The sequence below is a fragment of the Croceicoccus sediminis genome (genome assembly GCF_007570835.1).
Classification (GTDB): domain Bacteria; phylum Pseudomonadota; class Alphaproteobacteria; order Sphingomonadales; family Sphingomonadaceae; genus Croceicoccus; species Croceicoccus sediminis.
Genome location: NZ_SUNC01000001.1, coordinates 796,848 through 850,055 on the forward strand (window position 1 = coordinate 796,848; position 53,208 = coordinate 850,055).

Annotated in this window: 65 protein-coding genes (2 of these 65 running past the window's edge); 17 read left to right on the top strand and 48 right to left on the bottom strand. The window is 62.2% G+C overall.

Features of this window, described 5'->3' with window-relative positions; all coding sequences use genetic code 11:
• From FAX90_RS03595 to rpsL, 33 genes are all read right to left on the bottom strand, one after another.
• On the bottom strand, positions 1 to 491 hold the beginning of the coding sequence (locus FAX90_RS03595) for a DNA-directed RNA polymerase subunit alpha (RefSeq protein WP_144095604.1). It extends 565 nt beyond the left edge of the window; only the first 491 of its 1,056 coding nucleotides appear in the window; the start codon lies at positions 489 to 491; its stop codon lies beyond the left edge, outside the window.
• 139 nt (positions 492 to 630) lie between these two features.
• Positions 631 to 1,020, bottom strand: a complete 390-nt coding sequence (gene rpsK / locus FAX90_RS03600) for a 30S ribosomal protein S11 (RefSeq protein ID WP_047820301.1) — start codon at positions 1,018 to 1,020, stop codon at positions 631 to 633.
• Between the two features lie 57 nt (positions 1,021 to 1,077).
• On the bottom strand, positions 1,078 to 1,446 hold the full coding sequence (gene rpsM, locus FAX90_RS03605; protein ID WP_144095606.1) for a 30S ribosomal protein S13: 369 nt from the start codon (positions 1,444 to 1,446) through the stop codon (positions 1,078 to 1,080).
• 365 nt (positions 1,447 to 1,811) lie between these two features.
• Complete coding sequence (gene gdhA / locus FAX90_RS03610) at positions 1,812 to 3,167, bottom strand: NADP-specific glutamate dehydrogenase (RefSeq protein WP_144095608.1); 1,356 nt, start codon at positions 3,165 to 3,167, stop codon at positions 1,812 to 1,814.
• 107 nt (positions 3,168 to 3,274) lie between these two features.
• Positions 3,275 to 4,027, bottom strand: a complete 753-nt coding sequence (locus tag FAX90_RS03615) for an SRPBCC family protein (RefSeq protein WP_144095610.1) — start codon at positions 4,025 to 4,027, stop codon at positions 3,275 to 3,277.
• A gap of 107 nt (positions 4,028 to 4,134) precedes the next feature.
• Positions 4,135 to 4,782, bottom strand: coding sequence for an adenylate kinase (locus tag FAX90_RS03620; protein WP_144095612.1), 648 nt, complete (start codon positions 4,780 to 4,782; stop codon positions 4,135 to 4,137).
• A gap of 35 nt (positions 4,783 to 4,817) precedes the next feature.
• Positions 4,818 to 6,182: a preprotein translocase subunit SecY gene (gene secY / locus FAX90_RS03625; protein WP_144095614.1), complete on the bottom strand. Its 1,365-nt coding sequence runs from the start codon at positions 6,180 to 6,182 to the stop codon at positions 4,818 to 4,820.
• Between the two features lie 114 nt (positions 6,183 to 6,296).
• On the bottom strand, positions 6,297 to 6,785 hold the full coding sequence (gene rplO / locus FAX90_RS03630; protein WP_144095616.1) for a 50S ribosomal protein L15: 489 nt from the start codon (positions 6,783 to 6,785) through the stop codon (positions 6,297 to 6,299).
• Between the two features lie 123 nt (positions 6,786 to 6,908).
• On the bottom strand, positions 6,909 to 7,421 hold the full coding sequence (locus FAX90_RS03635) for a hypothetical protein (protein ID WP_144095618.1): 513 nt from the start codon (positions 7,419 to 7,421) through the stop codon (positions 6,909 to 6,911).
• A gap of 226 nt (positions 7,422 to 7,647) precedes the next feature.
• On the bottom strand, positions 7,648 to 7,833 hold the full coding sequence (gene rpmD / locus FAX90_RS03640) for a 50S ribosomal protein L30 (RefSeq protein WP_066765603.1): 186 nt from the start codon (positions 7,831 to 7,833) through the stop codon (positions 7,648 to 7,650).
• A 6-nt stretch (positions 7,834 to 7,839) separates the two neighbouring features.
• On the bottom strand, positions 7,840 to 8,619 hold the full coding sequence (gene rpsE, locus FAX90_RS03645) for a 30S ribosomal protein S5 (RefSeq protein WP_144095620.1): 780 nt from the start codon (positions 8,617 to 8,619) through the stop codon (positions 7,840 to 7,842).
• 2 nt (positions 8,620 to 8,621) lie between these two features.
• On the bottom strand, positions 8,622 to 8,966 hold the full coding sequence (gene rplR, locus FAX90_RS03650; RefSeq protein WP_144095622.1) for a 50S ribosomal protein L18: 345 nt from the start codon (positions 8,964 to 8,966) through the stop codon (positions 8,622 to 8,624).
• A gap of 1 nt (position 8,967) precedes the next feature.
• A complete protein-coding gene (rplF, locus tag FAX90_RS03655; RefSeq protein WP_144095625.1) occupies positions 8,968 to 9,501 on the bottom strand; it encodes a 50S ribosomal protein L6 in 534 nt (177 codons plus the stop codon).
• Positions 9,501 to 9,896 carry a 30S ribosomal protein S8 gene (gene rpsH / locus FAX90_RS03660; protein WP_066765599.1) on the bottom strand — a complete coding sequence of 132 codons (396 nt, stop codon included), beginning with the start codon at positions 9,894 to 9,896 and terminating at the stop codon, positions 9,501 to 9,503. The genes rplF and rpsH overlap by 1 nt, the downstream gene beginning before the upstream one ends.
• An 11-nt stretch (positions 9,897 to 9,907) precedes the next feature.
• Positions 9,908 to 10,213 (bottom strand): 30S ribosomal protein S14, encoded by a 306-nt coding sequence (gene rpsN / locus FAX90_RS03665; RefSeq protein ID WP_144095627.1) that lies wholly within the window; start codon positions 10,211 to 10,213, stop codon positions 9,908 to 9,910.
• A 26-nt stretch (positions 10,214 to 10,239) separates the two neighbouring features.
• On the bottom strand, positions 10,240 to 10,821 hold the full coding sequence (gene rplE, locus FAX90_RS03670) for a 50S ribosomal protein L5 (RefSeq protein WP_144095630.1): 582 nt from the start codon (positions 10,819 to 10,821) through the stop codon (positions 10,240 to 10,242).
• Positions 10,814 to 11,134, bottom strand: coding sequence for a 50S ribosomal protein L24 (rplX, locus tag FAX90_RS03675; RefSeq protein WP_144095632.1), 321 nt, complete (start codon positions 11,132 to 11,134; stop codon positions 10,814 to 10,816). Before rplX ends, rplE begins: the two co-directional genes overlap by 8 nt.
• Positions 11,134 to 11,502: a 50S ribosomal protein L14 gene (rplN, locus tag FAX90_RS03680; protein WP_066765590.1), complete on the bottom strand. Its 369-nt coding sequence runs from the start codon at positions 11,500 to 11,502 to the stop codon at positions 11,134 to 11,136. Before rplN ends, rplX begins: the two co-directional genes overlap by 1 nt.
• A 64-nt stretch (positions 11,503 to 11,566) precedes the next feature.
• Positions 11,567 to 11,857 (bottom strand): 30S ribosomal protein S17, encoded by a 291-nt coding sequence (gene rpsQ / locus FAX90_RS03685; RefSeq protein WP_144095634.1) that lies wholly within the window; start codon positions 11,855 to 11,857, stop codon positions 11,567 to 11,569.
• Positions 11,858 to 11,867: 10 nt separating this feature from the next.
• On the bottom strand, positions 11,868 to 12,071 hold the full coding sequence (rpmC, locus tag FAX90_RS03690) for a 50S ribosomal protein L29 (RefSeq protein ID WP_066552632.1): 204 nt from the start codon (positions 12,069 to 12,071) through the stop codon (positions 11,868 to 11,870).
• Positions 12,068 to 12,502 carry a 50S ribosomal protein L16 gene (gene rplP, locus FAX90_RS03695; RefSeq protein WP_066552631.1) on the bottom strand — a complete coding sequence of 145 codons (435 nt, stop codon included), beginning with the start codon at positions 12,500 to 12,502 and terminating at the stop codon, positions 12,068 to 12,070. Before rplP ends, rpmC begins: the two co-directional genes overlap by 4 nt.
• A 21-nt stretch (positions 12,503 to 12,523) precedes the next feature.
• Positions 12,524 to 13,219 carry a 30S ribosomal protein S3 gene (gene rpsC, locus FAX90_RS03700; protein WP_144095636.1) on the bottom strand — a complete coding sequence of 232 codons (696 nt, stop codon included), beginning with the start codon at positions 13,217 to 13,219 and terminating at the stop codon, positions 12,524 to 12,526.
• Positions 13,220 to 13,221: 2 nt separating this feature from the next.
• The gene (gene rplV / locus FAX90_RS03705; protein ID WP_144095638.1) at positions 13,222 to 13,599 is read right to left on the bottom strand and encodes a 50S ribosomal protein L22; all 378 of its coding nucleotides are present in this window, start codon (positions 13,597 to 13,599) and stop codon (positions 13,222 to 13,224) included.
• Entirely contained in the window at positions 13,599 to 13,874 is a 276-nt protein-coding gene (gene rpsS, locus FAX90_RS03710) for a 30S ribosomal protein S19 (RefSeq protein WP_066552624.1), read from the bottom strand. The genes rplV and rpsS overlap by 1 nt, the downstream gene beginning before the upstream one ends.
• Positions 13,875 to 13,880: 6 nt before the next feature.
• Complete coding sequence (gene rplB, locus FAX90_RS03715) at positions 13,881 to 14,717, bottom strand: 50S ribosomal protein L2 (protein ID WP_066765579.1); 837 nt, start codon at positions 14,715 to 14,717, stop codon at positions 13,881 to 13,883.
• Positions 14,718 to 14,729: 12 nt separating this feature from the next.
• On the bottom strand, positions 14,730 to 15,038 hold the full coding sequence (locus FAX90_RS03720) for a 50S ribosomal protein L23 (RefSeq protein WP_144095640.1): 309 nt from the start codon (positions 15,036 to 15,038) through the stop codon (positions 14,730 to 14,732).
• On the bottom strand, positions 15,031 to 15,654 hold the full coding sequence (gene rplD, locus FAX90_RS03725; protein WP_144095642.1) for a 50S ribosomal protein L4: 624 nt from the start codon (positions 15,652 to 15,654) through the stop codon (positions 15,031 to 15,033). Before rplD ends, FAX90_RS03720 begins: the two co-directional genes overlap by 8 nt.
• Positions 15,655 to 15,657: 3 nt before the next feature.
• Positions 15,658 to 16,512: a 50S ribosomal protein L3 gene (rplC, locus tag FAX90_RS03730; protein ID WP_066765572.1), complete on the bottom strand. Its 855-nt coding sequence runs from the start codon at positions 16,510 to 16,512 to the stop codon at positions 15,658 to 15,660.
• Between the two features lie 190 nt (positions 16,513 to 16,702).
• Positions 16,703 to 17,014, bottom strand: coding sequence for a 30S ribosomal protein S10 (gene rpsJ, locus FAX90_RS03735; protein ID WP_047820271.1), 312 nt, complete (start codon positions 17,012 to 17,014; stop codon positions 16,703 to 16,705).
• Positions 17,015 to 17,182: 168 nt separating this feature from the next.
• Complete coding sequence (tuf, locus tag FAX90_RS03740; RefSeq protein ID WP_144095644.1) at positions 17,183 to 18,358, bottom strand: elongation factor Tu; 1,176 nt, start codon at positions 18,356 to 18,358, stop codon at positions 17,183 to 17,185.
• A gap of 106 nt (positions 18,359 to 18,464) precedes the next feature.
• On the bottom strand, positions 18,465 to 20,597 hold the full coding sequence (gene fusA / locus FAX90_RS03745) for an elongation factor G (RefSeq protein WP_144096823.1): 2,133 nt from the start codon (positions 20,595 to 20,597) through the stop codon (positions 18,465 to 18,467).
• 111 nt (positions 20,598 to 20,708) lie between these two features.
• Positions 20,709 to 21,179, bottom strand: a complete 471-nt coding sequence (rpsG, locus tag FAX90_RS03750; protein ID WP_144095646.1) for a 30S ribosomal protein S7 — start codon at positions 21,177 to 21,179, stop codon at positions 20,709 to 20,711.
• Between the two features lie 164 nt (positions 21,180 to 21,343).
• On the bottom strand, positions 21,344 to 21,715 hold the full coding sequence (gene rpsL / locus FAX90_RS03755) for a 30S ribosomal protein S12 (RefSeq protein WP_047820267.1): 372 nt from the start codon (positions 21,713 to 21,715) through the stop codon (positions 21,344 to 21,346).
• A 465-nt stretch (positions 21,716 to 22,180) separates the two neighbouring features.
• Between rpsL and FAX90_RS03760 the strand changes: the two genes are divergently transcribed.
• The 5 genes from FAX90_RS03760 (at position 22,181) to tmpT (ending at position 27,759) form a co-directional block, all read left to right on the top strand.
• Positions 22,181 to 24,304, top strand: coding sequence for an ATP-dependent nuclease (locus FAX90_RS03760; RefSeq protein WP_144095648.1), 2,124 nt, complete (start codon positions 22,181 to 22,183; stop codon positions 24,302 to 24,304).
• Between the two features lie 67 nt (positions 24,305 to 24,371).
• Positions 24,372 to 25,349: a hypothetical protein gene (locus FAX90_RS16780; protein ID WP_240704700.1), complete on the top strand. Its 978-nt coding sequence runs from the start codon at positions 24,372 to 24,374 to the stop codon at positions 25,347 to 25,349.
• Between the two features lie 40 nt (positions 25,350 to 25,389).
• Entirely contained in the window at positions 25,390 to 26,205 is an 816-nt protein-coding gene (locus tag FAX90_RS03770) for a universal stress protein (protein ID WP_144095650.1), read from the top strand.
• A gap of 122 nt (positions 26,206 to 26,327) precedes the next feature.
• Positions 26,328 to 26,999: an energy transducer TonB gene (locus FAX90_RS03775; protein WP_144095652.1), complete on the top strand. Its 672-nt coding sequence runs from the start codon at positions 26,328 to 26,330 to the stop codon at positions 26,997 to 26,999.
• 121 nt (positions 27,000 to 27,120) lie between these two features.
• Positions 27,121 to 27,759, top strand: coding sequence for a thiopurine S-methyltransferase (tmpT, locus tag FAX90_RS03780; protein WP_144095654.1), 639 nt, complete (start codon positions 27,121 to 27,123; stop codon positions 27,757 to 27,759).
• A gap of 15 nt (positions 27,760 to 27,774) precedes the next feature.
• Here the strand turns inward: tmpT and FAX90_RS03785 are convergent, their stop codons facing one another.
• Positions 27,775 to 28,569, bottom strand: coding sequence for a LysR family transcriptional regulator (locus tag FAX90_RS03785; protein WP_144095656.1), 795 nt, complete (start codon positions 28,567 to 28,569; stop codon positions 27,775 to 27,777).
• A 70-nt stretch (positions 28,570 to 28,639) separates the two neighbouring features.
• Between FAX90_RS03785 and FAX90_RS03790 the strand changes: the two genes are divergently transcribed.
• Complete coding sequence (locus tag FAX90_RS03790; RefSeq protein WP_240704701.1) at positions 28,640 to 29,803, top strand: AI-2E family transporter; 1,164 nt, start codon at positions 28,640 to 28,642, stop codon at positions 29,801 to 29,803.
• A gap of 68 nt (positions 29,804 to 29,871) precedes the next feature.
• Complete coding sequence (mddA, locus tag FAX90_RS03795; RefSeq protein WP_144095658.1) at positions 29,872 to 30,600, top strand: methanethiol S-methyltransferase; 729 nt, start codon at positions 29,872 to 29,874, stop codon at positions 30,598 to 30,600.
• An 18-nt stretch (positions 30,601 to 30,618) separates the two neighbouring features.
• Here the strand turns inward: mddA and apaG are convergent, their stop codons facing one another.
• From apaG to FAX90_RS03810, 3 genes are all read right to left on the bottom strand, one after another.
• On the bottom strand, positions 30,619 to 31,017 hold the full coding sequence (gene apaG / locus FAX90_RS03800) for a Co2+/Mg2+ efflux protein ApaG (protein WP_144095660.1): 399 nt from the start codon (positions 31,015 to 31,017) through the stop codon (positions 30,619 to 30,621).
• 89 nt (positions 31,018 to 31,106) lie between these two features.
• Positions 31,107 to 32,543, bottom strand: a complete 1,437-nt coding sequence (locus FAX90_RS03805; protein WP_240704702.1) for a sensor histidine kinase — start codon at positions 32,541 to 32,543, stop codon at positions 31,107 to 31,109.
• 33 nt (positions 32,544 to 32,576) lie between these two features.
• Positions 32,577 to 33,785, bottom strand: coding sequence for a trans-sulfuration enzyme family protein (locus tag FAX90_RS03810; protein WP_144095662.1), 1,209 nt, complete (start codon positions 33,783 to 33,785; stop codon positions 32,577 to 32,579).
• Positions 33,786 to 33,865: 80 nt separating this feature from the next.
• On the opposite strand from FAX90_RS03810, the gene FAX90_RS03815 reads away from it, so the two are divergent.
• Together FAX90_RS03815 and FAX90_RS03820 are read left to right on the top strand one after the other, a co-directional pair.
• Positions 33,866 to 35,146 carry a phospholipid carrier-dependent glycosyltransferase gene (locus FAX90_RS03815; RefSeq protein ID WP_144095664.1) on the top strand — a complete coding sequence of 427 codons (1,281 nt, stop codon included), beginning with the start codon at positions 33,866 to 33,868 and terminating at the stop codon, positions 35,144 to 35,146.
• Between the two features lie 38 nt (positions 35,147 to 35,184).
• A complete protein-coding gene (locus FAX90_RS03820; RefSeq protein ID WP_144095666.1) occupies positions 35,185 to 35,403 on the top strand; it encodes a hypothetical protein in 219 nt (72 codons plus the stop codon).
• On the opposite strand, the gene FAX90_RS03825 is transcribed toward FAX90_RS03820, so the two are convergent.
• Genes FAX90_RS03825 through recO form a run of 4 tightly spaced genes read right to left on the bottom strand, consistent with a single transcriptional unit; the run spans position 35,400 to position 38,702 of the window.
• A complete protein-coding gene (locus tag FAX90_RS03825; protein ID WP_144095668.1) occupies positions 35,400 to 36,500 on the bottom strand; it encodes a glycosyltransferase in 1,101 nt (366 codons plus the stop codon). The genes FAX90_RS03820 and FAX90_RS03825 overlap by 4 nt on opposite strands.
• A gap of 45 nt (positions 36,501 to 36,545) precedes the next feature.
• Positions 36,546 to 36,965, bottom strand: coding sequence for a hypothetical protein (locus tag FAX90_RS03830; RefSeq protein ID WP_144095670.1), 420 nt, complete (start codon positions 36,963 to 36,965; stop codon positions 36,546 to 36,548).
• Between the two features lie 35 nt (positions 36,966 to 37,000).
• Complete coding sequence (gene leuB, locus FAX90_RS03835) at positions 37,001 to 38,056, bottom strand: 3-isopropylmalate dehydrogenase (RefSeq protein WP_144095672.1); 1,056 nt, start codon at positions 38,054 to 38,056, stop codon at positions 37,001 to 37,003.
• 37 nt (positions 38,057 to 38,093) lie between these two features.
• On the bottom strand, positions 38,094 to 38,702 hold the full coding sequence (recO, locus tag FAX90_RS03840; protein WP_144095674.1) for a DNA repair protein RecO: 609 nt from the start codon (positions 38,700 to 38,702) through the stop codon (positions 38,094 to 38,096).
• An 85-nt stretch (positions 38,703 to 38,787) separates the two neighbouring features.
• On the opposite strand from recO, the gene FAX90_RS03845 reads away from it, so the two are divergent.
• The 3 genes from FAX90_RS03845 to FAX90_RS03855 all read left to right on the top strand — a co-directional run bounded on the left by FAX90_RS03845 (position 38,788) and on the right by FAX90_RS03855 (position 41,680).
• Positions 38,788 to 39,630 carry a hypothetical protein gene (locus tag FAX90_RS03845; protein WP_144095675.1) on the top strand — a complete coding sequence of 281 codons (843 nt, stop codon included), beginning with the start codon at positions 38,788 to 38,790 and terminating at the stop codon, positions 39,628 to 39,630.
• Positions 39,631 to 39,731: 101 nt separating this feature from the next.
• A complete protein-coding gene (locus FAX90_RS03850; protein ID WP_144095676.1) occupies positions 39,732 to 40,622 on the top strand; it encodes a hypothetical protein in 891 nt (296 codons plus the stop codon).
• A 182-nt stretch (positions 40,623 to 40,804) separates the two neighbouring features.
• Entirely contained in the window at positions 40,805 to 41,680 is an 876-nt protein-coding gene (locus FAX90_RS03855) for an energy transducer TonB (RefSeq protein ID WP_170234850.1), read from the top strand.
• 10 nt (positions 41,681 to 41,690) lie between these two features.
• Here FAX90_RS03855 and FAX90_RS03860 read toward each other — a convergent pair whose 3' ends face one another.
• Genes FAX90_RS03860 through FAX90_RS03870 form a run of 3 tightly spaced genes read right to left on the bottom strand, consistent with a single transcriptional unit; the run spans position 41,691 to position 43,337 of the window.
• Entirely contained in the window at positions 41,691 to 41,999 is a 309-nt protein-coding gene (locus FAX90_RS03860; RefSeq protein WP_144095680.1) for an accessory factor UbiK family protein, read from the bottom strand.
• A gap of 26 nt (positions 42,000 to 42,025) precedes the next feature.
• The gene (locus FAX90_RS03865) at positions 42,026 to 42,529 is read right to left on the bottom strand and encodes a TspO/MBR family protein (protein WP_144095682.1); all 504 of its coding nucleotides are present in this window, start codon (positions 42,527 to 42,529) and stop codon (positions 42,026 to 42,028) included.
• 49 nt (positions 42,530 to 42,578) lie between these two features.
• The gene (locus tag FAX90_RS03870) at positions 42,579 to 43,337 is read right to left on the bottom strand and encodes a TlyA family RNA methyltransferase (protein ID WP_420810964.1); all 759 of its coding nucleotides are present in this window, start codon (positions 43,335 to 43,337) and stop codon (positions 42,579 to 42,581) included.
• 78 nt (positions 43,338 to 43,415) lie between these two features.
• Here FAX90_RS03870 and FAX90_RS16510 point away from each other — a divergent pair, with 78 nt between their 5' ends.
• Both FAX90_RS16510 and FAX90_RS03885 read left to right on the top strand, forming a co-directional pair.
• Complete coding sequence (locus FAX90_RS16510; protein ID WP_170234852.1) at positions 43,416 to 44,036, top strand: hypothetical protein; 621 nt, start codon at positions 43,416 to 43,418, stop codon at positions 44,034 to 44,036.
• A 727-nt stretch (positions 44,037 to 44,763) separates the two neighbouring features.
• A complete protein-coding gene (locus tag FAX90_RS03885; RefSeq protein WP_144095690.1) occupies positions 44,764 to 46,821 on the top strand; it encodes a 3-hydroxyacyl-CoA dehydrogenase NAD-binding domain-containing protein in 2,058 nt (685 codons plus the stop codon).
• 94 nt (positions 46,822 to 46,915) lie between these two features.
• Here FAX90_RS03885 and FAX90_RS03890 read toward each other — a convergent pair whose 3' ends face one another.
• Together FAX90_RS03890 and glk are read right to left on the bottom strand one after the other, a co-directional pair.
• Positions 46,916 to 47,212 (bottom strand): UrcA family protein, encoded by a 297-nt coding sequence (locus FAX90_RS03890; RefSeq protein ID WP_144095692.1) that lies wholly within the window; start codon positions 47,210 to 47,212, stop codon positions 46,916 to 46,918.
• A gap of 183 nt (positions 47,213 to 47,395) precedes the next feature.
• A complete protein-coding gene (gene glk / locus FAX90_RS03895; RefSeq protein WP_144095694.1) occupies positions 47,396 to 48,379 on the bottom strand; it encodes a glucokinase in 984 nt (327 codons plus the stop codon).
• A 78-nt stretch (positions 48,380 to 48,457) separates the two neighbouring features.
• Here glk and FAX90_RS03900 point away from each other — a divergent pair, with 78 nt between their 5' ends.
• Positions 48,458 to 49,219: an SDR family NAD(P)-dependent oxidoreductase gene (locus tag FAX90_RS03900; protein ID WP_144095696.1), complete on the top strand. Its 762-nt coding sequence runs from the start codon at positions 48,458 to 48,460 to the stop codon at positions 49,217 to 49,219.
• A gap of 3 nt (positions 49,220 to 49,222) precedes the next feature.
• Here FAX90_RS03900 and FAX90_RS03905 read toward each other — a convergent pair whose 3' ends face one another.
• The gene (locus tag FAX90_RS03905; RefSeq protein ID WP_144095698.1) at positions 49,223 to 50,380 is read right to left on the bottom strand and encodes a D-alanine--D-alanine ligase; all 1,158 of its coding nucleotides are present in this window, start codon (positions 50,378 to 50,380) and stop codon (positions 49,223 to 49,225) included.
• Positions 50,381 to 50,472: 92 nt separating this feature from the next.
• Here FAX90_RS03905 and FAX90_RS03910 point away from each other — a divergent pair, with 92 nt between their 5' ends.
• Positions 50,473 to 51,237 (top strand): alpha/beta fold hydrolase, encoded by a 765-nt coding sequence (locus FAX90_RS03910; protein WP_144095700.1) that lies wholly within the window; start codon positions 50,473 to 50,475, stop codon positions 51,235 to 51,237.
• Positions 51,234 to 52,871: a Mur ligase family protein gene (locus FAX90_RS03915; protein ID WP_144095702.1), complete on the top strand. Its 1,638-nt coding sequence runs from the start codon at positions 51,234 to 51,236 to the stop codon at positions 52,869 to 52,871. The genes FAX90_RS03910 and FAX90_RS03915 overlap by 4 nt, the downstream gene beginning before the upstream one ends.
• Positions 52,872 to 52,922: 51 nt before the next feature.
• On the opposite strand, the gene FAX90_RS03920 is transcribed toward FAX90_RS03915, so the two are convergent.
• Positions 52,923 to 53,208, bottom strand: the 3' end of a protein-coding gene (locus FAX90_RS03920; RefSeq protein WP_144095703.1) for a hypothetical protein. 572 nt of this gene lie beyond the right edge of the window; the window shows 286 of its 858 coding nt (coding positions 573-858); its start codon lies off the right edge, out of view; it ends in the stop codon at positions 52,923 to 52,925.

Here is a 53,208-nt window from a genome sequence, read left to right on the forward strand (position 1 = left end):
ATGCGGTTCTGGACGGCCGGGACGTAACCCTTGCCGGCGTCGGCGGTCAGCTCCATGTTGAGCGTCGCACCTTCGTCGAGGTGGCAGATCACGAGGTCCTTGTTCATGACCTCGATGTCGCCCGAAACCTGGATATCGCCAGCCTTCACTTGGGCAGGGCCGGTAGCCGAAAGGTTCAGGCGCTTCATGCCTTCGCCTTCCATCTTCAGCGCGACCTGCTTGATGTTGAGGACGATGTCGGTGATGTCTTCACGAACGCCTGCAAGCGAGCTGAACTCGTGCAGGACGTTGTCGATCTTGATCGACGTGATCGCGGCGCCCTGCAGCGAGGACAGCAGCACGCGGCGCAGAGCATTGCCGAGCGTCAGGCCAAAGCCGCGCTCGAGCGGTTCGGCAACGAAAGTCGCGCGCAGCTTGGCATCGCCCTGCGACTTTATCTCGAGGCCGTTGGGCTTCTTAAGTTCCTGCCAGTTCTTGATATTGACAGACATGGACTTCCCCTAGGGTTTGTCGGTTCTTATCCGGGGTGCGTATGGAGGGAATACGCCTTCCCCACAGTATCGATCCGAAGTGGGCGAGTGCGGGTGGACGGACCGTGGATCCTTCGGCCCGTCCCTCGCCCTTTTCAGATCAGACGCGGCGGCGCTTGGACGGACGCACACCGTTATGCGGGATCGGGGTCACGTCGCGGATCGAGGTGATGGTGAAACCCACCGCCTGCAGCGCGCGAAGTGCGCTTTCGCGGCCCGAACCCGGGCCTTTAACTTCGACTTCGAGCGTACGGACGCCGTGTTCGGCAGCCTTCTTGCCCGCATCGTCCGCCGCGACCTGCGCAGCGTAAGGGGTCGACTTGCGGCTACCCTTGAAGCCCATCATGCCTGCGCTGGACCAGCTGATCGCATTGCCCTGTGCATCGGTGATGGTGATCATGGTGTTGTTGAAGCTGGCGTTCACGTGAGCGACGCCGCTGGAAATGTTCTTGCGTTCGCGGCGCCGAATGCGCTGGGGTTCGCGTGCCATTGTCTTGGTTCCTGTATCCTGAAGGAAGGGTCAGCCTGCTGCCTGAAAGGCGCGGGCTTACTTCTTCTTGCCGGCGATCGGCTTTGCCTTGCCCTTGCGGGTGCGCGCATTGGTGTGCGTGCGCTGACCGCGGACGGGAAGGCCCTTGCGGTGACGCAGGCCGCGATAGCAGGCCAGGTCCATGAGGCGCTTGATGTTCATCGCGTGTTCGCGACGAAGGTCACCTTCGACGAGGTATTCGGCGTCGATCGCTTCGCGGATCTGCAGCACTTCCTGGTCGGTGAGGTCCTGGACACGGCGGGCATGATCGATGCCCAGCTTGTCGGCGATATCCTTGGCCGACTTCGGGCCGATACCGTGGATGTAGGTGAGCGCAATAATAACGCGCTTGTTGGTGGGGATGTTTACCCCGGCAATACGAGCCACTTAATTCTCCATGCTCCACAGGGGTTTGGCATTGGCCACGCCCCTATCTCATCGCGGTTAAACGCCAGTCTTCGTCGGACCCCTGTGCCAGAACGGCAAAAAGTCCGGGTGGAACGCGTTCTTGCGCGAACCGGCCGGACAGGACCCGATTTATGACGAGCGAGCGCCGCGCTTACGTCGATTCGCGCGGCAAGTCAACGGGCCAGCGAGAAAGCCGCCCGTCCCGGCAATGGCTGCCGGGACCTCTTCCATACTCCAAGGGCGTCCGATCGTCAAAGGCCGGGAGGTCAGCGTGATCCGAAACCGGCACGAACCGCCCTGCCACCGCAAGGCAGGTCCGCGCCGGATTCCGTTTCTCCGTGCGGTCAGACGACGCCAAAAGCCAGCATGGCATCGGCCACTTTCTTGAAGCCCGCGATGTTCGCGCCACGCACGTAATCGGTATAGCCGCCGCCCATCTCGCCATAAGTCAGGCAGCGGTCGTGGATGCCGTCCATGATGTCGCGCAGCAGGACCTGAAGCTCGTCCTCCTTCCATGCGCGCCGGGCCGAGTTCTGGCTCATCTCCAGCCCCGAGACCGCAACGCCGCCGGCGTTGGCCGCCTTGCCCGGTGCGAACATGATCTTCGCGTCCTTGAAGACATGCACGGCATCGAGGTTCGAAGGCATGTTCGCCCCTTCGGACACCGCGATGCAGCCGTTGGCGACCAGCGCCTTGGCATCGTCGCCCAAAAGCTCGTTCTGCGTCGCGCAGGGCAGCGCCACGTCGCATTCGACATTCCACGGCGTCTTGCCCTCGTGAAAGGTCGAGCCTTTGAACTCTTCGACATAGTCGCTGATCCGGCCGCGGCGGTGAGTCTTGTGCGCCTTGACCCAGTCGATCTTTTCCTGGGTCAGCCCTTCGGGGTCGTGGATGAAGCCGCCGGAATCCGAAAGCGTCACCGGCTTTCCGCCGAGATGCACGATCTTTTCCGCCGCGTGCGTGGCGACATTACCGCTGCCAGAAATCACCGCGACTTTGCCATCGAGGCTGTCGCCCTTTTGCTTCAGCATGTTTTCGAGGAAGTAGACCGCGCCGTACCCGGTCGCCTCGGTCCTGATGAGCGAGCCACCCCATTCCAGCCCCTTGCCCGTCAGCACGCCGGTGAACTGGTTGGTGATGCGCTTGTACTGCCCGAACATGTAACCAATCTCGCGCCCGCCGACGCCGATGTCGCCCGCCGGCACGTCGGTATCGGCCCCGATGTGGCGATAGAGCTCGGTCATGAACGACTGACAGAAGCGCATGATCTCGCGCACGCTCTTGCCCTTGGGGTTGAAGTTCGAACCACCCTTGCCCCCACCCATCGGCAGGCCGGTCAGCGCGTTCTTGAAGGTCTGCTCGAAAGCCAGAAACTTCAGCACGCTCTCGGTCACGCTGGGGTGGAAACGGATGCCGCCCTTATAGGGGCCGATCGCGTTGTTGTTCTGAACCCGCCACCCGCGCTGAACGCGGATATTGCCGTTGTCGTCTTCCCAGCAGACGCGAAAGGACACGACGCGATCAGGCTCTGCAATGCGGCGCAGGATCTGCTGCTCGTGGTACTCTTCCTTGTCCGCGATGAAGTCGAAGATGTCTTCGGCCACTTCCTGCACGGCCTGGACGAATTCGTCCTGGTGCGGATTACGGCGCTTCACCCCTTCCATGAACGTCGGAAAGTCGACGTGATCGGATACGGCCATGAGTATTTTCCCCCTCTTGCGATGCACGAAGGGCGAGTCGCCCACGCGTCATCAGGAAGGGAACATAACCGCTTTACGCCCGCGTGAAAGCAATCGTCGGAAAGTTCTCAGCGCGTGTCGAATTCGTCGAGTTCTTCGTTGCCTACAGGGGACAGTTCCTCGCGCGCTTCAGGCTCTGCATCAAGATCGGACAGGAAATCCGCACCGAAGCCCTCTTCCTCGACCGCAGCGGCGGCCTCCTCCATGGCGACTTCCTCAGCTTCTGCTTCGGCAGCAGCGGACGGCGGCAGATCGATAACCTCTGGCGCGGGGGAATCAGCGGTGCGGCCGATCTTGTCGGCAAGGCGGGAAAGCTGCTCTCCGATCACGCGGTCCACGGCCGGCCCGATCTGGTCGACCGGGAAGCGCATCGTTCCGCCCACGACATATTCGAACAGGACGCGCGTACCCCCATCGACCTGCTTCATCGTAATGGTGAGAACGCCGTTGACCGCCTCGCTCTGCAAGGGCCCAAGCGCGCCAGAGAGGCGCATGGCCGTACCCGGGTCGACGAACAGGACTTCCATGTGGCGCACGCTGCCCGGTTCGGGGCGGCTGTCGCCAGCAGGCAGCATCTCGCAGAAGCAACCGCCGGCACGGGGGTCCAGCGTCAGGTTCTCGGCATCTCCGGAAAACGAATGCGCCCCGTTCCACCAGCCCGCCGGCTCGACCAGCTCGGCCCAGATCGCCATCGGCTCGGCATCGACGACTTCGGTGTGGCGCGTGACGAAGCCGTCATCGCCGATTTTCTCAAGCGCCGCATGCGCAGGCGTGGCCAATGCAGCCAGGACTGTTGCAGCAGAAATAACGATCGAACGCATGAGACTGGCCCCTTCCCTGTTCCGGCAGACGGGCTAGCACAGCAAAACGCCGCGTCAAACGCGGCGCTCCACTTCATCGATTGCAAAGTCCCGCAGCGCGGGACGGATCAACTTTCCAGAATGGCGTTGATCGAATCCGTCACCGCGTCGATATCGGCCATGCCGTCGACGCGCGAGACGATGCCACGCTGTTCGTAGACCGGAAGGATCGGCGCGGTCTTGGCGCGATACTCGGCCATGCGGGTGCGCACGGTTTCCTCGTTATCGTCCGGACGGCGCTTGAACTCGGTGCCGCCGCAGCGATCGCAAACGCCTTCCTGCTTCGGCCGCTCGAACTTGTCGTGATAACCCTTGCCGCACGATGCACAGGTGAAGCGACCGGTGATGCGCTCAACCAGCGCATCCTCGTTTACCTCCAGCTCGATCACGTGGGCCAGCGTGCGGCCATGCTGCTGGAGGATTTCGTCCAGCATAAGGGCCTGCGCTTCGGTACGCGGATAGCCGTCGAAGATCGCACCGACGTCACTGCCCATCGAGGCCAGTTCATCGCTGATCAGGGCCGAGACGATCGTGTCCGAGACAAGCTCGCCCGCGTCCATGACGGCCTTTGCCTGGATGCCCACGGGGGTCTGCGCCTTGACGGCAGCGCGCAGCATGTCGCCAGTCGAAAGCTGGCGCATGCCATGCTTTTCCACGAGGCGCTGAGACTGCGTACCCTTGCCGGCTCCCGGCGGTCCGAGGAGGATGATGTTCACTTGAAAACTCTCCCTGTTGCCGGAAAGTCTATCGACTAGCGAAGCCGACCTTTCAACTTAGCCTTTTTGATGAGATCGCCGTACTGGTGCGCCAGCAGGTGGCTCTGAATCTGTGCAATGGTATCGACCGTCACGTTCACGACGATGAGCAGGCTGGTGCCGCCCAGAAAGAACGGAAGGCCGGTCTGACCGATTACGTATTCCGGCAGAACGCAGACCAGCGCCAGGTAAGCGGCACCGATCACGGTAATGCGGGTCAGGACATAATCGAGATAGTCGGCAGTGCGCTTGCCCGGACGGATGCCGGGAATGAAGCCGCCATTGCGCTTCAGGTTATCGGCCGTCTCTTCCGGATTGAAGACAACCGCGGTGTAGAAGAACGCGAAGAACACGATGCCGACCGCATAGAGCGTGAGATAGATAGGCTGACCGTGCTGAAGATACTGGTTCAGCGTGACCAGGATGCCACCCATCGTCGAGTCCGGCGCAATCGAATTTTGCGCGAACTGCGTGATCGTCAGCGGCAGAAGCAGCAGTGACGATGCGAAGATCGGCGGGATCACGCCCGCGGTGTTGAGCTTGAGCGGCAGGTGCGAACGATCGGCCTGCATCATGCCACGCTGGCTCGCCCGCTTGGGATACTGGATCAGGAGGCGGCGCTGGGCACGCTCCATGAAGCAGATAAACAGGATAAGGCCGATGATGACGATGATGAGCGCGATGATCAGGAACGGCGAGATCGAACCCGAACGGCCGCCTTCAAACAGCTGTGCCGTGATCGTCGGGAACTGGGCGATGATGCCCGCCATGATGATCAGCGAGACGCCGTTGCCGATCCCGCGGGAGGTAATCTGTTCGCCCAGCCACAGCAGGAACATGGTGCCGCCGACGAGGCTGATGACAGCGCCGATGCGGAACATGTAGCCCGGCGCGACGACGGCGTGCAGACCGCTGGAGGCCGCGAAGGTTTCCAGGCCGACGGCAAGGAAATAACCCTGGATCGCGGTCAGGCCGACGGTGCCGTAACGGGTATACTGGTTGAGCTTCTTGCGACCGCTCTCGCCCTCTTTCTTCAGCGCGGCCAGCGCGGGGTGCAACGCGGCGGCAAGCTGAACGACGATGGACGCGGTGATGTACGGCATGATGCCGAGCGCGATGAGGCTCATGCGCTCAAGGCTGCCGCCCGAGAACGTGTTGAAAAGATCGAGAACGCCGCCGCGCGTCTGAGCGTAGAGATCTTCAAGGATCAGCGGGTTCACGCCCGGAAGCGGAACGAAGCTCAGGAAGCGGAAGACGATGAGAGCACCCAGCGTGAACCAGATGCGCTGCTTGAGCTCGGTCGCCTTGCCGAAATTGGCCAGGGACATGTTGCTCGCGATGTTATCGGCGCGTGATGCCATGATATGAATCTATTGCCTTGCGGGGGCTGAGACGGGGCCCGTCTCAAGAACTGGGAACAGCCCATATAGGCAGCGGGCGAGGATGCAAACACCCTCGCCCGAACCTTGTCCCGATTATTCGGCGGCGGCCTTGTCAGCCTTGGCCGGAACGGTCGTCTCGACTTTACCGCCGAGCTTCTCGACCTGGGCCACGGCGCCCTTCGAGGCACCGGCGACCTTGAAGCTCACCTTCGTGGTCAATTCACCCTTGCCAAGGAGACGAACGCCGTCCTTGCCGCCACGTGCGAGGCCGGCAGCCTGCAGCGTTTCGTGGTCGATGACGCCCGAAGCATCGAGCTTTCCGGCGTCGATGAACTTCTGGATCATGCCCAGGTTGACCTGTGCGTAGTCCTTGCCGAACGGGTTGTTGAAGCCACGCTTCGGCAGACGCATGTGAAGCGGCATCTGGCCGCCTTCGAAGCCCTTGACGGCAACGCCCGAACGGCTCTTCTGGCCCTTCTGGCCACGACCGCTCGTCTTGCCCTTGCCGGAACCGATGCCACGGCCAACACGCATACGGCGGTGACGTGCACCTTCGTTGTCGCGGATATCATTCAGTTTCATATTCAACACTCGCTTTCGCTTTGATTCGCGTTGGTGAAGGGCCATGTCGGCCCGCGAAGCGCGCGCCTTAGCGGCGATAGCCCCCGCTGTCGACCCCCTGCCCACCACAACGCGATTACACACTCACCCTGGTGCAGCCCTCAGGACGCGAGACGCCGGATGATCCACGCCCGTGGCGCTGGCATCCTGGCCTCGGTCAGCCGATACGAGCAACGCGGCCGCGATGATCGCCATCAGGATCGAGTCGTGAATCGCGTAAAGCGCGTAACTGGCCAGCGAGACGTACGTCGCAATGACCGGCCTCAGGTACACTCGTTGCCGGACTAGCTCCCGAATAGTGCAAAGCACCCGACGCGAGGCCCCATGCATCAAGCAATCCGCCGAGCAACAAGTCTGCAATAGAACGATCATCAGTCGCGAAAGGCGATCGGTAAGATACGGCCGCCAGAACACCTTATCGTCCTTGCGGCGATCGACGGCGCGCGTGATCCAGAAACCTGATAGTACGAAAAACACCATCACGGCTTCGTGCCCAAGACCAGAGACCAAATAGACCGCCTTGTCGATCAGGCTCAGACGATTACCCGCCTCGGCAGCATCTACGATGAGCAGTTCACGGGCATGGTTGAGAACCACGACCGCTGCCGCGGCGAACCTAACATGTCCATGTACTGGTAACTGGACCGCTCCGTAACTGGGTGCACGGCTCCTGATGTGGTCGATGCCACGTCTACCTCCGGTTCATCCCTGGCCCCTGAGACGCACGGACGATCTACACTCCCCGCACCATCAAGGGTCAGATAAAAGAAAGGGCCCCGGTCGCGTGACCGAGGCCCCTTTTCTTTGGCGGTGCAGCCTGCGCTTAGTCCACGATCTCGACGAGATGGGGGACCTTTGCAACGGCGCCGCGAACTTCGGCAGTGTCCTGCAGTTCGACGACCTTGTGCATCTTGTTCAGTCCGAGGCCGATGAGGATCTTCCTCTGGCCTTCGGGGCGGCGGATCGGCGAACCGACCTGCTTGATCTTGATGGTCTTAGCCTTAGCCATGATCGATTACTCCACGATGGCCGCGGCGTCGGCTTCTGCCTCCGCCTCGGTCGCGCCACCACGGCCCAGAAGGTCGGCGACCTTCTTGCCACGACGCTGTGCCACCGACTTCGGCGAAGTCTGGTTGGTCAGCGCGTCGAAGGTGGCGCGGATCATGTTGTAGGGGTTCGACGTACCGACCGACTTGGTCACGACGTCAGCAACACCCAGCGATTCGAAGACGGCGCGCATCGGGCCGCCCGCGATGATGCCGGTACCTGCCGGCGCCGTGCGGACGTTGACCTTGCCGGCACCGAAACGGCCCTTGCCGTCATGGTGCAGCGTGCGGCCTTCCTTCAGCGGAACGCGAACCATCTTCTTCTTGGCAGCAGCAGTGGCCTTGTTGATCGCCTCGGGAACTTCGCGAGCCTTGCCGTGACCGAAACCGACGCGGCCCTTGCCGTCACCGACGACGACGAGTGCTGCGAAACCGAAGCGCTTACCGCCCTTCACGGTCTTGGAGACGCGGTTGATGTGAACGAGCTTTTCGATCAGCTCTTCACCGTCATCGTCACGGTTGCCGCGACGATCGTCACGACGGCCGCGACCACGGCCACCACGTTCACCGCCACGGTCGTTACCGCCACGGCCACGACCACCACGGCCACCGCGACCTTCGCGCGGCTGCGACGGATCGCCGGCTTCGGTCGACTGGTTGTCGGCCGCTTCCGTGCTGGCGACGGTCGGGGTCGGGGTCGAACCTTCGTTGTCGATCACGGGGGTTTCGTTGTTGTTTTCTTCAGCCATCATCAGAACTCCAGCCCGCCTTCACGGGCGGCGTCAGCCAGCGCCTTGACGCGGCCATGGAACAGGAAACCGCCACGATCGAACACGACAGTCGTCACGCCCGCCTTCTTGGCGGCAGCGGCGATGTCCTTGCCGACCTGCTGGGCGGCATCGACGTTCGCGCCCGAGGACTTCGCGCCCAGGGTGCTGGCAGCGGCAACGGTCTTGCCGGAAGCGTCGTCGATGACCTGCGCATAGATGTGCTTGCCAGTGCGATGCACAGACAGGCGGGGCTTGCCACCCGAACGGGCGCGGAGCGCGGTGCGCACGCGGCGACGGCGGCGCTCGAAAAGAGAAAGCTTGGCCATCTTACTTCTTCTTCCCTTCCTTGCGGAAGATGTACTCGCCGCGGTACTTGATACCCTTGCCCTTGTAGGGTTCGGGCTTGCGCCAGCGGCGGACCTCGGCGGCAAACTGGCCAACGGCCTGCTTGTCGATGCCCGAGATTTCCACGGTGGTCTGGTCCGGGGTCTTCACCTCGAGACCTTCGGGAACGTCGAGGTCGACGTCGTGCGAATAGCCGAGCTGAAGCTTGAGCTTCTTGCCCTGGGCCTGTGCACGGTAGCCGACGCCCGAGATCTCGAGGACCTTGGTGTAGCCTTCGGTAACGCCTTCGACGAGGTTCGAGACGAGAGTACGCTGCATGCCCCAATGGCTGCGCGCGGCCTTCGTGTCGTTCGCCGGCTGAACCGAGATCTCTTCGCCTTCCACCTTGTAGGTGATGAGGTCAGACAGACCCAGCGAAAGAGTGCCCTTCGGGCCCTTCACGGTCAGCGTGTCACCATCGATGTTGGCAGTCACGCCGCTCGGGATCGCGACTGCCTTCTTGCCGATGCGGCTCATCAGAACACCTCCGCCAGCACTTCGCCGCCGACGTTCTCGGCGCGTGCTTCGTTGTCCGAAAGCACGCCCTTGGGCGTCGACACGATGGTAATGCCAAGGCCGTTGCGGATCGTCGGAAGTTCTTTCGAACCCGAGTAGACGCGGCGGCCAGGCTTGGAGACGCGGGCAACGTGCTTGATCGCAGGTTCACCCTCGAAATACTTCAGTTCAATCCGCAGCGCGGGGTGCTTGCCGGTTGCGTCCTCGCTGTAGCCACGGATGTAGCCTTCGCGCTGAAGAACCTCGAGCACATTTGCACGCAGCTTGCTGGCGGGCGAAAGGACGGAGTCCTTCTTCGCACGCTGGCCGTTGCGGATACGGGTGAGCATATCACCCAGGGGATCGGTCATAGCCATCTATCAGTACCTCACCAGCTCGACTTGGTCAGGCCCGGAATCAGGCCCTTGTTGCCGAGGTCGCGCAGTTCGATGCGGTTGAGGCCGAACTTGCGGTAATAGCCGCGCGGGCGGCCGGTGGTGGTGCAGCGGTTGCGCACGCGGGTCGGATTCCCGTTGCGGGGAATCTCGGCCATCTTCAGGCGTGCGACCCAACGCTCGCTCTCGTCGAGCGACTCGTCATCGGCAATCGCCTTCAGCTTCGCGTACTGCGATGCGTACTTTTTGACGAGCTTCTTACGACGCTCGTTCTTGTTCACGGAACTCAGTTTCGCCATGGACTTAAGCTCTCTTTCTCAGCGGCTCACGCCGCCTCCTGCTGTTCCGACTCTTCAGCCGGGAACGGGAAACCGAAGAGACGCAGCAGCTCGCGCGCTTCTTCATCGGTTTTGGCGGTGGTCGTCACGATGATGTCCATGCCGCGAACCTTGTCGATCTGGTCGTAGCTGATCTCGGGAAAGATGATCTGCTCCTTCAGGCCCATGGCATAGTTGCCACGGCCGTCGAACGACTTGGGGTTCAGGCCACGGAAGTCGCGGATGCGGGGCATCGCGATCGTGACGAGACGGTCGAGGAATTCGAACATGCGATCGCGGCGCAGGGTAACCTTGCAACCGATCGGCATGCCTTCACGCAGCTTGAACTGCGCGATCGACTTCTTCGCCTTGGTGATGACCGGCTTCTGACCGGCAATCAGTTCCATTTCCGCAGCTGCGGTCTGGACCTTCTTCTTGTCCTGGCTGGCTTCGCCAACGCCCATGTTGAGCGTGATCTTTTCCAGCTTGGGCACCATCATCGGGTTGGCGTAACCGAACTTCTCGGTCATCGCCTTCACGATTTCGGCTTCGTACTTCGCCTTGAGGCGCGGAGTGTAGCTATCACCCATCGATCGTCTCCCCGGACTTGACGGCAACGCGCACCTTCTTGCCGTCACGCTCTTCGAAGCGGACGCGAGTGGGCTTGCCATCCTTGGGATCGGCAACAGCGACTTTGCTGATCGCCATCGGAGCAGGGTTGCGTTCGATGCCGCCCTGCGGGTTCACCTGAGTGGGCTTGCGGTGGCGGGTCGCGACGTTGACGCCTTCGACCACGACCTTGCCGTCCTTGGGAAGGACCTGGGTGACCGTGCCGGTCTTGCCCTTGTCCTTGCCCGAAAGCACGACGACGCTGTCACCCTTCTTGATCTTCGCGGCAGCCATTACAGCACCTCCGGAGCAAGCGAGATGATCTTCATGAAGCCGCGGCCGCGCAATTCGCGCACGACGGGGCCGAAGATACGGGTGCCGATGGGTTCTTCGTTCTTGTTGACGAGAACCGCGGCGTTCGAGTCGAAGCGAATTACGCTGCCGTCGGGACGACGCACGTCCTTCTTGGTGCGAACGATCACCGCGCGGTGAACGTCGCCCTTCTTGACCTTGGCACGCGGCTGCGCCTCCTTGACGGAGACCACAATCACGTCACCGACGCTGGCAGTGCGCCGCTTCGATCCGCCCAGTACCTTGATGCACTGGACGCGCTTGGCGCCGCTGTTGTCAGCAACGTCAAGGTTTGATTGCATCTGGATCATCGATCCGGTTCCTTTTCACTCGGCTTGCCAGAACCAGTCTGGCAGTTCCAAAAAGTCAGTCCGCTCAGCCGTTGGCGGCTTCGACCTCGATGTCGGCTTCCAGGGCGATATCGGCCTGGCCACCGACGCGGTCGAGAACCTTCCACGTCTTGAGCTTGGAGATCGGAGCGACCTCCTCAATGCGGACCTTCTCACCGGTGCGGTACGTGTTGTCCGCATCGTGAGCGTGGTACTTCTTCGAGCGGCGGATGATCTTCCCGTACAGCGGGTGCTTCACCTTGCGCTCGACCTTGACCACGACGGTCTTGTCGGTCTTGTCCGAGACCACGGTCCCGGTCAGGATACGCTTGGGCATGGTCTTGTCCTTACTTCGCTGCGCGGGCGCGTTCGCCCTGCAACGTTTTGATGCGCGCGATCTGGCGACGGACTTCCTTGATACGAGCGGGACGCTCGATCTGGTTGGTCGCAGCCTGGAAACGCAGGTTGAACTGCTCGCGCTTGAGATCGGTCAGATCAGCGGTCAGCTGGTCGTCGCTCTTGGCGCGAAGGTCTTCAGCTTGTGCCATCATTCACCTCCCAGGTGCGAGGAGTCGCCGAGACGGGCGACGACCTTGGTCTTGATCGGCAGCTTCATTGCAGCGCGGCTGAACGCCTCTGCAGCGAGCGGGCCCGGAACGCCGTCCAGTTCGAACAGGATACGACCCGGCTTCACGCGGGCTGCCCAGTACTCGACCGAACCCTTGCCCTTACCCTGACGGACTTCGGCAGGCTTCTTCGAAACCGGAACGTCGGGGAACACGCGGATCCACAGACGGCCCTGACGGCGAATGTGGCGAGTGATCGCACGACGAGCAGCCTCGATCTGGCGAGCGGTGATACGCTCCGGTTCCATCGCCTTCAGCCCGTACGAGCCGAAGTTGAGGTCCGTGCCGCCCTTGGCGTTGCCATGGATCTTGCCCTTGAACGCCTTGCGGAACTTGGTTTTTTTCGGTTGCAGCATTGCTCTTACCTTACCCTAACCTCAGCGCGCCGGTCGCACGCCGGAGGTCTGGGCCTCCATCATCAGACGGTCCTGCGCCATCGGGTCATGCGCCAGGATCTCACCCTTGAAGATCCAGCACTTGATTCCGATAATGCCGTACGCGGTCAGCGCTTCGGCTTCGGCGTAATCGACGTTTGCACGCAGGGTGTGAAGCGGCACGCGGCCTTCACGGTACCACTCGACGCGGGCGATTTCCGCACCGCCGAGACGACCACCGCAAGTGATCTTGATGCCTTCGGCACCAAGACGCAGGGCCGACTGGACCGCGCGCTTCATCGCACGGCGGAAAGCCACGCGGCGAACGAGCTGGTCGGCGATGCCCTGGGCGACGAGCTTGGCGTCGATTTCCGGCTTGCGGATTTCGACGATGTTCAGCTTCACTTCGCTGTCGGTCATCTTCGAGAGCTTCGTGCGAAGCTTCTCGATGTCAGCGCCTTTCTTGCCGATGATGACACCGGGGCGAGCCGCGTAGATCGAGATGCGGCACAGCTTGGCCGGACGCTCGATAACCACCTTCGAGATCGCAGCCTGCGGCAGCGTGTCGACGATGAACTTGCGGATCTCGATGTCTTCCTTGAGCAGACCGGCATAGTCGCGCCCTTCGGCGTACCAGCGGCTGTCCCAGGTGCGGTTGATCTGGAGACGCAGACCGATCGGATTCGATTTATGACCCATGATCAGGCCTCCTCGGCTTCGCGGACCACGATGCGCAGCCGGCTGAACGGCTTCAGGATGCGCGTGGACTTGCCACGGCCCCGCGTGTGGAAACGCTTCATGGTGATCGACTTGCCGACCGAGGCTTCTGCCACGACGAGCGCATCGACATCCAGGTTGTGGTTGTTCTCGGCATTGGCGATCGCCGAGGCCAGGACCTTGCGAGCGTCCTGGGCCATGGCGCGCTTGGAGAACGCGAGAATGTTCAGCGCGTCCTCGGCCTTCTTGCCGCGGATCAGACCGGCGACGAGGTTCAGCTTCTGGGCCGAGCCACGGATCGTGGTCCCGACTGCCAGAGCTTCCTTGTCACCGACGCGGCGCGGAGCTGCCTGCTTGCTCATCAGCGCTTGCCCTTCTTGTCAGCGGCGTGACCCGGGAACGAACGCGTGGGCGCGAATTCACCGAGCTTGTGGCCGACCATGTCCTCATTGACGGACACGGGGATGTGCTTCTGGCCATTGTAGACGTTGATCGTCAGGCCAACGAACTGCGGAAGAATCGTCGAACGACGCGACCAGGTCTTGATCGGCGCGCGGCCGCCAGATTCCTGGGCGGTCTCGGCCTTCTTCAGCAGGTGGAGGTCCACGAACGGACCCTTGCGGAGCGAACGAGCCATGACCGCTTACCTCTTCTTCTTCGCGTGACGCGAACGGATGATCATCTTGTCCGTCGACTTATTGTGACGGGTGCGGGCGCCCTTGGTCGGCTTGCCCCACGGAGTAACCGGATGACGGCCACCCGAGGTACGGCCTTCACCACCACCGTGCGGGTGGTCGACGGGGTTCTTCGCGACGCCGCGGGTAAGCGGCTTCACGCCCATCCAACGGCGACGACCGGCCTTCGCCAGCGTCTGGTTGGAGTTGTCGGGGTTCGACACGGCGCCGACGGTGCCCATGCAGTCACCGCGCAGGTAACGCTGTTCACCCGAGCCGAGGCGCACGATGACCATGCCGCGGTCACGACCGACGATCTGGGCATATGCACCGGCCGAACGTGCGATCTGCGCGCCCTTGCCCGGCTTCATTTCCAGGTTGTGAGCGATCGTACCGACCGGCATCTGCGACAGGAGCATGGCGTTGCCGGGCTTGGTATCAGCCTTTTCAGCAGCGATGATCGTGTCGCCGACAGCCAGACGCTGCGGGGCGATGATGTAGGCCTGCTCGCCGTCCTCATACTTGATGAGAGCGATGAACGCGGTGCGGTTCGGGTCGTACTCGAGACGCTCGACGGTCGCGGGGACGTCCCACTTGCGACGCTTGAAGTCGATGTAGCGGTACTTCTGCTTGTGACCGCCGCCGATGCCGCGCGAAGTCACGTGACCCTTGTTGTTACGGCCACCCGTCTTGCGCTTGCCTTCGGTGAGCGCCTTGACAGGCTTGCCCTTCCAGAGGCTCGACTTGTCGACGAGCACCAGGCCACGGCGGGCCGGCGAAGTCGGTTTATAGTTCTTAAGTGCCATCAGTCTCTAGCCTCAGATACCGCTGGTGACGTCGATGGACTGGCCTTCGGCCAGCGTCACGATCGCCTTCTTAACGTCGACGCGCTTGTAGGGCTTGCCCTTCCAGCGCTTCACCTTGCCCTTCTGGACAATGGTGTTCACGCCGGTGACCTTGACGTCGAACAGCGCTTCGACGGCTTCCTTGATCTGCGGCTTCGTCGCGGTCTCGGAGACCTTGAAGATCACAGCGTTGTTTTCCGAAAGAAGCGTCGACTTCTCGGTGATGTGCGGGGCGACGATAACGTCGTAGTGCCGCACGTCGATTTCCTTAGCCTTAGCCATTGAAACGGGCCTCCAGCTTTTCGACCGCGTCCTTGGTAAGGATCAGCGTGTCGTGCTTCAGGATGTCGTAGACGTTGGCGCCCACGGCCGGCAGGACATTGACGCCCGGAAGGTTGCCCGCAGCCTTGCGGAAACCGTCGTTGACGCTGTCGCCGTCGATCACGAGAACCTTGCCGCCGAAGCCGAGCTTCTCGAACTGGGCCTTGAGAGCCTTGGTCTTGGCGTCGTCAAGCTCGAGGCTGTCGACGACGATGAGGCCGTCCTTCGCCTTGCTCGACAGGGCCATCTTCAGACCGAGAGCGCGGACCTTCTTGTTCAGCGAGATGTCGAAATCACGCTTGCGGGCACCGTGAGCCTTACCACCACCGATGAAGATGGGAGCCTTGCGATCACCGTGGCGAGCCGTGCCGCCGCCCTTCTGGCGACCCCACTTCTTGCCCGTGCGGGCCACGTCCGAACGCTCACGCGTCGGGCGGGCGGTTCCGCGACGGTTCCACAGCTGCCAGGTGACAACGCGGTGCAGAATGTCTGCACGCGGCTCGAGACCGAAGACGTCGTCATTCAGCTCGATGTCGCCCGACGCCTTGCCGTCGAGTTTCTGGACCTTCACCTTCACGGATCAGCCCTCCTTGTTCTCGCCGCCATCGGCAGCGTTGTTTTCGGTGTCGGCACCGGCTTCCTGTTCCTTGAGCAGTTCAGCCTGCTGTTCGGCGGAAACTTCCGGCTGCACTTCGTGCTCGGCAGCGCTCTCGACCATGCCGGCCGGCGCTTCTTCGTGCTCGGGCTGCGTGCTCTTCTTCTCGAGCAGGGCGGCCGGGAACGGCAGACCTTCGGGAAGCGGCAGCTTCACGGCATCGGTGACGACCAGCCACGAGTTCTTCGCACCCGGGACCGAGCCCTTGACGAAGAGCAGACCGCGATCGGCGTCGGTGCGCACGATTTCGAGGTTCTGCTGAGTGCGCTGACGGTCGCCCATGTGGCCGGCCATCTTCTTGTTCTTGAAGACGCGACCCGGATCCTGGCGGTTACCCGTCGAACCGTGAGCACGGTGGCTGATCGACACGCCGTGCGTGGCGCGCATGCCCCCGAAGCCCCAACGCTTCATGGCGCCGGCGAAGCCCTTGCCCTGCGTGTGACCGGTGATGTCGACCTTCTGGCCAGCGATGAAGTGTTCCGCACTGATGGTTGCGCCGACCGGCGGAAGACCGTCTTCGGCTTCGACGCGGAATTCCGCGACCTTCATCTTCGGAGTCACTTCAGCCTTGGCGAAATGCTCGCGCTGCGGCTTTGCGACGTTCTTCAGTTTCGCTTCACCCGCGCCAAGCTGCACAGCGACATAACCGTCGCGGTCCATCGTGCGGTGCGAAACGACCTGGCAATCTTCCAGGGCCAGAACGGTCACGGGAACGTGACGTCCATCCTCCTGGAAAAGGCGGGTCATCCCGACCTTTTTAGCGATCACGCCAGTGCGCATGACCTAATCTCCTAACAGAGGCACCAAGGGCCCATCCCATGGTGCGTGTCAGCCCAGATTTTCATGCGTCGCCCCGTCCGGGCTGATAATGCCCTCCCCCGTAAGGAAGAGAGCGAGACGGGGGACGCAGCCCGGAAAGAATTTCCGGCGGTATCCCTAAGCCTTCGAAGTGAAGACCTAAGACCGGCCGTTAGGCCAGCTTGATCTCCACGTTCACGCCAGCGGCCAGATCGAGCTTCATCAGAGCGTCGACGGTTGCGGCGTTGGGCTGCACGATGTCAAGCAGCCGCTTGTAGGTACGGACCTCGAACTGCTCACGCGACTTCTTGTCGATGTGCGGACCGCGGTTCACGGTGAACTTCTCGATACGCGTCGGCAGCGGAATGGGGCCCCGAATAAGCGCGCCGGTGCGGCGTGCGGTTTCTGCGATCTCGCCAGTAGCCTGGTCGAGTACGCGGTGGTCAAACGCCTTGAGGCGAATGCGGATGTTCTGAGCTTCCATGTCCAATACCGATGCGAAAGAGCCAAACAGCAAGGGCCGCAGCCCCCACCAAAAAAGAAAGAACCGCCCCGCCTCACCATCGTTGGTTTCCCAACGCGGGAAGGGGCGGCCCTTCCGAAAATTTCGACCGGCGGGAGTGAATCACCCCCGCCGGTGCGCGTGCCTATATTACTTCGTGATCGAGCTGACAACCCCCGAACCGACGGTGCGGCCACCTTCGCGAATTGCGAAGCGCAGACCTTCATCCATCGCGATCGGAGCGATGAGCTTCACGCCGATGGTGACGTTGTCGCCCGGCATGACCATTTCCGTACCTTCCGGCAGAACCACTTCGCCCGTCACGTCGGTCGTGCGGAAGTAGAACTGGGGACGATAGTTGGCGAAGAACGGCGTGTGACGGCCACCTTCGTCCTTCGACAGGACGTAGACTTCTGCGTTGAAATCGGTGTGCGGCGTAACCGAACCGGGCTTGCAGAGAACCTGACCACGCTCAACGTCTTCACGGGCAACGCCGCGAACGAGTGCGCCGATGTTGTCGCCAGCTTCACCCTGGTCGAGCAGCTTGCGGAACATTTCAACGCCGGTGACGGTCGTCTTCTTGGTGTCCTTGAGGCCGACGATTTCGACTTCTTCACCAACCTTGACGATGCCGGTTTCGACGCGGCCGGTCACAACCGTACCACGACCCGAGATCGAGAACACGTCTTCGACGGGCATCAGGAAGGGCTTGTCGGTCGGACGCGGCGGCTGCGGGATGTACTCGTCCACGGCAGCCATCAGTTCCTTGATCTTGTCTTCACCGATTTCGGGATCGCGGCCTTCGAGGGCAGCAAGAGCCGAACCGGCGATGACCGGAATGTCGTCGCCCGGGAAGTCGTAGCTCGAGAGGAGCTCACGGATTTCCAGCTCGACGAGTTCGAGCAGTTCCGGATCGTCGACCTGGTCGACCTTGTTCATGAACACGACCAGAGCCGGAACGCCGACCTGGCGAGCAAGCAGGATGTGCTCGCGGGTCTGCGGCATCGGGCCGTCAGCAGCGTTCACAACCAGGATCGCGCCGTCCATCTGGGCAGCACCGGTGATCATGTTCTTCACGTAATCGGCGTGACCCGGGCAGTCGACGTGCGCGTAGTGGCGTGCGTCGGTTTCGTATTCGACGTGTGCGGTCGAAATGGTGATGCCGCGCTCACGCTCTTCCGGGGCCTTGTCGATGTTGTTGAAGTCGACGGCCGCGCCCTGGACCTTGGTGATGGCCGCGGTCAGCGTGGTCTTGCCGTGGTCGACGTGACCGATGGTGCCGATGTTGCAGTGCGGCTTGTTCCGCTCAAACTTAGCTTTCGCCATTTTAAAAAACCTCTGTTCGTCTGGATCTGTTGATCAATTTTGATTTTAGGCGGGACAGAGACGGCACCCGCTGAATCAGGCGCCGCCCCTAGACCGTTCAGGAAGCTTAAGCAAGCTTCTCCTTGACTTCGGCCGCGACATTCGCCGGGACCTCGTCGTAGTGGCTGAACTGCATCGAGTACTGGGCACGGCCCTGGGTGAACGAGCGCAGTTCGTTGACGTAGCCGAACATGTTGGCCAGCGGCACGTTGGCTTCGACAGCCTGTGCGTTACCGCGGCTGTCGGTGCCCTGGATCTGGCCACGACGCGAGTTGAGATCGCCAATCACGTCGCCGAGATAATCCTCGGGCGTGACGACCTCGACCTTCATGATCGGTTCGAGCAGCTTGATACCCGACTTCTGCGCAACTTCGCGCATCGCGCCGCGACCGGCGATTTCGAACGCAATCGCGCTCGAGTCGACGTCGTGGTACGCACCGTCGTAGAGTTCGACGGTGAAGTCGATGATCGGGAAGCCGACCAGGTAGCCGCTCTCGGCCTGCTCGCGCAGACCCTTTTCGATCGCGGGGATATATTCCTTAGGAATGTTACCGCCCTTGATGTTGTCGTCGAAGACAAAGCCCTGTCCACGCTCACCGGGGGTGACCTTGAGCTTGACGCGGCCGAACTGGCCCGAGCCGCCCGACTGCTTCTTGTGGGTGTAGTCGACGTCGACCGGCTTCGCGAGGTATTCGCGATAGGCGACCTGCGGCGCACCGACGTTGGCTTCGACCTTGAATTCGCGCTTCATGCGATCGACGAGAATGTCGAGGTGAAGTTCGCCCATGCCCTTGATGATCGTCTGACCCGATTCGTGATCGGTCGAAACGCGGAACGAGGGATCCTCGGCAGCCAGGCGATTGAGGGCAACGCCCATCTTTTCCTGGTCGGCCTTGGTCTTGGGCTCGACCGACAGCTCGATGACCGGCTCGGGGAACTCCATACGCTCAAGAATGATCGGAGCGTTCGGTGCGCACAACGTGTCACCGGTCGTCGTCTCCTTGAGACCCGCGATGGCCACGATATCGCCAGCGAAGGCCTCATCGATGTCTTCACGGTTGTTGGAGTGCATCAGCAGCATGCGGCCGATCTTTTCCTTCTTATCCTTCACCGAGTTCAGGACCGCACCCTTGGCGAGCTTGCCCGAATAGATGCGCGTGAAGGTGAGCGATCCGACGAACGGGTCGTTCATGATCTTGAAGGCCAGCGCCGAGAACGGCTCGTCGTCGCTCGACGGACGGGTCTGTTCTTCATCGCTGTCGGGCAGAACGCCCTTGATGGCCGGAACATCGAGCGGCGACGGCATGTAGTCGACGACCGCGTCGAGCAGGGGCTGAACGCCCTTGTTCTTGAACGCCGAACCGCAGGTCACCGGCACGAAATCGCGCGCCATGGTACCCTTGCGGATCAGACCCTTGAGCGTTGCGACGTCGGGCTCGTTACCTTCGAGGTAAGCTTCCATGACATCGTCGTCCTGTTCGACAACGGTCTCGATCAGCTGTTCGCGGTATTCGGCGACCTTGTCAGCCATGTCGGCCGGGATGTCGACGAATTCATACTTCGCGCCCAGGTCTTCCGCCTGCCACACGATGCCGCGGTTGTTAACGAGGTCGACAACACCCTGCAGGTCGCTTTCCGCGCCGATCGGGAGATAGAGCACCAGCGGCTTCGCGCCAAGACGGTCGATGATCGACTGTACGCAGTAATAGAAGTCGGCGCCGGTGCGGTCCAACTTATTGATGAAGCACATCCGGGGGACGCCGTACTTGTCGGCCTGGCGCCAGACGGTTTCGGACTGCGGTTCGACGCCTGCGACGCCGTCGAAGACCGCGACCGCACCGTCGAGCACGCGCAGCGAGCGTTCGACTTCAATCGTGAAGTCGACGTGGCCGGGGGTGTCGATGATGTTGATGCGGTACTTCGGCATTTCAGCGCGAAGGTCTTCGGGAGCCGAGCGGGGATCCATCTTCGGATCTTCGGGCGTCCAGAAGGTGGTGGTGGCAGCCGACGTGATCGTGATGCCGCGTTCCTGCTCCTGCTCCATCCAGTCCATGGTGGCGGCGCCGTCGTGGACTTCGCCGATCTTGTAGGACTTGCCGGTGTAGTAGAGGATACGCTCGGTCGTGGTCGTCTTGCCGGCATCGATGTGGGCCATGATGCCGATGTTGCGATAGCGATCCAGCGGATATTCGCGCGCCATGGAAAATTCCTTGAGGGGTTCGGGGTAAGTCAGGAAGACCTGCCCCATATAGTGATCATTGTGACCATCTGAAGACGCGACAGACACTGTCTGCCGCGCCGTAGATACGCCTTACCAGCGGTAGTGCGAGAACGCGCGGTTTGCGTCGGCCATGCGGTGGGTGTCCTCGCGCTTCTTCACGGCGTTGCCGCGGTTGTTCGAGGCATCCATCAGTTCGCCCGACAGGCGCGCCGACATGGTCGTTTCCGGACGGTTGCGCGCAGCCGTGATCAGCCAGCGGATGGCCAGCGCCTGGGCACGCTCGGGGCGGACTTCGACGGGGACCTGGTAGGTCGCACCACCGACGCGGCGGCTACGGACTTCGATCTGCGGCATGACGTTGCCAAGGGCATCGTGGAACAGCTGGACCGGATCGGTCTTGGCCTTGGCTTCGACGGTGTCGAGAGCGCCATAGACGATCTTTTCGGCAACGGCCTTCTTACCGTCGAGCATGAGGTTGTTCATGAACTTCGACAGGACCTGATCACCGAACTTGGGATCGGGCAGGATTTCCCGCTTCTCGGGACGACGACGACGTGACATGTCGTTTGCTTCCTTCTTCTTGGCGCCAACCTTCTCAATTCGTCATCCCCGCGCAGGCGGGGATCCAGAGATGGAATGGCGTTGAACTCAAAAAACCTTGGGACTGGATCCCCGACAAAATCGCCGATTGCGATTTTTCGAGGATGACCATGCCCCCGGCATGATCACTTCGGACGCTTCGCGCCGTACTTCGAACGGCTCTGCTTGCGGTCCTTGACGCCCTGGGTGTCGAGCACGCCGCGAAGGACGTGGTAACGCACACCGGGAAGGTCGCGAACACGGCCGCCGCGGATAAGCACAACGGAGTGCTCCTGCAGGTTGTGGCCTTCGCCCGGGATGTAGCTGATGACTTCTCGGCCGTTGGTGAGACGGACCTTGGCAACCTTGCGAAGTGCCGAGTTCGGCTTCTTCGGGGTCGTCGTATAAACGCGGGTGCAAACGCCGCGCTTCTGCGGGTTCTGCTCCATCGCAGGGACCTTGCTCTTGGCCTTCTGCGGAACGCGGCCCTTGCGGACCAGCTGGTTGATAGTGGGCATTTCGCTTCCTTCGTTGACCGACAGGGTTTCCCCCGCCGGGTTGCGCCCTCCCCCGCGCACATGCGGATGGGTTCAGGCAAAAAACCTGTTTCGAGCCGTTTGCATCAGCGATGGAGTGAAGGATCACGCGGGTTGCGGCCAAGGCCTTCGCATGGCGAAAGGCAAGCCGGTCTGAAAACCCGCACGAACCGAAACGCTCCACCTGCGAAGATGCAGGTTACTTTGCGCGGATACCCGGCGGGTATGACCCCGTTTCCAAAAGGAAAAAGACCCGCGCTTGAAACGCGAGCCTTACCGTCTCACCGGCAATGTTCAGCTCTATGAGTGTTGGCGTTGGATAAACCCAACCCCTCGACTGGCCGCGCCCCTACGCGGATTCGGGGGGTGGGTCAAGTGTGGGAAACTCCAAGAGGCAGCTTTTCGACCGCGACAATAACCTACATAATTGCGAAAGTGGAGGTCGCAATGATACTAGATTCGATCAAAATAAAAAATTTTAAAGGACTAAAGGACTGTGAGTTTATACCCAGTCAGTTCGGCTGCCTCGTTGGCGAAAATAATTCCGGCAAATCATCTGTCCTTCAGGCAATAGCCACCGGATTGAACAGAAGTGGGCAGTTGGCTGAGGCGCTATACTATGACCCCGCAATTCCAGTCGAATTCACACTAAAGTTCAGCGGTGTGAATGCCACACACCTAAATCGGTTAGCCCCTGAACATCGAAATAGAATCTCGGCCATACTTGATGATGAGACATTGAGACTAATCATCAGATTTAATTGTGGGCAAAAGTGCGAAACAACGACCCTGAAGTTAATCCCAGTAAATCCAAGTTATCGAGATGACGTAATTAACGACGTCTTTGCCGGTCTTCGCCCGCCTGCGGTAAGCCAGACATTAACTGATAGATACCCTGAGTTCAGTGAAGGCTGCCCTCCCGACCTGAACATTACCGGGGCAAAGGCATACCTAGCAAATAAGATTTCTGAATTGCCGAGAAATGACTTCGAGTTAGCAGAAACGCCTCTTCCGACTGGAATACCGACGTCTATAGGGCAATTGATCCCTGAAGCGATATACATTCCGGCAGTCAAAAATTTTTCTGACGACCTTAAGACAAGCCAATCAACTCCATTCGGCAGGCTGCTAGGTCTGCTGCTTGAAGGCATGCAGCCAGCGTTTGAACAAATAGAGCAATCGCTTGCTGATCTTGACGGCCTTCTCAATCGAATCACCACCGATGAAGGTGTCAGTGACAATCGACATGAACGTGTCCAGCAACTGGAGGCATCTATTCAGTCATATTTAAGGCTGAACTTTCCTAAGATTTCACTAGAGCTGGATGTACCAAAGCCGGAATTAAAGACAATCCTCAATACAGCTCAGATCTATATTGATGACGGGTCGAGGGATCTCATTGATAATAAGGGAGATGGTCTGAAGAGGTCTTTAACCTTCGCCTTACTTCAAACTTACGTCGAGCAGAGAAATCAATTCGAAGATGCAGCCGTTATTGAAAGCGATGATGATAATCCCACAAAAAGAAGGCCACTAATATTTTTATTTGAAGAGCCAGAGTTGTATCTTCACCCTAGCTCGCAAAAAGTACTGTTCCGCACGCTAGCCCAGATCAGCCAGAACAACCAAGTTATTGTCACAACCCACTCTCCTCTATTTTTTTCTCCCGGAGTAACTGCTAACTTTGTCAGGATTACGAAAGAAGCCAGCCTGCCCAAGCCAATTAGCCGCTTTCACACGGTAAACTTTGCTCTCGACATTGATAAAGCAGAGACGTTCCGCCTTGCTCGTTTCGAGAATGCTGACGCCGCATTTTTTAGCAGGAGAGTCGTCCTCTTCGAGGGGGAGTCGGATGACGCATTTTGCAAGCATGTCGCAGGTCTGCTCGATCCGAGTTGGGATTTCGATGCCAAGTCAGTGTCGATGGTGCGTGTATCTGGAAAAGGGAACTTTGCAAAATTTCGTAATTTCTTTCAGGCATTTGGCCTAGAGGTGAAGGTCGTCGCTGACTTAGACGCCTTGTTTGAAGGGTATGAACATTTGGGTGCCCCGCCTGACCTTAATGAATTGCGCGCTCAAGCCATTGCCGAAGTCGATACCTTCATTGAAGAAAATTCTATCCCTGCAGAGCTAAACAGACGTCAAATTAAGGATAAAGTTTGTCAGGCCAGTTGGAAGCAGCGATATGGAAGGGCAAAATTTATTCTAAGGAAGATACAAGAAACTGGAAAGATTTCAGACGAAGACGTCGGCACTTTCGATAAGTTGTTTACTTGGGAACAAGATGTCGCCCGCGTTCGAGCGTGCCGAGATCACGAAGCTTGCCGAGCGAAAATCACCCCCATTCTGGATGCTCTGAGACAGCATGGCATCTGCATTCTCTCGAAAGGCGCCATTGAAGACTACTATCCTTTTGAAGCTGAGTTTGGGTCAAAGCCTCAACGAGCATTGGAGGCAATCCGATTGCTTGAAGGCGCGGAAGACCTAACGGTCATTTCTGAGCCGTTGGCGGAAGGGAGACCGCCAGAGCTTCATGAGATTTTTTCCGAACTTTTTAGGGATATACCTTAAGTTATTTTCCTACACCCCTCCCGCTCCCTAATCCCCAGCGCCCCGTCCCCCGCACCGGAGCGCGCTCATGCCTACCCCCTTCCCCTTCACGCCCGTCGAGCGTGCCGCCCATGCTCGCCTAACGCCTGAGCGGCAGAGGGCGTTCATCGATGCGCTGGCCCGGACCGGCCTCGTGGGAGAGGCGGCGCGGGAGGTCGGGGTCTCGGTCGCGGGGCTGGAGAAGCTGCGTTATGCGAAAGGGGCCGAGGGGTTTCGCAAGGCGTGGGACGCGGCGCGCGGCTGCGATACCGCGCGTGAGGCAAGGCGGGCTGCCAGACGCGCTTCGCGGCCCTCGCCCCAACTATACTGGACAGAGCCGCCGAGCGAGGTGAGCGCCAACCCCGATGCGTCTTGCTGGGTGCCCCAACCTCATCAGCAAAAGTGGGGAGCGGTTTTGCGCCCGGATGAGGTGGGAAGCGCTCCGGCACCGGAAGGCCCGCTGCGCTGCCGGTCGGCGCGCCCTTCGCGGCGCACGTCCTATCTCGCCTTTGCCGCCGATCCGCCCTCTCCCGACGATCCGCTGCTGAACTTTACCCCGTTCGAGCACAAGGCGCCGCGTCGCAACTCCATCACGCCGCCTCGCCAGCGCGCCTTCATCGCGGCACTGGCCGCAACCGGATCGGTCACGCAGGCCGCGCGCGAGATCGGGGCCAGTCTGGAGGCGCTCTACCGCCTGCGCGCCCGCGGCGGGGCGGAAGGCTTTGCCAGGGCGTGGGACAAGGCGGTCGATCTGGGCATGGCGCGGCTGGAAGATACCGCGCTCATCCGAGCGATGGAGGGCGATCTGCGCCCCGTCGTCAGCGGCGGCAAGGTCGTGGCGTGGTATCGCCGCCACAACGACGCGCTCACCATGTTCATGCTGCGCCACCGCCGCGCCCACCGCTATGGCTCCGACGCCGAGCGCGCCGAGGCGAACGGGCCGGACGAGCAGGAGATCATCGATTCCATCAACCGCAAGCTCGACCTGATGCGGGCGAGGATGGAGGGGCGCGAGGGGATTGCGTGAGGGGATTGCGTGAGGGGGGCGCTTTGCATAGGCTGATGGCATGAAAGGTCCTGTCCTAGTCGCCACCAACCTCTCCGCCAGAGACGACCGCGCGATCGATCGCGCCGCCATGATGGCAAAGCTGCGGGGGGTGGAACTCGTCGCCGTCCACGTGGTGAAGCCCGGCAGCAAGCGGGCGCAGGACATGGACGCCGCGCGCGCCGCGTTGCAGGACGTGATCCCCAACGGGGTCGAGGCGCGGCTGGAACTGCCGGTCGGCTCCGCCCCGCTGGAAATCCCGCGCCTTGCCGACGAAATCGGTGCGCAGCTGATCGTGACGGGCGTGGCGCGGTTCAACGACATCGGCGACTATTTCCTGGGCACCGCGGTCGACCACCTGCTGCGCCAGACGCTGGTGCCAGTGCTGGTGGTAAAGCGCCGGTCCCACGGGGCTTACGAACGACTGGTGGCCGGGACGGACTTGTCCGATACGTCAGCCGGGGCGATCCGCGCTGCGGGCGAGCTGTTCCCCGATCCGCCGATCCACGTCGTCCACGGCTGGCACGTGCCTTTCGCGGGCTGGCAAAAGGCGCTGCACGTGCGCGAGGATACCGAGAAAGAGGCGAAGAAGGCGCTGGACACGTTCTTGGCCGATGCGGGCCTGCCCCCTGCCCTGAAGAAGCGCATCAAGGCCGAAACCCGCGACGGCGGGGCCGAGCGTGCGGTGCTGGACGCCGTCAACGCGCACGATGCCGACCTGATGGTGCTGGGCACGCAGGGCTGCGGCGGGTTCCGCCACGCGGCATTGGGCAGCACGGCGAGCCAGCTGCTGTCGAGCGCGCCTTGCGATGCCCTCGTCGTCCCGCCGGAGTGCTGAAAAGCACCCTCTATCAAATGATTTAGGCACCTCGCCCGGCCCGTGGTAGGCTGGCCGCCTCACCGCGCTTACAGGGCGCGCCAGGAACAAGCGCCCGAAGCGCCCACGAGGAGAGGGTGCCAATGGCCTATTCCGATACCAGCCACGGTCCGAACCGGACGCGGACTATCGCAACCGTCGCCATCATTCACGTAGGGCTGGGCTATGCCTTGCTGAGCGGCTTTGCAGGCGGCGTGATCGACACGATCAAGAAAACCACGATCGAGAGCCGCTTCATCGAAGAAGACGTCTTCGTCCCGCTCGACCCGGTAGAGCCGGTGCAGGACGATGTTCGCCAAGTCCCCGTGCCCGACACGAAGATCACGCCGATGGATTCGCCCTTCGAGATCGACACCGATTTCGTCGTGCCCAAGGTGCCCGTTCCCGACACTTTTCCGTCGGGCCGCGTGAACGAGATCCTTCCGCTCCCGGTCGAAGCGACCGAACCCGCCCCGCTCTACAAGCCCAAGGCCGCTGCGCCCAAGGGTAATCCCGGCGACTGGGTGACCCAGGACGACTACCCGTCGCGGATGATCCGCCGCGGGATCGAGGGGACGACCGATTTCCGCCTGTCCATCGATGCGCGCGGGCGAGTCACCGATTGCACCGTCACGTCTTCAAGCGGGGCGGCCGAACTCGACAAGGCGGCTTGCACCTCGCTTGCCCGCCGCGCCCGTTTCGAAGCGGCGCGCGATGGTAACGGGGATGCCATTTCCGGCACCTATTCCAGCAGGATTGTCTGGCGCCTGCCCTGACGGCGGCGAACAGACGTGGGGGAACGGCCCCGCCTCTTACGGGGCGGGGTCGTTTGCATTATGGGAAGGCGCGAACCCGATTCACCGCGCCCGCCGGCGCGCAAGCGCAAGGAACCGATCGATGGAAGCCGATTTCTGGCACGCACGCTGGGACGCGATGGAGATCGGGTTTCATGAGGGGACCGCAAACGAATTGCTGGTCCGCCACTTGCCGGCGCTGAACCTTGCGCCGGGTTCGCGGATTTTCGTGCCCCTGTGCGGCAAGGCGCAGGACATGGTCTGGCTGGCGGGGCAAGGCTTCGAAGTGGTCGGCGTGGAATTGAGCGCGAAGGCCGTGGGACAGTTCTTCGAGGAAATGGACGTGGAACCGGACATCGCCGGACACGGCCCGCTGACCCGATTTTCGGCAGGGTCCATCACGATCTATTCCGGCGATCTCTTCGCGCTGGACGGCGCGGCGCTTGGCGCGGTGGACGCGATTTACGACCGTGCCTCGCTTGTCGCCATGCCGGGATCGATGCGCGACTCCTATTCCCGGCAACTGCGCGCACTGGCACCATCGGCCAGCCGCTTGCTGATCACTTTCGCCTATGACCAGGCGCAAATGGAAGGACCGCCCTTTTCGATAGACACGGCAGAAGTGGAACGGCTCTTTGCCGAAAACTACGACCTGACATGCCTTGAAGAACGCGCGGTCGAAGGCGGATTGAAAGGCAGGATCCCTGCCAGCGAGGCGGCATGGCGGATGTTGCCGCGCTGACGTGTTCCGGGCCGGTCAGGCCTCGCCGGTCAGAAACGCGACCAGCGCCTTCACCTTCTTCTGCCGCCACTGCGGACGCGGGGCAATGAACCAGTAGCCATAGCGGCTGTCTTCGATTTCGCCCTCGGCAATCAGTTCACCCGACTTGATCGCGCGTTCGACCAGTTCGAGCGGCAGGACCGTCCGCCCCAGTCCCGCCATCGCGGCAGACAGCGCCTGACCGGGCGTGGCGACCTGCATCATCGGCTCTTCGCCATCGGGCGCGGGGCCGCCGGGCCACGCGATCCAGCCGCGCGAACCATCGGGCGCCGACACGGCAACCACCCGGCCGGGACGCAGCAGGACGCCCTCATGATCGCCGGGACCATCGGCAAGGCGCACCGCGAAATCGAGATTCGCCTCGGTAAAGTCGGTCTGCGCGCCGCCCGCCATGTGGAAGCGGGTATCGGGCTGGGCCTTGCGGAATTCGGCAAGCCGGTGCGCGAACCATGCACCGAAGAAATCGCGCGGCGCGGCAAAGGTGAAGTTGTGGCTGGACTGGCCCGCCTGCATCGCCTCGACCGCTTCCTCGAACCGCAGGAACCCCTCGCGCAGGGAATCGAGCCCTGCAGTCGCCTCGTCCGTCAGTTCCAGCCCCTTGGGCGTGCGGCGGAACAGCACGACGCCCAGCAGGTCTTCCAGCGCGCGAATCTGCTGACCCACCGCGGCGGGTGTTACGGCCAGTTCGTCCGCCGCGCGAGTGAACGACAAGTGACGGGCCGCCGCGTCGAGCACGCGCAGGCCATTGAGGGGAAGATGCGTCCGCTTCATTGCAAGCCGCGCTTTAGGCCGAGCGGCCCCTGAGGGCAACGGGCAACGGGCAACGGGCAACGGCATAGGCATGTCCGTGGACGAAACCGGCAGGCGGGCAGACACCCGCGCGCGCGGCGTCTATCTTGCAGGCCGGTTCAATTCGGGGTGGTTTTGCATGGACAGGGATCGGATCGAACGGGGCGGCTTCCTGCTGTTCCTTGCCGGGATTACTTTGGCGACGCTTTACATCGCCTGGCCCTTCCTGCCCCCGCTGTTCTGGGCGCTTCTGGCCGCGATCATGTTCCAGCCGCTCAACCGGCGGATGCTGATCCTGCTGCGCGGGCGCAAGAACTATGCCGCGCTCGCCTCACTGCTGATCATCACGGTCGCGGTGCTGGTCCCGGCAATGGTGATCGGTACCATGGTCATCGACCAGGCGACCGGCATCTACCTTGCCTTGCAGGGACAGGAAATCGACGCGGGCACGATCTTCGATCGCGTGCATGACGGATTGCCCACGCGGATGCAGGTCCTGCTCGACAATTCGGGCTATGGCGAGTTCGAGATGCTGCGCGACAAGGTAACGGAGATCGCGCGCGATTCCGTCGGGCTGATCGCGACGCGGGCGCTTGCCATCGGCGGCGGGGCGCTGGGCTTCGTGCTGTCCTTCGGTGTCGGGCTTTACGTCACGTACTTCCTGCTGCGCGACGGGCGTGCCATCGGCCATGCCGTGCGCCGCGCCCTGCCCATGCCGCCCGACGTTTCGCGGCAAGTCGTCGACCGCTTCGTCGCAATCATCCGCGCCACGATCAAGGGATCGGTCGTCGTCGGCCTTGTCCAGGGTGCGCTGGGCGCGATCACGTTCTGGATCGCGGGACTTCCCGCCGCAGTCCTGTTCGGCATGCTGATGGCGATCTTTTCGTTGTTGCCCGCGCTTGGCCCCGCGATCGTCTGGCTGCCGGCGGCGGTCTACCTGCTGGCCATCGGCGATATCTGGCAGGGCGTTCTGGTCATCGTGTCGGGCGTGGCCGTGATCGGCATGGCCGACAACGTGCTGCGGCCCATCCTGGTCGGGCGTGACACGGGTATCCCCGACTGGATCATCCTCGTCTCCACCCTTGGCGGCATCGCCGCGTTCGGGGTCAGCGGCATCGTGGCGGGACCGCTCGTGGCGGGGCTGTTCCTGTCCGGCTGGGCCATCCTGCACCCTGCGAAAGATGATGAGGTAACGGGCCCCGCCCCGGCCATTTAGCAAATATCCTGAATGGTGGTATGATCGGCCGATCCGGGGTCGCGATGTCCTTATGGGGAGGACTCGTCATGGGTGCCATTCGCCTAGCCTTCGCCGTCGCGTCATACCTGCTGTTCTTCGCGACATTCCTCTATCTCGCCGCCTTTGTCGGCAATCTTTACGTGCCCAAGACCATCGATGCGGGCGGCGTGCTCGACCCCGTGTCCGCGGCGGTCGTCGACGTCTTCCTGATATCGCTGTTCGGGCTTCAGCATTCGGTCATGGCGCGCAGCGGGTTCAAGAGAAAGCTGACGCAACATATCCACCCAAGCATTGAACGCAGCGTCTATGTCCTGGCCACGGTCGTCGTGCTGTGGGTGATGTTCGCTCTGTGGCAGCCGATACCGGCCGTCGTCTGGGCGACCGAGGGCACTGCGGCCACCGTCCTGTGGGCGCTGTTCGCGGCAGGCTGGACGATCGTGTTCCTGTCGACGTGGATGCTGGACCATTTCGAACTGTTCGGCCTGCGCCAGGCATGGTTCGGCTTTAGCGGCAGGAACGATCATGGGCCGAAGTTTCGCGAACCGATGTTCTACCGCTATGTCCGCCATCCGCTCTATTTCGGGATGCTGGTCGCGTTCTGGGCCATTCCGGTGATGACCGTGGGGCACCTGCTGTTTGCAGCGGTGATGTCGGTCTATGTCCTGATGGCGATCCGGTGGGAGGAACGCGACCTGACCCATGCGCTGGGCGAGGCCTATACCGAATATCGCAAGCGGGTCGGCATGATCGTGCCGGGGATCGGAAAGTCGCGCTAGTTCAGCGCACGCGCCTTATCAGCGCGTAGTGGCCGGGGCGGCGAGCGGGAAGAACGGGATCGCCGCCTCGAACTTCGTGCCGTCATCGAGGACGAAGCCGTAATACCCCTCCATCGATCCGTGCGAGGTTTCGAGCGGACAGCCCGACACGTAATCGTGGCTTTCCCCCGGCTCCAGCCGCGGCATTTCGCCGACGATACCCTCGCCATCGACAAGGCTGACCCGGTCGTTCCCGTCGGTGATGCGCCAGTGCCGCGTGATGAGGCGAACCGGTTCCTCGCCGCCGTTCTCGATCCGGATGTGATAGGCCCAGAACCAGCGCCCCGCTGCAACCTGCGACTGTTCGGGCAGGAAGCTTGCGGCAACCCGCACGGTGATGCCGTTGGTAACGGCGACGTGGTTGAAGAACTGGTTCATCATCTCGTGACAGAGCCTAGACGATCACTCGCCGCAATCGCAAACGCGCATATGTTCGTCGCGGTGGAAAGACCGAGCCGAATGGCCCGTCATTCGGCAACGACGTTGGCCGATTTGCATTCAAACGACCAACTGACCCCGCCCGGCAGGAATTCGTAGCTGGTCGCCGCGTCGAGAGCGGTGACCGGAATGTCGCGAATGACCGAAGTGCCGAAGCCTGCGCGGCCGGGCGGTGCGACTTTGGGACCGCCACTTTCGTGCCAGGTTAGCCGAAACCGGCCGCCGCGTTCTTCCCACGCGATCGCGACCGTCCCGCCATCGACCGACAGCGCACCGTATTTCAGCGCATTGGTCGCCAGTTCGTGCAGCGCCATGCCCAACGTTTCGGCCCCGCGCGCCGTGATGTCGATTTCCGGTCCGTCGAATTCGAGCCGCGTACCCGCGATATCCAGCGCAAAGGCGAGCTGCGCGCGGATCAGTTCGTGCATTTCCACCCGCGTCCAACTCCGCTGGACAAGCAGGTCCTGGTTCGCGGCCAGTGCCTCAAGCCGGCGTACGAAACGTTTCAGGAAAGCATCGTTGCCCGGAGCCGAACGCCGCGCAAGCGACTGGATGACCGTCAGCATGTTCCTGGACCGATGGTTCACCTCGGTCAGCAGCCTTTCGATCGATTCCGCCTGCTCACGCTGTTCGGTGATGTCGGTATTGGTGCCGAACCAATAGGCGATCCTGCCATCGGCGTCGTGGATCGGCCGCGCGTGCGACAGGTACCAGCGATAACGGCCGTCACGGCCCCGCAGCGGGAAGGTGTCTTCCCACGCTTCCCCGCTGTCCCAGCTTTTCTGGATGCGTGCGACGACCCGGTCGACATGGTCGGGGTGATGAACCGACTTCCACCCCCATCCTTCCATGTCGGACATGGTCGTACCGGTGTAATCGAACCAGCGCTGGTTGTACCAGAAGATAGAACCCTGCGAATCCGCGATCCAGGCCAGCTGCGACATATTGTCGGCCAGCATCTTGAAGCGGCGTTCGCTTTCGGCCAGCTGCTGCCGCGCCAGTTCCAGTGCGCCGACATCGCGGGCGATCTTGCTGGCGCCGATGATCTGGCCGCTGGCATCGCGCACCGGTGACACCGTGACCGACACGCGCACCGGTGCACCGGTCTTGCGAAGACGCGTCGTGTGAAGCGAGGATACCCGCCGCCCCGCCGCGATCTGGCGAAGGATCGCGTCCTCCTCCGTATCTCGCTCCTCGGGGATCAGCTTGCGCATCGACTGGCCCACCATTTCTTCGGCGGTATACCCGAAAAGCCGCTCTGCACCGGGATTCCAGCTGGTCACGATACCGTCCAGCGTCTTCGAGATGATGGCGTCGTCGGTACCCTCGACGATCGCGGCCAGAAGCGCCTCGGGCGCAATGTCGGTCAACGACCGCGCCGGCGCATCGCTGCCGGACTGCGCGCCGACGATATCGCCGGCCCCACGGTCGGGCTGACCGGATTCGCTATCGTTATCGCGGTTCAAGCGTCTGCCCGGCTGACGATGCGTGCCAACTTGCTAGAGACCGGCGGCTGCCAGCCCCCGCGTGAGGTCTTCGATGAGATCGTCCGCATCTTCAAGTCCGACATTAAGGCGCAGCATTCCTTCCGAAACACCCATCTCTGCCCGCGCGTCCGGCCCGACAGAGTGATGAGTCGTGCTGGCAGGATGGCACATCAGCGAACGCGCGTCCCCGATATTGTTCGAAAGATCGATCAGTTCCAGCGCATCGAGAAAGGCGTGAGCCTGTTCGCGTCCGCCGTCCAGAACGATCGAGAAGATGCAGCCCGGCATCGTCATCTGCTTCTTCGCCAGCGCGTACTGCGGGTGGCGTTCCAGCCCCGGATGCAGAATCGTGGGAACGCGATCTTCCAGGAAACGGCCCAGCTTCAGCGCATTGTCGCACTGCTGGCGCGCACGCAGGTGCAGCGTTTCCAGCCCCTTCAGGACGACCCACGCATTGAACGGCGACAGGTTCGGCCCGGTGTTGCGCTGAAACGGCAGCAGCTTGTCGTTGATGAATTCCTCGCTGCCGCAAACCGCACCGGCCAGCACGCGGCCCTGCCCGTCCATCAGCTTCGTCGCGGAATAGGCCACGACGTCGGCGCCGAAATCCATCGGGCGCTGCATGATCGGCGTGCAGAACGCGTTGTCGACGACGGTGGTGATGCCGTGCGCCTTCGCAAGGCCGCAGACGTATTCCAGGTCGACGATGTCGAGCGTGGGGTTCGCCGGGGTTTCGAAGAAGAAGACCTTGGTATTGGGCCGGATCGCGGCTTCCCAGGCGGCATTGTCGGTCGAATCGATGACCGTGCCCTCGATCCCGAAGCGCGGCAGCAGGCTGTCCACCAGCCAGCGGCACGATCCGAACGCGGCGCGCGCGGCAACGATGTGGTCCCCTGCGGAAAGCTGGCACAGCAGCGCGGCGGTCATCGCGGCCATGCCCGATGCCTGCGTGCGGCACGCCTCTGCCCCCTCAAGGATCGCGATACGTTCTTCCAGCATCTGCACGGTGGGGTTCTGCAGGCGCGAATAAGTCATGCCGTCCTGCTCGCCCGCAAAGCGCGCGGCCGGAGTGGCGGCATCTTCGTAAGTATAACCCGAAGTGGCGAAGATCGCCTCGCTCGTCTCGCCCATCTCGCTGCGCCAGGTGCCTGCGCGAACGGCCTGCGTGGCCGGACGCCAGTTGCGAGTGATGGAGCGGTCCTGTCCTGTCGTGCGTTTCATGGCCCTGCCGTTAGCGCCGCCCCGTGACCCATGCAATCGCGATTGCATGGCCGGGCGGCTGACGTTACTCGCAGTCGGCGATGCAGCCGGTTGCGACAACGATCCCGCGCGAACGCGATCCCCTCGGCTGGATGCTGCTGATCACGCTGATCTTTGCAGGGCTTGCCCTCTGGGGTCTTGCCGAAGTGGCCATCCCGATTTTCGACGAAACCCATTACCTGCCCGCGTCACGGGCATGGGTGGCTGGCGAAATCCTGCTGAACCCGGAACACCCGGTGCTGGGCAAGCAGATGATCGCGCTGTCGATACAGATGCTGGGCGACAATCCGGGCGGCTGGCGCGCCGGATCGGTCCTGTTCGGCGTGCTGACACTGTTCGCGGTGATGCGGATGACGTGGCTCGCCAGCGGGTCGCGCTTTGCCGCGCTGGCCGCGGGCGTGCTGGTGTCAACGAATTTCCTGCTGCTGGTCCAGTCACGCGTCGCCATGCTCGACATCTACATGCTCGGCTTTCTGATGCTGGGCTGCTGGTCGCTGGTGGCGGCGGGAACGGGCAGGCACGTGCGGGCGCGGGTGATTCTTGCCGGCCTGCTGTTCGGGCTGTCACTGGCGGTCAAATGGAACGCGGCACCGGTCATCGCCTTTGCGGGACTGTGCGTGTTCATCGGCAATCTGCGCGCGAAATTCACGGGCGCGCGACGGCCGCTGGGGGACATGACGATCGTGGAAGCGTTTGTCTGGCTCGGCCTGCTGCCGGTGGCGGTCTACCTTGCCAGCTTCACGACGATCTGGCTGCTCGACAGTCCCAACCCGCGCTTCACCGGGCCGGTTTCGTGGCAGGGCTACATGCTGGACCTGCAGGAGAGCGTGAAGAAGGACCATCCCTACATGTCCCGCTGGTGGCAGTGGGTGATCGACTGGCGGCCGATCTGGTATTTCTACGAAGAGTACGAAGGGGCCTGGCGCGGAATGCTGTTCCTGGGCAATCCGCTGACCATGTTGACGGGCCTCGCCGCGCTTGCGGGGTGCCTGTGGCTGGGGCTGGTGCGCGGGCGGATGGACTGCCTGATGGCCGTGGGCGCATGGGGCGCGGCACTGGCGCTGTGGATCGCCGCGCCCAAGCCGGTGCAGTTCTACTATCACTACCTGATCAGCGCCCAGTTCCTGATGGTGGCGCTGGCGCTGGCGGTCGATCACTGGGTCTGGCGCAATCCGCCATGGCGGCTCCACCGGCGCGCGGCACCCGCCTTTCTTGCCGCCAGCACTCTATTTTTCGTCTATTTCCTGCCTATCCTGACGACCCAGCCGTTGGCCGGGAAAAACAGCTTCGTCGAATACGCCTGGTTCACGAACTGGCGCTGATCGGAACCACAGGGCGCTTTGGCGATTTTTTCGCTGAGATGACACAAACCCCGGAACCAGATCGCAATGGCGAGAAGAGCAAGGCCGAATTGCGCCACGCCCTTGCCAATTCTCAACAAGAGAAGCTGGCGCTGCAAAACGTGCTGGCACGCGCGGCGGAGCAGATCGACCAGTTGATCGAAAGCGATTGCCACGACATGGAAAAGGGCAAGGCCGCGAAAGCCGCCCATCGCCTGCGCAAGATTTCCGAAGCCTAGAACCGGCCCCAGACGAAGCGGCTGGACAGGGCGTAGTTCCAGACCGATCCGATGACGATGCCCGCGATTGCGGCCAGCACCCAGTGCGCCCCGCGGCTGACCAGCGCCTCTGCCACGCCGACATTGGCGAAAGCGCCGATCGAACAGGTCAGCGCGAACTTCAGCCAGCCCACGATCAAACCGCCCAGCGAATGGATCCGCTTGTCGGCGTAAGTCAGTTCGTTGTTGAGGATGAAGTTGAAGGTCATGGCCGCGATCACCGCGCCGATCTGGCCATAGAGGAACCCCGTCCCGAAAATCTTGAACAGCAGCCACAGCACCGCAAGATGCACGACCACGCCCAGCGCGCCGATCGTGCCGAACAGGGCAAAGCGCGTCGGGATGAAACGACCCAGCGTCTTGTCGTAAAGACCGACGAGGAATTCGAACGCGATGGCCTGGTCCAGCTTGGATTCTCCTGCGGCCCGCGCCGCGAACGACAGCGGGAATTCCTTGACCGTCAACTTGCGCTCCGACGTCGAGAGGATGTCGAGCAGGATCTTGAAGCCGATCCCGGATAGCCGCGGCGCGACCTCACGCAAAGTGCTGGCAGGCAGCATGAAATAGCCGCTCATCGGGTCGGACAGGTCCACGCCTGTCAGCTTGCGCGCGATGCGATTGGCCAGCTCGGACTGTTTCTCACGGTCGGGCCGGTTCCAGTCGGCCATGCTGGCACCGGGCGCAAAGCGGCTGGCGACGCAGACGTCCGCCTCTCCGCTTTGCAGCGCCTTCACCATCTGCGGCAGAAGCGCGGGATCGTGCTGATGGTCGGCGTCCATCACCGCGACATAGGGCGCGGCGGTGGCCATCATCCCTTCGATCGCGGCACTGGCAAGACCGCGCCTGCCGATCCGCTGGATCACGCGGACGCGGTGGTCGGCGCGCGATAGGGTTCGCGCCTCCTCTGCCGTGCCATCTTGCGAATCGTCGTCGACGAAGATCGCTTCCCACCCCCCGATGCCCAGCGCACTGTCGAGCGATGCGGCCATGCGCTTTACCAGCGAGGCCAGGTTTTCACGTTCGTTGAAGGTCGGGAGAATGACGGCGAGTTTCAGCATCGATGCGACCAATCGCCGTTTCGCGCCCGTTCGTCCAGCCGGACGTTACAGAAGCGCGTTGGCGAACCGCCCTCCCTTGGCACGCAGCCAGCGTGTCGTCGACGGCATCCACAGCAGGACCAGCGTCGCCGCGCCCATGAACATGACCAGCGCGAAGCGCAGGTAAGCCATGTCGTTCCCGGCAAAGCGGGAAAACTGGAACATCGCGCCCATCGGCACGAAGATCAGGAACCCGATGCACCCTGCCGAAAGCAGCAGCCACGACAGCGCCCAGCGCAGCCGCGTCACCGTCAGCACCGCTATCGCCACGGCTGTGAAATGAACCGCCGGATAGGGCCACATCTGTGAAGACGAGACCAGGATTCCCAGCGGGATCCCGATCAGGTAGATCAATTCCAGCGCGCACAAAGTGCAAGGCCGCTTTTCTTTCGCGCCCGAAACAGGCGCACCCTTTTCAAAGTTCATTAGGCCCCCCAGCCAGATGAATTTCAGTAATTATCTCAGAGGCGCGTTAAGATTGCGTCACCGATTTCGGCGCAATTCGAATCCCCACCAAGATCGCCGCCCCGAATACCATCGGCCAGCGCCTTCGCAACTGCGTTCTCGACACGCTGGGCCAATTCTTCCTGTCCCAGCGAATGGCGCAGCAGTTCGGCCAGGCTGAGCACGGTGGCCATCGGGTTGGCGATGCCCTTGCCAGCGATGTCGGGCGCGCTGCCGTGAATCGGTTCGTAAAGGCCGAAGGTGCCATATTCGGTCTTGCGCTCGCCCAAAGAGGCGCTGGCCAGAAGGCCGATCGAGCCGACACACATCGACGCCTGGTCCGACAGGATGTCGCCGAACAGGTTGCCGGTGACCACCACGTCGAACTGCCCCGGGTTCTTCACCAGCTGCATCGCCGCGTTGTCGACGTACATGTGGGTCAGTTCCACGTCGGGATAATCGGCGTGCGTTTCGATCACGACGTCGCGCCACAGCTGGCTGGTTTCCAGAACGTTGGCCTTGTCCACGCTGCACAGGCGGCCACGACGTTTTTGCGCGGCTTCGAAACCGGCGATGGCGATGCGGCGGACCTCGCCTTCGTCATAGGACATGATGTCATACCCTTCGCGCAGGCCCGCGTCGGTCTTGCGCATGCCCTTTTCGCCGAAATAGACGTCGCCGTTCAACTCGCGCACGATCAACAGGTCGATCGCGCCCGCGATTTCCGGCTTCAGCGCGCTGGTGTGTTCCAGCCCTTCAAACACCTTGGCAGGGCGAAGATTGGCGAACAGGTTCAGTTCGCGGCGCAGGCCAAGGATCGCCTGTTCGGGGCGCAGATGACGTTCAAGGTGATCGCAATCGAAATCGCCGACCGCGCCGAACAGGATCGCGTCCGCCTCGCGCGCGGCGACCAGCGTTTCTTCGGGCAGCGGGTGGCCGTGGCGCTTGTAGGCGATACCGCCGACATCGCCTTCGAGCAGCGAGACCTTCAGCGGCAGGGCTTCAAGAACGCGCAGGGCCTGTGCCGTGACTTCGGGACCGATACCGTCACCGGGGAATACCGCGATCTTCATGCCTGATGCCTTTCGATTTTCCTGTGACGCAGCAGGCTCATCCGCCGGAGATCCGTGCCAGCCGCTGCATCATGACTTCGCGCGCGCCCATAACATTCGTGCGGCGATCTGCAAGCAGCCTGCGGGATAATTGCCTTCCCGTCGCATCCATGATCGCAAGAATTACGTCCCAGTCCTGCGCTTGCGGAGGCATCTCTCCGCCACCGAAACCCAGTTCGCGCAGCATCAGAATCTCATACTTGGCCATGGCCAGCGCCCACATCCGCGCCGACGGCGCATTGCAGATCGCATCGAGCAGACCCGACAAGGCATCGTGCAACGAAGGATAGGGATTGTGTTCGGGCAGCACTGTTGCAGCCAGCGTCGTCGCCCAACCGATCGCGGACGCGGGCAAAGGCTCGGTCAGCCAAGGCCCGCGACTGGTGACGAGTTCGAGTTTCAGGAACGGCAACTGGCTTGCCGAACGCGCGCGAAGATCCGCCTCCACCACGTTACCGGGAATAAGAACGGGCCGCATCTGCCTGCCCCTCCCGCCCGCGACATAGCCCGCCAGCATCCCGAATTCGTGCGTGAACACCCGAGCGATGGCCGCGGTTTCGCCATGGGCACGGCTGGCACAGACAATGGCGGGGGCGCGGATTTCCATCAGACATGGATGTGGCGAGCATAACCGCAGCTGGCAAGCATGCAGGTGTTTGACCATTGGCGCGGCGTTCCCCTAACCTGCTGCCATGAAGAAGCTTTTCATGAGGGCCGGACTTCTCTCCCTGGCCGTGTCGCAACCTGCCTTCGCTGCGGACGCTCCTATCGCCTTTGAGCCGTCTGCCCCATGGGCCGTCGACTATCGCGACAATAGCTGCGCGCTCTCACGCGTTTTCATAAGCGAAGCTGGACCGATCGCTTTCCAGATCGAGGCTTTCGATCAGGGATCGAACGTCAACGTACGACTGGTAGGCAGTCCCATAAAGGATGTCGGCCCATCGGTTGAAGTGCGCTGGCGCAAAGATGGACCGGGCCACGAGATGAATTTCCTCTTCCCGACACAAAGCCCAGACGGCATCCGTGGTTTTTTCGCAATGACCTCCATCTGGTCGGCTTACCTCGAAGGACGAAAGGACGATGGCCCCTTCAAACTGGATACCATCGGAGACGCCGAAGAAATCCAGTTCGGGGGCAAACTTGATCCGGTTGTGACCCTGAAAACCGGCCCGATGGCACCGGCGCTCGATGCACTCAAGAAATGCACCGATGATCTGGTGGCATCGTGGGACCTCGACCCACAGGTGCAGCGCAAACTGTCGCGCGACGCGGAATCGAAAGGCATTTCACTCACGACGCCGCTGGTCAAAGCATCCGGACACCCGGCTGGCGTGCCTTCGCCCATCAGGGTGCTGATCGGTGAGAACGGACGGGTGACGGATTGCAAGATCCTCTCCGATTTCCTGAGCCAGAAGGAAAGCGAACGCGTGTGCAGCCAGATCAAGCGGCAGGCTCGCTTTTCACCTGCGCTGGACGAGGCAGGTGAGCCGGTCGCGACCTATCACGTGGAAATCGGGATGAAATTTCGCGGTTGAGAGGCGGCAGTTTTCGGACACGTCGCCACTGTCCGATCAAGTAAAGCGCGCGAAAGGGCAAGCGTTTGACTTTTAAAGAAACTTCTACCTAACCTGCCGCAATGAAGAAGTTGCTTATTGGGGCCGGGCTTCTCTCCCTGGCCGTGTCGCATCCTGCCTTTGCCGAAGACCAGCCGGTGACTCTGGAAAAGAGTTCACCGTGGGTGATGGATTACGCCGAAGACAGTTGCAAACTGCGCGCCGCCTTCAAAAGTGACGCAGGAGATGACCAGGAAAAACCTTATGTCCTGGAATTCCAGCAATACGGCCCAGGCGCTGATTTCGACGTTATGGTGTACGGCAAGGGATTGAAGCTGAGGGACGATGGCAAGTTCACGATGCGATGGAGCGATGACGCGCCGGACCAGGAATTGCAGGCGATGTCGCTCATCGAGGTCGATGGTCAGAAAGGCTTCGTTTTTAAAAGCACTTTAATCGACCCTGACATCAAGGAAAGTGAGACTGCTCCCGCATTAATTACAGAATTGTCGCAAGCTGCCGAGACGAAAGTCGATGGGCTCTACTTGCTCAAGGGGCCCAGATCGAAGGTCTTCTTCAAAACTGGCAACTTGCGCGCCGCCTTCGACGCGATGCGGACATGCACCGACGAACTGACCCAGCACTGGGGTCTCGACGCCGCGGCCTACAAGGCACGCACCCGCAGCCCAAAGCCGATCGATTACGAGAAATGGACGAAGCGTTTTTTTGAACTTTTCTTCAGGCGCCAAGAAAAGGGTACTTTTGCCAGGTTTCACAACCGGGTCCGTCTCATGATCGACGAGACCGGCGCGGTCTCGTCGTGCCATTCGCAGTTCAGGATCGAGCCTGAGGAGCTGATGGAGGAGTCGTGCCAGCTGCTCAAGAAAGTCGCCCGGTTCGAGCCGGCATTGGGCAGTGACGGCTTGCCGATAAAGGGGGTTTATCAATTGACGGTTTTCGCATTTCAGGATTGATTCGGGGCGAGCATAAGCGCGGCCGGGAAGCGCGCAGGCGAGAATCGCGTGTTTCACGTTTTGAATTGGGAGCCCGTCGGCATTCTGCCGTTTACCCCTCGGGGGTAATGCATGGTCTATGAGGGGCAAGGCAATGCGCCCGATCGCGCGCCGAGTGTTCGAAAATGAGGAAGCTAACTGTAATGAATTGCAAGGCATTTGCTGCGGCGTGGGGAATGGTCGCGATTGGGATGGCCACCACAGCCTCCGCAGAACCGGTGAAGCTCCAGAAATCGTCGGCCTGGGTCATGGACTATGCCGAAAACAGCTGCAGGCTTTGGGCCACCTTCGGGGAAGGCGATCAGAAGTCGACGCTGGAACTGGCTGCACCGACTTCGCTCAAGGCGGGCTTTGACGTGCTGGTCTATCCCAGCAAACTTGGTGCCAAAGGCCTCAAGTTCCGGTGGTCTGAGACGGCTGAACCCCAGAAGGCAGGCCATGTCAAACCGATTGAGTTTGAAATCGGAAAGGGCCTGATGTTCGAAGCCGGCCTCGGTCATAACGCTGCTGGATTGACCGATAATCCTTCTGCGGAAAATTATCGGAACGAGGCCGAGCGAAAGGCAGTCGAAGCAGGCGTCGAGGGTTTGTTTCTTACCGATGAAAGCGACCAGGAAATCGCCTACATGACCGGTAGTTTGAGGGCACCTCTCAACGCGTTGCGTTCTTGCCTCGACAACCTTTTGACTGAGATGGGGGTCGACCCCGTCGCACTACGAAAAAGTTCCCGCCCTGCCGCCTTGGCCGACGAGGAGGAATGGTTGCGCGATGTGTTCAACGACTATCCGTCGGAGGCAATCCGCAACCCCCAGCAGGGAACGGTCTGGTTCATGATCGTGGTCGACGAAAATGGAAAACCGGCGCAGTGCCGGATCACACGCAATCTGGCGGGAGAGATTTTTTCGGATCATACCTGCAGGAAATGGCGTCGGCACGCGAAATTCACGCCTGCGCTTGACGCAGAAGGCAATCCAATCACCGGCGTTTTCTTTACAGCGATGACCTACGGGCTCCATTGAGGCCGTAGTCTCAGCCCTCCGGCGCGTCCTTCTTAGCCGGGGTCTTGCGCGCAGCAGCCTTGGTCGAGGCGGCGCGCAGGACTTCTGCCTCCAGCGTCGCGATGCGGGCGGCGAGCGCGTCGTTTTCTTCCCGTGCCTTCACGGCCATTTCCTTCACCGCCTCGAATTCCTCGCGGCTGACGAAGTCCATGCCGCCCAGCGCTTCCTTGAAGCGTTCGCGGGCGGCTTCGGCCGATTCCTGCGCCATACCGGCAAACGTGCCGGCGGCTGCGGTGAACATGCGGGTTAAGTCCGAGATACGGGGATTGTCGCTCTGCATGGTGCCTATGTGGCCTCGATATCCGCTCAGTTCAACTGCCAGAATCGCAGGTTCAGCACCGCGGCAAAACAGATCCACGCAAGGTAGGGGACCAGCAGCAGCATCGCGGTCCGGCTGATGCGGGCGAAATAGGCCATTGTCGCCAGGACCAGCACGATGAGCAGGACGATCCAGAAGAACGCAAACGCGATCAGGTGCGCGCCGAAGAAAATCGGCGACCACAGGACGTTGACCACCAGCTGCACGGCGAAAAGCGTCACGGCGAACCGCTTGAACGGCGTAGGCGGTGCGGCCAGCACGAAGGCCAGCGCGAAGCCCATCAGGACATAGAGTATCGTCCAGACGACGCCGAACAGATAGGACGGCGGATTGATCTCCGGCTTCACCAGCGCGGCGAACCAGGCCCCATCACCGCCCGAGCCCGAAGCCCAGCCTGACAGGATGCCCAGCACGACGACTAGAGGAACGGTCAGGAAAGCCCACTTGAGAACCGAGCGGGAGGTGTCGGGGGATGCAGTCTTGGTGTCCATAGCGGTGAAACGCGCGAGATATGCGACGCGTTCCTGCCCTGCCGCCGGATCAGCCGATGTTTTCCGCCCAGACGAGAAATTCGACATTCCCCTCGGGCCCGGTGATCGGGCTGGTCGTCAGGCCCTTCACGGTCCAGCCGATGCCTTCAAGCCATTCGGTCACTTCGCCGCAAACCCGTTCGTGCAGCGCCGGATCGCGCACGACTCCGCCCTTGCCAACCTCACCCCGGCCGACCTCGAACTGCGGCTTTATCAATGCGACCAGCACTGCGCCCGGCACGGCGAGCGCGAGCGGCACTTCCAGCACCTTGGCAAGTCCGATGAAGCTGGCGTCGCAGACGACCCAATTGCAGGGCCGGTCGATGTGGTCGGGCGTCAGGATGCGCGCGCTGGTCTGTTCCAGCACGGTCACGCGATCGTCCTGGCGCAGCTTCCACGCCAGCTGGTTCGTGCCCGAATCGACCGCGAAGACATGATGCGCCCCCTTTTGCAGCAGGACGTCGGTGAACCCGCCGGTCGAACTGCCGATGTCCATCGCGGTCGCACCTTCGGGGTCGAGGCCGAATTCGTCGATGGCGTGGGCCAGCTTGATGCCGCCCCGGCTGACCCACGGGTGGTCGCGTCCGCGCACTTCCAGCGGCGCGTCGGCAGGAAGCTGCTGCCCGGCCTTGGCGATCTTCACCTCTGCGCTGAACACTGTGCCCGCCATGATCAGCGCCTGTGCGCGGCTGCGGCTTTCCACGAGCCCGCGTTCGACCAGCATCTGGTCCACGCGTTGCTTCTTGGGCTTGTTTGCAGGAGGCGTCATCATCGAACGGGCGAAAAGGAAAACCGGTTTGGCGTCAAGGGGCTTGAGTGCAAGGCCAGCCCTTCGCATAACGCGCGCATGACGCCAAGCGATGACGTGCCCGCCCTTCCCGCAACCCAGCGCCGACAGCAGGCCGTGAAGGCCATGCGCCGTACGTGGCTGCTCATGGGCTCCGCCGTTGCGGCGACCGGACTTGGCCTCGCCTCGTGCGTGCCGCCCGCGCCTGAACCTGTTTCAGCCCCGCCGCCAGCCCCCGCACCGACGCCCACTCCTACCCCGACTCCGCCGCCCGTGGCGCAGACCCCTTCCGGCTGGCTGGACGCACCGCTGACGCCCGGAGACTGGCAATACGTTTCGAGCGGCACCGCGACTCGCGCCGTTTTCGGCGAGGCGAACCGCGACGCCAGCTTCATCATCGCGTGCGAACCGGCGAATCGTCAGGTCAAGCTGTGGCGCGCGGGCACGAATCCGCGCGCGACGTCGATGCACGTCACTTCGACCGAGGCGGACCGCACTTTGCCCGCTGGCGCAGTCACTGGTGCGAACGACTTTACCGTCGCGACTTTGCAACCCTACGACCCGATTCTCGACGCGATGATCTTCAGCCGCGGGCGCATCGCGGTACAGGTTCCGGGCCTTGCCGCGCTCTACCTGCCGAGCTGGCCAGAAATTGCCCGCGTGGTCGAGGATTGCCGCTAGACGCGGGCCACCGAAAAGACGGCTGTGGATAGTTGCGCTGTGCCCTTCGGGGCGGGCGGCGACAGCGTGGTGCTAGAGAGCTTCGGGAGCGTGAGACGCAAGTTGCCTTGCACGAACAAACCTTGCTTAATCAAAGGTTTGTCGCATGACAAAGTCCCGAAGTGATCGATTATGACAGTGAATAAGTTTCACGCAAGACTTGTTGTGAAACGCCAAAAAAGTACTCTCTCGAATCAAGGACGGAGCGGAACGGCGATAGCCACGGCGCAAGGCCCAGGATCGCACGGATACACCGCCCCGCCCCGCCGCTCGCAGGCTAACTTGGGGGCTTGCGGTACGCGGTTAATCTTGGCCCCGGCGCGAAAGGAGGTGATCCGATGTCTCATGGTTCAGCAGAGAGGTCGGTGAAGTCCACTACGAGGCATTATCGCTAATCCGCCCCCTCCTGGGGTGTGAAGCGATAGAGGTTTCGTCAGGGCGGCACTTCCGGCCGCTGACCATGCGAAAGCCCGTAGCGGGATTGCCCTGCTACGGGCTTTCTCATTTTTCCGGGCGGCTCGGGTCGGCCCGTGGTCCATTGTTTCGCCGCCGGCCCGGTCTACCTCGCCAAAAGGCCGGTTTCCCCTGCGTAATTGTAATTTATGCCGCACTGCGTCATCTACGCGCCGAACGAACACGCGCGCCCGCTTGCGCGCGAACACGCAAAGAGACACGAGGAGCGACCTGAATGTCCGAAGCCAAGACCCTTTCCGACACCGTCACGCTGAGCGTGGATAACGCCGTTGCCGTCGTCCTGATCGACAACCCGCCGGTCAACGCGCTCGGCCTTTCGGTCCGCGAAGGGCTGGCCGCAGCGGTCGAGGAGATCGAAAGCAACACGGACATCAAGGCCGCGATCATTTCCGCCAAGGGCCGCACTTTCCCCGCAGGCGCGGACATTGCCGAATTCGACATCGGCATGCGCGAACCCTGGCTGCCCGGCGTTATCGACCGTATCGAGGCTTCGTCCAAGCCGGTCGTCGCCGCGATCTTCGGCACCGCGCTCGGCGGCGGGCTCGAACTCGCGCTGAGCTGTCATTATCGCATCGCCGCGGCCTCCGCGAAGATGGGCCTTCCCGAGGTCAACCTGGGCCTCCTGCCCGGCGCAGGCGGCACGCAGCGCCTGCCCCGCCTGGTCGGTGCCGAAGCCGCGTTGCAGATGATGATCACGGGCAAGCCGGTGAAGGCCGCGCTGGCCGAGACGATGGGCCTTGTCGACAAGGTCGTCGCCGACGACGCGCTGATGGAAGAGGCGATGGCCATGGCGACCGCGATGATGGCGAAAGTCGGCCCGCTGCCCCGCGTTTCGGAAAAGACCGACCTCATCGAAAAGGACCGCACCGACGCCGACCTGTTCGATCGGTTCAAGGCCGAGCATGGCCGCCTGTTCCGCGGGGTTATCGCACCCGACGAGATTCTCGATTCGGTGAAGGCCGCGGTGAACCTGCCCTTCCGCGAAGGCATGGCGGTCGAATCGAAAAACTTCGAAAAACTGTTTACTTCCGACCAGTCGCGCGCGCTGCGTCACGTGTTCTTTGCGATGCGCGAAACATCCAAGGTGCCGGGCATCGGCAAGGACACGCCGCTGATCGACGTGAAGAGCGTGGGCGTCATAGGCGCGGGTACCATGGGCGGCGGCATCGCCATGAACTTTGCCAACATCGGCATTCCGGTGACCATCGTGGAAGTGAAGCAGGAAGCGCTGGATCGCGGTCTTGGCGTCATTCGCAAGAATTACGAGAACACCGCCAAGAAGGGCCGCCTTACGGACGAGGACGTCGCGACCCGCATGGGCCTGCTGACCGGATCGCTCGACATGGAGGATCTGGCCGATGTCGACCTGGTGATCGAGGCCGTGTTCGAATCGATGGAGATCAAGGAAAAGGTGTTCAGCCGCCTTGAAACCATCTGCAAGCCGGGCGCGATCCTGGCCTCGAACACCAGCTTCCTCGACATCAACCACATCGCGAAGTTCACCAGCCGCCCCGAAATGGTGCTGGGCCTGCACTTCTTCAGCCCCGCAAACGTCATGCCGCTTCTTGAAGTGGTGCGCGGCGACAAGAGCAGCGACAGCGTGATCGCCACCGGTATGAAGCTGGCGGGCAAGATCGGCAAGACGCCGGTTCTGGCAGGGGTCTGCGACGGCTTCATCGCCAACCGCCTGATGCTGCCCTACATGATTGCCAGCCAGGAAATGCTGCTGGCCGGAACACCGATGCAGGTGATTGACGCGGCGATGCGCGACTATGGCTTTGCCATGGGCCCGATCGCCCTACTCGACCTCATCGGCCTCGACGTCATCACTTTCCCCGGCGAAATGACGCTGACCGGCGAACTGGTGGCGATGGAACGTCGCGGCCAGAAGCTGAACGGCGGCTTCTACGATTACGACGAAAAGCGCCGCGGCACCCCGGCGCCTGCCGCGCATGACATCATCGAAAAGGTGCGCAAGCATCGCGGTATCGCCGGCGACGTCGAACTGACGCCCGAACAGGTCGTGGCAGGCCTGCTCTATCCGGTCATCAACGAAGGCGCGAAGATCCTCGACGAAGGCATCGCCCTGCGCGCGGGCGACATCGATGTGGCCGCGATCCTCGGCTACAACTGGCCCAGCTATCAGGGCGGGCCGATGTGCTGGGCCGATATCCACGGCCTCGACAAGATCGTGGCAGGCCTTGAGAAGATGGGCATCGAACCGGCCGCCATGCTGAAGAAGCTGGCTGCAGAAGGCGGTTCGTTCACCTGATCGCGATTAGCCCTTCATGACGACAAACGCCCGACCGCACGGAAGCGGTCGGGCGCAGGTCAGCTGACTGCTGGGAACTGCTGGTCTTGGGCAGTCAGCCGCCCTTTGCCGTCTTCTGCTTTTCGACCAAGGTGGCGATCTGCTGTGACAGTTGGGCCTTGGCACCGGCGTAGCAATCGCGTGCCTCGCGGCTGCGGATACGGGTGCCGGTCTGGATCTGGTCCATGCCGCAAACCTGTCGGGCGGCATCGTCGAGCCTGTCTTCGAGCTGGGCCTGTCCGGCCTCGGTCGTGAGGTCGAGATCCTTGTATTCCACCTCGACCGATGCGGCGAAGGCCGGGGCGGCGATGGCAAGGGCTGCGGTTGCGGCGATGGCTGCGATGGTCTTCATGGCTTAGTCCTCCTCGAAATGACGAGAACCTTTTGCCGTGCATCGCGAACTGGCGCATTAGGTGTTCTATGGCCGCAATACGGTTGTCGACGAGCGACTCCGCCCGCCGACGAACGGCATATCCGCGCCGACGAACGGCAACCGTGCCATTCACCAGCCTTCTGAACGACTTAGCTAGTCAGGTTACGTGTGCGCCTGGGCAAAAGCCGCGGCCGCACCGAACAGGCCGGGCTGCGGATGGGTGATGAGGCGAACGGGGATCGTTTCCATCAGCGACTTGAACCGGCCCTTGTAAATGAAGCGGTCGGCAAAGCCCGATGCGCGGATCTGTTCACGCAGGCGCAGGCCCAGTCCGCCCGCGATGACGACGGCATTCGAACCATGCGCCAGCGCCAGATCGCCCGCCGCCGCGCCAAGGATCATGCAGAACCGTTCCATCGCCTTTACCGCGACCGGATCGGTGCCGGTAATGGCCGACAGCCAAAGCTCCCGGTCATCGCCCGACGGCATCGGCAGCCCCTCGATCCGCGCGATCGCTTCGGCAAGATAGAGGATCGCGGGGCCGGAACACATGCGTTCGACCGAAACGCGCGGCAGCGATTCGCGCACGACGGCGAGAATCTGTTCTTCGACCCGGTCTTCGGGTGCAAAGCCGATGTGGCCGCCCTCGGTCGGCTGAACGCGGTACGATCCGTCGGGTCGGCGGACCAGTGCCGCCACGCCAAGGCCGGTGCCGGGACCGGTGATCGTCGTCGTCCCAAATTGGGGAATGTCTTCAGGCCCCGACAAGTGGAGAAAATGTTCCTCACCCGCGGCGGCAACGGCATGGCCGACCGCTTCGAAATCGTTGATCAGGCAATGGGCATCGACGCCAAGTTCCGCCCCGATGTCGGCGGGCCGGATCACCCAGTGCGAATTGGTGAAGCGAATCTCGTTTGCATTTACCGGCCCGGCGACCGCGATGGCGGCGGCACGGGGCAGTCCGTCAGGGTGCGAATCCTCGAACCGGCGCCAGGCGGCGGCAAGTCCGTCGACCGATCCGGTCGCGAACGTCGTCGGTTCATCCACCGACACCACTTTTCCGTTCGCCACTTCGGCAAGGGCGAAGCGGGCGTTGGTTCCTCCCACGTCAATGCTGACGAGGCTTTTGCTTTTTTTGTCTGCCATGGTGCGAACGGCTAACCGCTCGTCTCCCGGATAACAAGCGGTTGCGAGAAGGCTGCGAAAAAGGCACCCACCTGCCCCATGAACATCGACCTTTCGGGCCGCACGGCCATCATCACCGGCGCATCGAGCGGCATCGGCGCGCATTTTGCCCTTACTCTCGCCGAACATGGTGCCAACGTGGCGCTGTGCGCGCGGCGTATCGACCGGCTGGAGGCGCTGCGCGACGAACTGCGCGGCAAGGGCGTGAAGGCAGAAGCTGTGGCGCTGGACGTTGCCGATGCAGGCACCTGCAAGGACGCGGTTGCCAGTGCCGCCTGCACGCTCGGCTCACCCGACATCCTGCTCAACAACGCCGGGATCGACGGCGCGCGCATGGCGATCAAGCAGGACATCGCCGAATTCCAGAAAGTCGTCGCGGTGAACCTGACGGGCGCTTTTGCCATGGCCCAGGCCTGTGCGCAGGCGATGATCGCCGATGGCAAGGGCGGATCGATCGTCAACACCGCCTCGATCCTCGGTTTGCGGCAGGGACAGACACTTTCGGCCTATGCGGCCAGCAAGGCAGCGGTCGTACAACTGACCAAGCAGCTTGCGCTTGAATGGGGGCGCCACGGCATTCGGGTGAATGCACTGGCCCCCGGCTACTTCCCGACCGAACTGACCGAGGGCCTGCTCAATACCCCCGTCGGCAAGGACATGCTGAGCCGCATCCCGATGCAGCGGTTCGGCAATCTGTCGGACCTCGACGGACCGATGCTCCTGCTGGCATCCGACCTTGGCGCCTACATGACCGGTGCCGTCATCCCCGTGGACGGCGGGCACCTCGTCTCTTCGCTCTAAGGCTTAACGCGGCAGCAGGTAGGCGCCCTGCGGCACGGGATCGTCGAACCGCTTGACCGTGTCGCGCAGTGCCTCAGTCACCAGGTGATCGACCAGTTCGGGGAACAGCTTCGGCTCTTCGGCGGCTTCCCACAGGAAGAAGCCGTAGGAGCCGGGGATGGCGTTGATCTCGTTGAACCAGATCTCCCCCGTCTCCTTGTTCGACATAAAGTCGATACGCGGCGCGCCGCGATGGCCCAGCGTCATGAAGGCGCGGCGCGCATAGTCGTGGATCGTCGCCTTGAAGTCGGCCGGGATGTCGGGATTGATATCGCGGGTGAGCGAAAGCATCCCCTCGCTGGGCAAAAACGCGCCCTTGGTGCCGCCGCCCGATGACAGGTACTTTTCCTTGAAGTCGAGCAATTCGGCGCCCGACTTGGGGCGTTCGATGGCGGAAAACTTCACTTCCTGGGCCGCCTCGTCCCACCGCATCGCGATGTTGTATTCGACCAGGTTCCGCACTTGCGGCTCGATGATGGCAAGGTTGTCCTGTGCCAGGACATAGGCAACCAGCGCGGGCAGCTCCGCCGCCGTCTTGGCAAGGCCGACGCCGATGGACGAGCCCAGGTTCGCGGGCTTAACGATGGTGGGAAAGCCGATCCTTTCCTCCACCTCGGCGATCAGCGCCCTGGTATCGGCCAGCTTCGCCCGGTTGGCCGTGACGTGATCCAGCACGTTGACGCCCGCCAGCCGCACCAGCGCCTTGGTCGCGTCCTTGCGCATGGCCATCGCGCTCGACCCGGCGGAAAAGCCGGTGACGGGGATGCCCAGAAGCTCGAAATGGCCCTGCAGCCGCCCGTCTTCTCCGAACGGGCCGTGAAAGACCGGAAGGACGCAGTCGATCGGCGTTTCCTTCAGGCTCTGGCGTTCGCGCATCACCGGGCCGCGTTCGGACCACGAGAAGATGACTTCGGGCGCGCCGGAAGGCTTCGGCTTGAACCGGCGGATGTCGCGCAGGAACGGGGCGGAGAAGAATCGATTCTCGAAGTCGGTATAGACCGGCACGACCTCGATCCCGCGCACGTCGGCGGCGTCCATCAGCTGGTGGGCCGACACGACAGAGACGTCGTGTTCCTGGCTTGCGCCGCCGAACAGAACTGCAACCCGTTTTTTCTGGGCCATTACGCCACTTTCCCCAGCTTGCTGGTCGCACCCTGTGTGCGACTCGCAGGTGTCAACTTGTGCGCCATCGCGGGCGCTGTAAGAAGGGGGCCATGCAGCCTCCCAACTTTATCAGGATCGGCACGCCGGGCATGCCAGTCGTGGTCTTCGGCCACGGTTGGGGCCGGTCGCACCGCGATTTCATTCCCGTTGCCGAGGCACTTGCCCCGTCGATCGATGCCTACCTGTTCGATCTTCCCGGCCACGGCAAGTCCGAGCGGCCCGAAGATGCATGGGGAACGGTGGAATACGCCGAATACATGGCACGGTACATCGTGGGCGACCTGGGCATATCGAAGTGCGTCTGGGTCGGGCACAGCTTTGGCGGGCGCGTCGGATTGCGGCTCGGCGTGCAGTCGCCGGGGATGCTCGATCACCTCGTCATCGTGGCGGGCGCGGGCGTTCCGCGCGACGTCACCACCAAGGAACGCTGGAAGCGCAAGTGGAACGGTCGCAAGTTCCAGAAGCTGAAGGCGCAGGCCACGACCGAGGATGAGCTGATCGCGCTGGAAAAGAAATTCGGCAGCCCGGATTACGTGATGAGCCGGGAAACCGGAATGCGCGACATCTTCGTCGCCACGATTTCCGAAGACCAGAGCGCGGACCTGCCCCGCATTCCGACCGAAACGACGCTGATCTACGGCAGCGCGGATACCGAAACCCCGCCCGAAATCGGCAAGAAGATCGCGGGCCTGGTCCCGAACAGCACTTATGTCGAGTGCCCGCATTATGACCATATCTCGATCCTCGATCGCGGGCGGCACCAGATCGCGCTGGCCATCAAGGAAGCGGTGACCATACCGGGAGCGGGCGCATGATCGATATCGGCCTCGTGGACCTGGCGCTCTTGCTCGCGCTTTTCGTCGAATTGTTCGCGCTGGGCGCGCTGGCATGGGTGCGGCTGCACACGCTGCTCACCTATTTCCAGCAGGAGGAATACAACGGATCGCGCTTCCTTGGCGCGGTGCGCCGGGTGCGGCTTTACGACGTGCGAGCCAGCCTCGTGCTGCTGGCGCTGCTGATCGCGACAGTCGCGATCCGGTTGCTGAACCTTGGATCGGGCTTGAGCCTTGCCGCATCGCTCGTCGCCTCTGCCGCGATCGCGTGGATTGCGTGGCGGGAAAGCCGGTACGGGTACAAGAAACCGCTGGTCCTGACCGAACGCGTGCGCCGCATTCGCAAGCTGGCGGCGGTTTTTGCAGGGATTGTCCTGCTACTCTCGCTGATCGGCATCCTGTTCGCGATTATCGCCCTGCAACTCCTGCCTCTCACCCTGATCCTGGCCAATCGCATCCTCGCCCCGGCGCAGGAGCGGATCAACGAGGGCTATATAGACGAGGCACGGGCCAAACTTGCCCGCCTGAACCCGAAGCGCATCGGCATCACCGGCAGCTTTGGCAAGACGACGACGAAGCACATCTTTGCCGAAGTCCTCGCCGTGTCCGGGCCGGTGTTCTATTCGCGCGGATCGATCAACACCGTGCTGGGCCTGACGCGTCACATCCGCGAACGGCTGCAGTGGAGCCACCGCTATTTCATCGCGGAAATGGGTGCCTATGGCATCGGGTCGATCCAGCGCCTGTGCAATTTCGTGAAGCCGGATTTCGGCATCGTGACCGCCATCGGCGATGCGCATACCGAACGGTTCGGTTCGGTGGAGAACATCGCCAAGGCCAAGTCCGAACTGGTCGAGGACGTTTGCGAAAACGGCGGCACGGCGATCGTGGCGACACAGGTTCTGGCCTACGAACCGTTCCAGAAACTGCGCGCCGATTTTCCCGGCCGGGTCGTCTCCGTCGGGCCGGAAGAGAGCGCCGACATCCGCATCGTGTCTGCCGCGCTGGTCGAGGCGGACTGGAAGATCGTGCTGGAAGACCGCCGCGAGGGCGCGGGCGGCACGCGGCTCGAATACGAACTGCCGCTTCTGGGCGAACACAACGTCACGAACTCCGCCCTGGCGGTCGCTGCCGCGTGGATCATCGACCCTGCCATCGCGACCCGCATTCCGCTAGTCACGCCCGATGTCGAACAAGTGCCGCATCGCCTGCAGAAGCGTGAAAGCCCCGGTCAGCCGCTGGTGCTGGACGATGCGTACAATGCGAACGAGGCCGGTTTCCGCAATGCCGTCGCGGTCGCCTCGGAACTGGCGAAACAGCGCGGCGGGCGAGCGATCCTAGTCACCCCCGGCATTGCCGAACTGGGGATCGAGCATGACCGCGTGCACGCCGCCCTTGGCGAATATACCGCGGGGCTGGCCGACGTGGTCTATGCCGTGAACCCATCGCGCATAGCCACTTTCTTGAAAGCCCTTGCCGCCAACGGCAAGACCGCGATCAAAGTCGCGAGTTTCGCCGACGCGAGAGAGGCGTTGCAGGAGGAAGCAAAGCCCGAGGACGTCGTGCTTTACGAAAACGACCTGCCCGACCTTCTGGAAGAACGCCGCCTGCTCTGAATGGGGAGAGAGGGCGACCGAAACCCCGCCCTTGCCCTCAAGCCTTACGCGTCACCGGCACTTCGTCACCCAATAGGCAGGCGTGCCCGGGCCGGCCGGTTCCATGTACTTTTCGCAGTGCTTGCCGATGGAACCGACCCACGGCGCATCGGCGCGGCGGGCCTGTTCGGCGCGGTCGGCCGCGGCCCGTTGGGCCCAGCGGCTTTCTTCTTGCGCGGTATAGTTCTTCACCCGTAATCGGCGGCGGTATTCGGCATCGACGATGCGCGACGCAGGCGGATTGTACTGCCAGTAACGGTGCGCGATCATTGCCATGATTGCCGCATCGCTGAACCGG

What these genes read in the sequence shown, in the direction of transcription:
- rpmD (WP_066765603.1), bottom strand. Translation starts at nt 7,833, where the DNA reads ATGGCTAAGGCTAAGACCATCAAGATCAAGCAGGTCGGTTCGCCGATC.
- FAX90_RS16780 (WP_240704700.1), top strand. Translation starts at nt 24,372, where the DNA reads ATGCCTACCCCCTTCCCCTTCACGCCCGTCGAGCGTGCCGCCCATGCT.
- rplC (WP_066765572.1), bottom strand. Translation starts at nt 16,512, where the DNA reads ATGCGCACTGGCGTGATCGCTAAAAAGGTCGGGATGACCCGCCTTTTC.
- FAX90_RS03770 (WP_144095650.1), top strand. Translation starts at nt 25,390, where the DNA reads ATGAAAGGTCCTGTCCTAGTCGCCACCAACCTCTCCGCCAGAGACGAC.
- rpsJ (WP_047820271.1), bottom strand. Translation starts at nt 17,014, where the DNA reads ATGGAAGCTCAGAACATCCGCATTCGCCTCAAGGCGTTTGACCACCGC.
- recO (WP_144095674.1), bottom strand. Translation starts at nt 38,702, where the DNA reads ATGGAAATCCGCGCCCCCGCCATTGTCTGTGCCAGCCGTGCCCATGGC.
- FAX90_RS03615 (WP_144095610.1), bottom strand. Translation starts at nt 4,027, where the DNA reads ATGCGTTCGATCGTTATTTCTGCTGCAACAGTCCTGGCTGCATTGGCC.
- fusA (WP_144096823.1), bottom strand. Translation starts at nt 20,597, where the DNA reads ATGGCGCGCGAATATCCGCTGGATCGCTATCGCAACATCGGCATCATG.
- rpsH (WP_066765599.1), bottom strand. Translation starts at nt 9,896, where the DNA reads ATGGCTATGACCGATCCCCTGGGTGATATGCTCACCCGTATCCGCAAC.
- FAX90_RS03905 (WP_144095698.1), bottom strand. Translation starts at nt 50,380, where the DNA reads ATGGCCCAGAAAAAACGGGTTGCAGTTCTGTTCGGCGGCGCAAGCCAG.
- FAX90_RS03820 (WP_144095666.1), top strand. Translation starts at nt 35,185, where the DNA reads ATGACACAAACCCCGGAACCAGATCGCAATGGCGAGAAGAGCAAGGCC.
- FAX90_RS03760 (WP_144095648.1), top strand. Translation starts at nt 22,181, where the DNA reads ATGATACTAGATTCGATCAAAATAAAAAATTTTAAAGGACTAAAGGAC.
- FAX90_RS03890 (WP_144095692.1), bottom strand. Translation starts at nt 47,212, where the DNA reads ATGAAGACCATCGCAGCCATCGCCGCAACCGCAGCCCTTGCCATCGCC.
- rplE (WP_144095630.1), bottom strand. Translation starts at nt 10,821, where the DNA reads ATGGGTGATAGCTACACTCCGCGCCTCAAGGCGAAGTACGAAGCCGAA.
- rplX (WP_144095632.1), bottom strand. Translation starts at nt 11,134, where the DNA reads ATGGCTGCCGCGAAGATCAAGAAGGGTGACAGCGTCGTCGTGCTTTCG.
- rpsE (WP_144095620.1), bottom strand. Translation starts at nt 8,619, where the DNA reads ATGGCTGAAGAAAACAACAACGAAACCCCCGTGATCGACAACGAAGGT.
- gdhA (WP_144095608.1), bottom strand. Translation starts at nt 3,167, where the DNA reads ATGGCCGTATCCGATCACGTCGACTTTCCGACGTTCATGGAAGGGGTG.
- rpsG (WP_144095646.1), bottom strand. Translation starts at nt 21,179, where the DNA reads ATGTCACGTCGTCGTCGTCCCGAGAAGCGGGAAATCCTGCCCGATCCC.
- rplO (WP_144095616.1), bottom strand. Translation starts at nt 6,785, where the DNA reads ATGAAACTGAATGATATCCGCGACAACGAAGGTGCACGTCACCGCCGT.
- FAX90_RS03870 (WP_420810964.1), bottom strand. Translation starts at nt 43,337, where the DNA reads ATGACGCCTCCTGCAAACAAGCCCAAGAAGCAACGCGTGGACCAGATG.
- rplN (WP_066765590.1), bottom strand. Translation starts at nt 11,502, where the DNA reads ATGATCCAGATGCAATCAAACCTTGACGTTGCTGACAACAGCGGCGCC.
- rpsC (WP_144095636.1), bottom strand. Translation starts at nt 13,219, where the DNA reads ATGGGTCATAAATCGAATCCGATCGGTCTGCGTCTCCAGATCAACCGC.
- rpsQ (WP_144095634.1), bottom strand. Translation starts at nt 11,857, where the DNA reads ATGCCCAAGCGTATCCTGACCGGGACCGTGGTCTCGGACAAGACCGAC.
- FAX90_RS03845 (WP_144095675.1), top strand. Translation starts at nt 38,788, where the DNA reads ATGAAGAAGCTTTTCATGAGGGCCGGACTTCTCTCCCTGGCCGTGTCG.
- FAX90_RS03915 (WP_144095702.1), top strand. Translation starts at nt 51,234, where the DNA reads ATGATCGATATCGGCCTCGTGGACCTGGCGCTCTTGCTCGCGCTTTTC.
- FAX90_RS03810 (WP_144095662.1), bottom strand. Translation starts at nt 33,785, where the DNA reads ATGAAACGCACGACAGGACAGGACCGCTCCATCACTCGCAACTGGCGT.
- FAX90_RS03860 (WP_144095680.1), bottom strand. Translation starts at nt 41,999, where the DNA reads ATGCAGAGCGACAATCCCCGTATCTCGGACTTAACCCGCATGTTCACC.
- apaG (WP_144095660.1), bottom strand. Translation starts at nt 31,017, where the DNA reads ATGAACCAGTTCTTCAACCACGTCGCCGTTACCAACGGCATCACCGTG.
- mddA (WP_144095658.1), top strand. Translation starts at nt 29,872, where the DNA reads ATGGGTGCCATTCGCCTAGCCTTCGCCGTCGCGTCATACCTGCTGTTC.
- FAX90_RS03865 (WP_144095682.1), bottom strand. Translation starts at nt 42,529, where the DNA reads ATGGACACCAAGACTGCATCCCCCGACACCTCCCGCTCGGTTCTCAAG.
- FAX90_RS16510 (WP_170234852.1), top strand. Translation starts at nt 43,416, where the DNA reads ATGACGCCAAGCGATGACGTGCCCGCCCTTCCCGCAACCCAGCGCCGA.
- tuf (WP_144095644.1), bottom strand. Translation starts at nt 18,358, where the DNA reads ATGGCGAAAGCTAAGTTTGAGCGGAACAAGCCGCACTGCAACATCGGC.
- rpsL (WP_047820267.1), bottom strand. Translation starts at nt 21,715, where the DNA reads ATGCCCACTATCAACCAGCTGGTCCGCAAGGGCCGCGTTCCGCAGAAG.
- FAX90_RS03900 (WP_144095696.1), top strand. Translation starts at nt 48,458, where the DNA reads ATGAACATCGACCTTTCGGGCCGCACGGCCATCATCACCGGCGCATCG.
- rpsS (WP_066552624.1), bottom strand. Translation starts at nt 13,874, where the DNA reads ATGGCTCGTTCGCTCCGCAAGGGTCCGTTCGTGGACCTCCACCTGCTG.
- rpsN (WP_144095627.1), bottom strand. Translation starts at nt 10,213, where the DNA reads ATGGCGAAACTGAGTTCCGTGAACAAGAACGAGCGTCGTAAGAAGCTC.
- rplP (WP_066552631.1), bottom strand. Translation starts at nt 12,502, where the DNA reads ATGCTGCAACCGAAAAAAACCAAGTTCCGCAAGGCGTTCAAGGGCAAG.
- tmpT (WP_144095654.1), top strand. Translation starts at nt 27,121, where the DNA reads ATGGAAGCCGATTTCTGGCACGCACGCTGGGACGCGATGGAGATCGGG.
- FAX90_RS03720 (WP_144095640.1), bottom strand. Translation starts at nt 15,038, where the DNA reads ATGGCTAAGGCTAAGGAAATCGACGTGCGGCACTACGACGTTATCGTC.
- FAX90_RS03785 (WP_144095656.1), bottom strand. Translation starts at nt 28,569, where the DNA reads ATGAAGCGGACGCATCTTCCCCTCAATGGCCTGCGCGTGCTCGACGCG.
- rplV (WP_144095638.1), bottom strand. Translation starts at nt 13,599, where the DNA reads ATGAGCAAGCAGGCAGCTCCGCGCCGCGTCGGTGACAAGGAAGCTCTG.
- rplR (WP_144095622.1), bottom strand. Translation starts at nt 8,966, where the DNA reads ATGGCCAAGCTTTCTCTTTTCGAGCGCCGCCGTCGCCGCGTGCGCACC.
- FAX90_RS03790 (WP_240704701.1), top strand. Translation starts at nt 28,640, where the DNA reads ATGTCCGTGGACGAAACCGGCAGGCGGGCAGACACCCGCGCGCGCGGC.
- FAX90_RS03850 (WP_144095676.1), top strand. Translation starts at nt 39,732, where the DNA reads ATGAAGAAGTTGCTTATTGGGGCCGGGCTTCTCTCCCTGGCCGTGTCG.
- rplF (WP_144095625.1), bottom strand. Translation starts at nt 9,501, where the DNA reads ATGAGCCGCATCGGCAAGAAGGCAGTCGCGATCCCGAGCGGCGTGACT.
- secY (WP_144095614.1), bottom strand. Translation starts at nt 6,182, where the DNA reads ATGGCATCACGCGCCGATAACATCGCGAGCAACATGTCCCTGGCCAAT.
- FAX90_RS03910 (WP_144095700.1), top strand. Translation starts at nt 50,473, where the DNA reads ATGCAGCCTCCCAACTTTATCAGGATCGGCACGCCGGGCATGCCAGTC.
- glk (WP_144095694.1), bottom strand. Translation starts at nt 48,379, where the DNA reads ATGGCAGACAAAAAAAGCAAAAGCCTCGTCAGCATTGACGTGGGAGGA.
- FAX90_RS03855 (WP_170234850.1), top strand. Translation starts at nt 40,805, where the DNA reads ATGAATTGCAAGGCATTTGCTGCGGCGTGGGGAATGGTCGCGATTGGG.
- FAX90_RS03775 (WP_144095652.1), top strand. Translation starts at nt 26,328, where the DNA reads ATGGCCTATTCCGATACCAGCCACGGTCCGAACCGGACGCGGACTATC.
- FAX90_RS03830 (WP_144095670.1), bottom strand. Translation starts at nt 36,965, where the DNA reads ATGAACTTTGAAAAGGGTGCGCCTGTTTCGGGCGCGAAAGAAAAGCGG.
- rpmC (WP_066552632.1), bottom strand. Translation starts at nt 12,071, where the DNA reads ATGATGGCACAAGCTGAAGACCTTCGCGCCAAGAGCGACGACCAGCTG.
- FAX90_RS03825 (WP_144095668.1), bottom strand. Translation starts at nt 36,500, where the DNA reads ATGCTGAAACTCGCCGTCATTCTCCCGACCTTCAACGAACGTGAAAAC.
- leuB (WP_144095672.1), bottom strand. Translation starts at nt 38,056, where the DNA reads ATGAAGATCGCGGTATTCCCCGGTGACGGTATCGGTCCCGAAGTCACG.
- FAX90_RS03815 (WP_144095664.1), top strand. Translation starts at nt 33,866, where the DNA reads ATGCAGCCGGTTGCGACAACGATCCCGCGCGAACGCGATCCCCTCGGC.
- rplB (WP_066765579.1), bottom strand. Translation starts at nt 14,717, where the DNA reads ATGGCACTTAAGAACTATAAACCGACTTCGCCGGCCCGCCGTGGCCTG.
- rpsK (WP_047820301.1), bottom strand. Translation starts at nt 1,020, where the DNA reads ATGGCACGCGAACCCCAGCGCATTCGGCGCCGCGAACGCAAGAACATT.
- FAX90_RS03885 (WP_144095690.1), top strand. Translation starts at nt 44,764, where the DNA reads ATGTCCGAAGCCAAGACCCTTTCCGACACCGTCACGCTGAGCGTGGAT.